Here is a 56,086-nt window from a genome sequence, read left to right as displayed (position 1 = left end):
TCCCTAGATGGTCTAGATTCGATACTTTCATCTCTGTATTAATATTTACCTCCTCTTTTTTGATTTTCGATGATTTTGATTTTCGGTAATTATTTTACCCTTCCATTACGAGCGGAATGTAGGCTCAGTACAAGGTTGTTTATCAGTTTGAGGCTGAGTTGTCATAGCTTTAAAATTAGTGATAAAGAGCATCGTTATCCGCAACAGCCTTGCACTCAAGTGTGGGCTAAAAGCCTAAACCCGTTGATTTAGTCTGCTTCAGCAGACTTGAGCTTTTAGCCCGCACTTGAGTGCAGGGCTACCTTAATATTTTAACTACTAGCTTTGATCGTAGCAGCCTGCTCTAGCAAAGACTCAGCAAAAGCGATCGCCTGAGACACCGTACTACTAACACTCTCCTTATCAATGTTTTTTCCTTTTTCCTTTTTCCTTTTTCCTTCTTTCCCCTCCTCAACATTCATTCCTGAAGCAATCTGAGCTAGCTCCTGTTTCCGTTCTTCCAATTCTAAGAGACGAATTTGTACTTGAGTCCGATCGCCGATTACCTGCTTACTAACATGGAAATGTCGATCAGCGATCGCCGCAATTAATGGCTGGTGAGTCACGCAAAGGACTTGAGAACTACGGCTCAGTTGCCAGAGTTGCGTCGCGATCGCTTGGGCAACACGACCTGATACGCCTGCATCAATTTCATCAAATACCATTGTGCCGACATTCGCATGATTAAATTCTGTAGATGCTGGTTGAGAATCTTGGGTTTTCTGCTTTATAAAACAAGTTTTCAGCGCTAATAAAAATCGGCTCATCTCACCACCTGAAGCAGTTTCCGCAAGAGGTTGTAAAGGCTCGCCAAGATTAGGGCTGAACTCAAAGACTATGCGATCGCCGCCTAATGCATTGGGTTCACTCGGATAAATCCCGACCTGAAAACGAACTTTTTCCATCGCCAGCATTTTCAAAGCATCGATTTGAACTTGTTCGAGAGCGATCGCCGTTTGCCGACGTAATTCCGTCAGCTTTTTACAAGCCTTCAGCAAAGCCTGTAAATCAGCCGCAGCTTTGCGTTCTAAATCTTCAATGGAAATGCTTTGATCGGTAAGTTCAGCAAGTTCAAGTTGGAGCTTTTCAGTATAGGCGATCGCTTCGGGAAGCGTGCCATATTTACGGCAGATTTGCTTGATTTGATTAATTCGTTGTTCGATCGCTTCCAATTGTTCAGGATCAGATTCCAGACGATTGGCATAATTGTTGATCTGCCTCCCCGCTTCTTCGACCTGAGCAAGAGCGCTAGAAACTAGTTCGAGAAGACCTTCAGCTTCGCGATCGAGGGCAACCATTTCCGTAAGAATCGACTCCGCTTGTCCTAATAAATCCGCACATGCCTTACCATCATCATTCTGATAAAGCGCTTCATATACGGTATAGCCCTGCTTCTGTAATTCCACACTATGGGCTAGCCGATTGCGATCGCTTTCGAGATTATCTAATTCATCGGGATCATCTAAATTCGCCGCTTCTAATTCCTTGAGCTGATAGCGCAACATGTCCAAATGCTGTAACCGATTGCGTTCATTCTGCTGACGATCAAATAAAGCTTTGCGCGATCGCTCCTTTGCTTCAAATAGTTTCGCGACTTTTAGCCTTTGTAATGACAAAGCCTGATTAAAAACTTGATCGCCAAAACTATCTAGCCATTCCCTCTGTTGAGCAGCTTGACTCAGTAAGATCGTCTGACCTTGGGCTGTAATCTCGACAAGGCGATCACGCAATTCTTGAATCTGTTGCTTGTTTACAACCACGCCATTAATGCGGGTGCGATTGCTCTTTGCCGTGATTTCGCGACTACAAATCAGCGTTTCGGCATCAATGGCATCAATTTCTTGCATCTCTAGCCACTGGGAGATCGCCTGATTAGTCGAAAAAGTAGCTTCGATATTGGCGCGATCTGATCCAGTTCGTAGCATTCGCGCTGATACTTTGCCTCCAAGAGCAGCATCTAGAGCATCAAGGACAATTGATTTACCTGCTCCTGTTTCCCCTGTGAGAATATTTAGTCCCGCATATAACTCAAGCTCTAAGCGATCGATCAGGGCAAAATTTTCAATTTTAAGACTCAGCAGCATAGGTTTTCTCTTGATTTAAAAATGTGCAAAGCACATTCTTAAATATTTTAGATAGGCAGAGTTTCTCCAGCTAAGAGACGCTTCGAGGCACTCAGTAATTCTTCTTCGAGGTAGGGCTTAGTGAAGTAACCCTTTGCCCCAAGCTGAATAGCAGACTGACGATGGCGATCGGCTCCTCGTGAAGTTAACATCGCTACAGGAATATCTTTGAGTCGAGAATCCTTTTGTAGTCTTGATAGTAGATCTAATCCATCCATCCGTGGCATTTCAATATCGCAGAAGATCATGTCACAGGGCAGCCCAGCGCGGAGTTTTTCCCATGCATCCTGACCATCCTTAGCCTGTTCCACACGATAGCCAACTTTCGCAAAGGTCAGAGATAGCAACTCGCGTACTGTAATCGAGTCATCAACAATTAGTACCGTTGGATCGACCGCCACATCTTCTTCAACTGTTGGCTGAATAGTCAGCCCTGATGTCGAAGGACGCAATCTGCCGCTAGCGATGTCAAATAATTCCAACACGTTTGCGATCGCCATGACTCGACCATCCCCTAACACGGTTGCACCTGCAATTCCCGCAGGTTGGGGAATTGGACCCTCTAGTTGTTTGATTACGATTTCGTATTCACCCAAGAACTGATCGACCTGCAAAGCGAGATAACTCGTGTCATTGCGGAGAATAATAATGCAAAGTTCATCATTTTCCTGCTTACCATAGATACTGCTGCGACTGAGGTGGCGACTATAGGAAAGCAAATTGGAAAGATGTTGGAATGGCAAAACTGTATCGCGCCAAGGTAAACAGGGTTGACCTTTCTCGTTGAGAACAATCTGACTTTGGGGAACTTCCACCATATCCTCAAAGCCATCAACGGGGAAAGCAATCCGAGCGCGATCGCTAATACAAAACATCGCCTTAGAAATACTCAAGGTAAGCGGTAAGCGAATTGTAAAGGTTGTACCCTTGCCAACTACTGATTCCACAATAATTACGCCACGAATATCATCAAGACAGGTTTTGACCACATCTAGACCAACCCCGCGCCCCTTAAATTCATCGGCTTGAGCCGCGGTACTAAAGCCAGCTTCAAATAGCAACCCATAAACTTCAGTGTCATTGAGGCGATCCACTTCAGATTGCGATCGCACTCCCTTAGAAACAGCGCTTTTCTTTACTTTGTCGGTGCTAATACCAGCGCCATCATCACTGATCGAAATTACGGTTTGATTACCTTGGTGATAGGCTCTTACGGTCAGTCTACCCGTTGCAGATTTACCAGCCGCTTGACGAGTGGCAGGATCTTCTAAACCATGGTCGATCGCATTATTTACAAGGTGTGTAAGTGGATCGGTCAGAGATTCCAGAATTGCTTTGTCGATCAGAGTCTCCCGCCCAAAAATTTCTAGCTCCGCCTGTTTGCCAGTCTTGAGGGCGCGATCGCGAATACCTCTAGGCAAGCGATCGGCAATTTGCGCGAAGGGAACCATGCGTGATTGTTTCAAATCGTCTTGAACTTGGGTAGTAATCGTGCCCAACTGACGAGTTACCTGATCTGTCTCACCAACCACGAACTCAATGTCCGAAGCCGACTCCCGAACTCGGACAATCAACTCAATGATCTCTTGCGATAAAACGTGGAAAGTATTGTAGCGATCGAACTCAATGCCCTCAAAGTCGTTACTCACCGAACTATTCGAGCTAGATCCATCACCTGAATATGAGGATGTTTCAAAACTACTGAATGAACGTCCACGTCCTGCGGTTAAAGATGCCTCAAGCAAAGAACGATCGTATTGATCACGCATCCTTTGCGATACATCGCTCAACAGTTGCACTTGATGTAATAGATTGGTAATAAACTGCTGTAGTCTTTCTTGATCCTGCTCTAACAAGTTACGATTGACAACTAGTTCCCCAACAAGATTATTCAGACTGTCGAGGTACTTAACATCAACACGCATAGTCGAGTCGGTTAGTCTTTGCTTACGAGCAGTTGTGGGTTGACGTGTAGGCGCTTTGGTTTTGATTGGTCCAACATCTTTCGCAAAAGCAGTCTGAAGCATGTTCTCTAACTCATCAAAGTCATCATTAGAACTTACTGGTGTGCTGATAGGAGCAGCATTTCCTGAGTTATTGGCATATATTGCGGTCTTTGTTGCGCCAGAGTCATCAAAGCTACTAGAGTCACCTAAAAGAGCTTCCAATTCATCAAAATCCATATCATCAGAATTCACAGAGCCTTGAGCATTAATGACAGTTTCGGTAATTTGGTTATCGAAGGTTGTATTACTCCCATCATTAATATCATTTGGCATGTTACTAGAACTACCAATCATCGCTTCCAAATCATCGAAGTCGAAGTTATCATCAATCCCATTTAGTTCTTCAGCTTGCAATTGAGGCTCAGGTTGTAGCGTGTTCGTTGCTGGTTCTTGAGTAAGAGAATAATCCAATACTTCAGAGTGATCTTCATCTAAGGTTTCAAATTCATTGAATTCACCAAAACTGAGAGGTTCATCAACGGCTAAGTTTTCACTTGCAAATTCTTCTGGCATCTGCAACAAACTTACCTCTGAATCATCATCACCTTGGAAGAAGTCCACCAAATTATCAATAGTTGTTTTTGCTGTAATGTCATTATCGTCAAGAATGAGATCTTCTTGAGTATCTGCCAACTCCGTTCCCAATCCCTGTAAAGGTTCGTATTCAAAATCTTGGTCTGATGTACTTCCAAAATCATTGATATCATCACTTTGAGTTAGAGATCTATCCTGATCAAAGTTAAGATCGTTTTCTAGCACAGTTAAATCTTCTTCGCCAGCATCAGCAAATAAATTAGCCAAATCAGAGTCATCTGAAGCATCCATTTGCTCGAATAGTTCTCCTACTGAATCGTTGGAACTTGCTTCAGAAATGCTTTCATCTACATCCAATCTTGAAAAGAACTCAGAATTGACATCTTGAGGAGAGTCAAAATCCATGAAATCTTCTGTTTGCTCTTCGTATCCATCGACCGTATCAACTACGTTAATAGCATCAAGCTCATTACTATCAGTGAGCGCAATGCTAAATTCATTGTTTGGAATATCTTCTCCTAAACTCTGATGCTCATTTTCTGTTTCACTAAAGAAGTTAGTTAAATCATCAGATGCATCTAGTGCATTGTCAATTCCTGATTCACTAAAGAAGTTAGTTAAATCATCAGCATCATTAATACCAGAGTATTCATCTAGTTCATTATCAATATCACTAGAGACAATTGCAGATTCTGAAGAATCTGAAAAGAAATCACCTAGATCATCAGTGTTAGTCAGTTCTTGATCAAAATCATTAAAATTATCAATACTACTAATATCGTTAGAAATAATTGCTGGCTCATCAGCCGTGGCAAAGAAATCATTTAATTCATCAGAGTGGTCAACCTGTTCAGCGAAAACATCTAACTCATTATTCACTTCACCAGAAACTTCAAGTTCTTCAGAATCTGTAAAGAAATCACCTAGATCATCAGTGTTCGTTAATTCTTGATCAAAATCATTAAAATCATCAACACGATCACTGATATCGTCAGTTATAATTTCAGGCTCTTCAGAAGTTCCATCGATAAAGAAATCATCTAATGGGTTATCTTGTTCAGCAAACCTGAATGATTCATCGACTGGTTCACTATCGATGTTATTAGTTAGTTCGGGTTCTTCAGATTCCCCAGAGGAAAAGAAATCACCTAAATCATCAGTTTTGGTGATTGCATCAATATCATTGTCAACATCATAGATATCTGTAGAAATTGCAGGTTCTTCAACTTCTGTGAAGAAATCACCCAAATCGTCAGCGTTAGTAAACTCATCGCTAAATTCATCAGTAGCGATCGCTTCAGAAATGTCTTCTTCGTCTTCAGATTCTGAAAAGAAATTAGTGAGATCATTGGCATCATGAATTGCTTCATTAATGTCGTTGTCTTCAGTGAAATCTACAAAATCCAAGGTAGAGCTATCTTCTGACAAAGCACCTAAACTATCATCTAATTCATCATTATTGATAGCAGAGATTGGCTTTTCTTCAAACTCACTACTTTCATTTAGAAAGTTAAGATTATCGCTAATATCTGAAGTCTCAGTTGCTGCTATTAGAAAGTCATCAGGATTTTCTTCAAGTGTAATATCTGGTGCACTTGTTGATTCTTCTAGCCCTTGAGAGTTCACGGCTTCATCAAATTCATCATTATCAAAGCCCAGTTCATCGAATAAATTCAATCCAGTAGTATCAATGCCCTCAAAGTCATTACTTGCTGATACTGACTCTGCATAATCACTAGATTCAATTGTTTCAGAATCTTCAAAGAAATTATCAATATTAGAATTAACGCTTTCATCATTACCTATGTTCGGAGATGCATCCAAAAGGATTTCATCAAGATTTTCATCGATCGCAAAGGGATCATCAAGCAAATCCATGCCCTCTTCCGAGAAAGTTAAGGCGAAGGGTTCGCTAGGATTATCGTTATCATCACTAGCCGCATTTTCATTCATTGCAAGCGCGGCAAAATATTCTTCACTAGACAGGGGTTGAGACTCGTCTGTATCACTAAGTCCACCATCCACAAACTGTTCAGACTGGTCATTATATGCTGACTGGGATGGTAATTCAGAAAAATCAATATCATCGATATTGAATTCACTAACATCAACATCATTGATATCCATATCGTCAAACTGATCATTGATCGCGATCGCATCATCAATTTGAGAATCACTGATTTGTTCAACAATATCTATACCTAAATCAGCATCACCTAAATCCACATCAAATTGATTGTCTAGGGACTCTTCAGGAGCAAATTCGTCTGGGAATAGAGCGTCTAGGCTGGACTGTTCACTGTCTGGAGTAATCTCAGAACTGATTTCCGAAACCATGTCACTCGTTTGTTGCCATGAATCATCAAGATCATCGGGGAATAAAGAGTTACTGCTCTCTTCAGCCACAGAGTCTTGGGTAGGAAAATCTCCAAATAGCTGATCAATGCTAGATTCTTCACTATTTAAGTTGGGAACCGTTAAATCATTATTTTCAGAATTATGGTCGAGTAAATCAGCAAATTCATCCTGACTGTCTGAAGTCGTGGCTCCAAGGTTTGCTATATTCGTTTCGTTGGATTCGATATCTTCCCAAGCGGCATCAAAATCGATGTCATCATTTTCAAACAAAATTGCTAGAGATTTCAACTCTGAAGCACCAACTTTTGGTCCATCAATATGTTGATTTTCGGTGATTTCATATTCACCATCCATCCAATCCATTTGGTTTTCTTGGATTTCTTCTGTCAAATCAAATTCTTCTTCATTGACCTGATCTGCAAATAGATCGATATCCACATCTGGATTCATGTCTATATCTAGATCTCCAGTAGTGGATATATCAGCAGCAACATCAAAATCATCTACCATTGAGTCTTCGCTAATATCCCCAGATGCAGTAGTAAAAATTGTACTAACTTCATCATCCTCTGGCTCTGAAAATCGGTAAGGTAATAGATTTTGAAGTTGTAATGACACCGCAATTTCTGATTCTCGATTTGAGAGTACTAGATCTTGGGCTTCTTTTAGCTCTCGAATCAAGATCGGCGCAAGGGTACGGTATGAGTTACTAGACTGAGCGATCGCATTTTTAATTTGAGTGACTAAATTAGTCCAATTTCGCAAATCAAATTTGTTGCCAATCTCTTGGAAGTAATTGCAAACTGCTTGTAACTGCGATCGACTCTCTGCATTATCTGTCGCCCGAAACAATTGCAACATATCTCGCATTTTAGTCGTGATTTCTTGCTGAAATATCGACTGCTGAGAAGCAACTACTTGCTGTGGCTGAGGAATACTTTCTTGTTCCTGACTAAATGTATCCGTAGAGATCTCCCCATCAGTATCGGAGACTAACTGATTTAGATAGGATTCTAACTCAGCAAATACAGGCTTAACGCGATTATTAGTTTCAATTGTTAACTCATCAGATATTTTGTAACCACCTTGCAACTCATCTAGAAGTTCTGACAAGGGATCAAATCCTGCCAACAACAAGCTTTTTAAGCGCTCATCGACAACTATTTGCGAATTTTCTTTGAGGATTTTAAAAAAGTCTTCTAATCGGTGAGCAACATGCTGAATACTCCCCACACCTAGCATTGCAGCGCCGCCCTTAATGGAATGAGCCGCCCGAAAAAGCTCATTAATAGATTCAGAATCATTTAAAACATCTTGCAAGTTTAATACGCCTTGCTCAATAGTCTGAAGATGCTCACGGGCTTCTTCAATGAAGTAACCCATGATTCGCTGCTGTTGTTGTTCCGAGTTCATGACAGAATCCTCTCAAAGATTAGGGTGTGAGTAGCATAGCTAGAAGGTAATAATCCTAACGAACTCCCGTTGTTTTATCACCCGAATCAACGCGGAATCGTTCCACAGAATCTTGTAAACTGCGGGCAACACCTACGAGATTTTGTAGTGAAGCTGACACCCTTTGAGACTCTTGCGAAGTTTCTTGAGCGGTCAACTCAACTGATTGCATAACCTGTGATACCGTTCTTGAAGTCTCGGTTTGCTTGACTGTATCTTCAGTAATGGATAGTACCAAAGTTTCAATGCGATGGGAAACTTGGATAATGTCTGTGAGTGATTGACGCGCCTGTTCAGCACGTTTTGTCCCATCGATAACCTGTTGTGTACCGACTTCCATCGCTTGTTGCACGTTACTGGTTTCACTCTGAATTTGCAATACAATTTGTTCGATTTCTTTAGATGCTTTCGCAGCGCGATCAGCAAGCTGTCGAACTTCGTCTGCAACGATCGCAAAACCACGACCTGCATCACCCGCTCTTGCTGCTTCAATACTAGCGTTAAGTGCGAGTAAGTTCGTCCGCGAAGCAATCTGCGAAATCAAACCAACGATCTTAGAAATTTCCTGCGAAGACTCTCCAAGGCGCTTAACCTTACGGGTAGTTTCAGCAACTGTTTCGCGAATATCCAAAATACCTGCTACCGTGCGTTCTACGGCATCACCACCCTTGATCGCGGTTTCGGATGCAAGTTTAGCAACCTGATCCGCTTCACGCGCACTTTCAGCTACACGTTGAATCGATTCAGTCATCATTTGCACTGAGTTTAAGGTAACGCTTAACTCTTCAGCTTGACGTAATGCATCCGATGACAAACTACGGGCAAATGCTTCATTTTCACGAGAGCTTTCATTTACCTGACGCGCCGCAATTTTTACTTGGTTAACAATTTCACGCAGATTTTGAATCGTGAGGTTAAAGGAGTCAGCAACCGCGCCGAGTACGTCGGCAGTTACCTCCGCTTGTACGGTCAAGTCACCTCGCGCCGCGCCTTCTACGTCATCAAGTAAGCGGATTACCTGACGTTGTAAATCTTCTTTAGCTTGTTCTTGCTCGGCGGCTTTGCGTTGGGCTTCAGTGGTATTAGAGACAATTGACTGAATCATTTGGTTAAAGCTTGCCGCAAGTCTACCAAACTCATCTTCGCTATAAACGGTTGCACGAGGACTCATATCGCCACGAATAACAGCTTCAAACTGAGATTGTAAGTTTGCGGTTGATTGATCAATCAGTCTCGAAGAGCGTTTGCCTAGTCCCCAAGCGATCGCACCACTTGCCAATGCTGCTGCACCACCCATCATCCAACCCGTATTCCGTACTTGTTCGCGTGAGCCTTTATCGGCGATTGAACCTGTGGCAAAGTTTGTAACTACCCCTGCGGCAACCATGGCAACCACCCCTGCGGCGATCGCTGTGATCACATTCTTGGTCTTAAGCGGCATGTTATCAAAAGGAGAAAACAAACCACCTTGTTCAGATGATTCGGTAACAATATCTGCACCTACTCTCTTTGCACCTACTGGTGTATTAATGGCTCCCAAGCCAAATAGCTCCGCCTCATTTCCCGTTTGGCTAAATCGTGCAGTGGAAATATCCTGATTGGCTAATGATGTTGTATTTGAGCGCCCCGAAGTTGTAAAGTCTTGATTTCCAAAATCTGTCATAGATCTTTCGGAAACCATCTGTGTTGCTTCTGAATCACCAAATGACCCCGAAAAGGATGATTCACTGATGTCATCAAAATCATCAAATTCATCCATAAAGACAACATCAGTATCGGCATTTAAGTTACCTGAAGAACTACTGGGTTTATAACCAGAGTTAAAACTTGACTCTCCTGTAAGTTGAGTTTCTGCACTATAGCTATACTGGCTAGACCCGTTCATTGAATTATCAGAACTAAAATCTTCAAAATCAAAATCATCAACACGATTTGAGCCAATGCTTTGACCACCGCTATCATCGGTAGACCAAGCTCCCTGCATATAAGCTGATTGGTTATAAGTATTATCTTCGTAAGCGTATTGCTGATTACTAAATTCACCTGCTGAGTTGTCTATAGAGCCTAAACCGTAGCTATCATCATTGAGATCTAGTCTTTCTTTGGCAGCCGCAATACCACTATGGGCATATTCCAAAATTGAGTTGTCGTCAGTCAGATGTAAGACCGTTTCATATTCACCAATTGAATCTTGATAGCGCTCTAGGGCGAGATTGATATGGGCATGAAGTAGACGATACATAGGATCGCTAGGGCAGACTTTAACCAGTTCCTGTGTCAATTTACCAGCTTGACTGTAGTCTCCTTGCATATAGGCTAAGGAAGCCTTTTCATATTCTTTTTGATATTGTGTACTTGAGGCCATGTGCTTTCTCCTAAAATCCCTAAAGTCTCTACCATTTGCGCGAAATCATCTTGAAATTACTTTATCTAGGATGCCCACCGTGCTGATCGTAAAATGTTAACTTGATCTAGCAACTTCAGGGGATCGCTATCTTCCATTATCCACTCACCTTTAATAAACGGAGCCATACTGTCAGAGCTATTTCTAGAGACATTTAGTTGTGAAGAATCAAGCCAAGCCATTACGCCAATTTGTTCTACCGCTAAACCTAACATCATGCCCTGATCCTCGATCGCAATAATTGAAATTTCTGCACGATCAGTATTGACTGGAGGAGCCTCTCCCAAAAACTGACCGAGATCACCTACCCAAACTACTCTACCCCGAATATTCACTGTACCTAGCAGTAGCGGGGAGACATTGGGCATGGGATTGATCCGATCTGGAGCATATTCCAAAACTTGACTGACTCCAATTGCAGGTAAAGCAAACTCAATTCCAGAAGCCACAAAAAATCTTAAGTGCAGCTCGCCTTCTGGAGCTTCAATGCCTTGATCAAAGTCTGTCGCCTGATCTTGTCCGATGCCAGGGAAGAATTCTTGGTTTCCTACCATAATTTGAGGATCTCTACCTTGCAAAATAGCAAATTTTACGTGTCTTCAAGTTTTGAAAAATAAACTAAAAAATAAGCTGAAAAATAAATATTTAGAACATTGAGAAAATATTAAAGTATTGATGTTAACTAACAGTCATTAAATAATCAAGAATTGTCTACACTTTTAGCATTCTTCGTGAAATTCTTAAGCTTTTCTAAGTAACTGCTTGACAGTGCCTACAAGTTCTTGAGGCTGAAATGGCTTAGCTATATAGGCATCAGCACCTTGCTTCATTCCCCAGTAGCGATCAAATTCTTCACCTTTAGATGAACACATTACGACGGGAACGCGCTCAGTTTTAGGATCAGTTTTAATACGACGACATAGCTCGTAGCCATTCATGCGGGGCATGACAATGTCCATGACTACTATGTCTGGGCAATTGCCTTGCATTTGCTCTAGTGCTTCCACACCATCACCTGCTGTCTTAACGGTTAAGCCACTACCCTTGAGTAAGTCCTCAATCATTTCTCTTTGTGTCACGCTGTCTTCAACCACCAGAACTGTACTCATACATGAATGCCCCGATAGGATTCTTCCACTAGCAACTCACCAAACAAATATATTAGGGTTAATATGATTGGCATTGTGCTTTGCCCATCTTAATTTTAAGTTAGCGCTTAATTATTTATTAAACTGTTCATATTTTAGTCTTCTCCGATATAGAGGTTAAGAGTGGAGCCGAAAGTCAAGACACAAAATAGCATGTATAGGGCTTTGCTCTTGCATTAAAGCCAAAATAATTTTTTAAATCTCTTAATAAGCATTCCTGTGTGTAACTTAATTACAGCGCTTTAGGTTCAAGCCAAAACCAAAAAAGTGAGAAAACGGTGCGAAGCACCGTTTTCTCACTTTTTTGGTTCTTTTGATTTAAGTAACACGATCAAGGGTGCGATATTGAACCGCTTCAGCGACATGAACTACTTGAATATTTTCAGCATCAGCGAGATCGGCGATCGTGCGGGATACTTTGAGAATGCGATCTGTTGCGCGAGCCGATAAACCTAAGCGTTTAATGGCAGCTTCTAGTAAGTCACGGGAAGGATGATCGAGTTCGCACCATTGACGCAAATGTCGGGATTGCATCTGGGCATTACAATTTACCTTTGCTTCTTTCTGAAAACGGGTTTGTTGAATTTTGCGTGAGGCTTGGACTCTTTCTTTCACGGCACTGGAGTTTTCCCCCTCTGGCGATCGCGTCATCTCTTCAGGCTTTAACCTTGCCACGGTCACCTGCAAATCAATGCGATCCATTAAGGGACCTGATAGCTTTGCCCAATATTGTTCACGCTGACGTGGTGTACAGGTACAAGGCTGGACCGAATCACCGTAATATCCACACTGACAAGGGTTGGTACTCGCGACGAGTGTAAATTGGGCGGGAAATGTCACCGATTGGCGCGTGCGGGAAATGCTCACAAAGCCATCTTCTAAGGGTTGGCGCAAAAATTCCAATACGTCCCGCTTAAATTCTGTTAATTCGTCTAAAAACAAGATCCCATTTGTCGCCAATGTGATCTCTCCAGGACGGGGAAAACTACCACCTCCAACCAATGAGGGACCAGACGCGGAATGATGGGGACTGCGAAATGGGCGATCGCTGACAAGTCCTTTACCTTTTAACAATCCAGCCACTGAGTGAATTCTCGTTACTTCTAGGGCTTCATCAAAGTTCATGTTGGGCAAAATGCTCGGTAAGCGCCTTGCTAATAGGGTTTTTCCTGATCCAGGAGGACCAACAAAAATCAGATTATGTCCACCTGCGGCGGCAATTTCTAGAGCGCGACGAGCATGTTGCTGCCCTTTGACATCCTTAAGATCTAGCTTGAATTCGCTTTCATGCCATTTCAGATCAGGATTAGCAACTACTGGCGGATATTTTTCGGGGTGCGCTAGGAAATCGCCTACCTCGGTAATACTTTGTAAGCCATATACCGCTAATCCTCTAACTAGAGCTGCTTCTTGAGCATTTTCCTTGGGGACAATAATCCCGATCATGCCTAAACGCTGTGCTGCCGCCGCGATCGGCAACACACCTGAAACAGGTCGCAATGAACCGTCAAGGGAAACTTCACCTAAGAATAAGTGATCACCTAATAACTGCGGATCAACCTGTTCCGAGGCAGCTAAAATGCCAATGCTAATTGGTAAATCAAAAATAGGTCCTTCTTTACGCAGATCGGCAGGGGTGAGATTAATCACAATCTTTCGCATAGGGAAAGCGTAGCCTGCATTTTTGATTGCAGCCTTAACCCGTTCTCGGCTTTCTTGCACTGCGGTGTCAGGTAATCCCACTAAAGTAATGCCTGGTAGTCCTCCCGATACATCGACTTCTACCCCCACTTGGATGGCATCGATGCCTAAAATTGCTGCACTCCAAACCCTTGCTAGCACTTTTTACCTATCACAGTAAGAATCAACAAAATCTCAATTAATCAAGATTATCATATGTAAATTTACTATAACTTACCTATTGTTACCACCTCTTAGATTTGCTTTGTTAGTTACAAACCTGAAAAGTAGAAGTCAAAAGATCTGATTAGCTTAAAAATATTATTAAAAATTTAACTTGCAATTGAGTATTCGGAGAAACTAAGCGATCGCATATTGATCTCTTGTAGCTCTGGGCTTTTCTCATGCACTAAGGGGATTGAGTCATGAAAGGATTCGTGTAATAAGGAAGTAAAATCATCAGCAGGTTGCCACGATGTCTCAAAAGGATGGGCTGCTAGACTACAAGCATTCCATGCAGGACTGACAGGAACATCTAACTTTCCACAAAACCCACCCCTTCTTCCTTCAGGATTGTAGTGCTGACACAATCGGCAAGCTGTAACTGAGTTACCTGAAGAGTTCATATATCTTAAATTTGGCTTTGCCAAATTTACTAAAAAAATTTTTATTAATTAACTTAATTATGTAGGGTAAGAATTGTGGATAAATCAGGCTCTAACCTTTACTTAGAGTTAGGTTCAGCGATCCCGAATAAAGCATAAATTTAACAATGTCTTAACTGATTCCTGTAATGCTTTGATGACAATCTTTTTGGGCATTTCTTATATATAAATTGATTGTTGTAATAGTTAAGAAAATATATAGATATTTTTTACTTGTATTTAATATAAGTGTTTATACTTAAAGCGAACTTACTCCTGTCCCACCCAAGAATTAGTAATGCGGCGCAAAGCGCCGCATTACTAATTCTTGGGTCTTAATGTCTATTTTTATAGCAATGTAGGTTTTTGCTTAGGACATAAACCCCAAAAGATAAGTGGCAGCGCGAAGCGGCTGCCACTTATCTTTTGGGGTTTGACTTGCTTATTTCAAGGCAATCTTTTTAGGTATTAGTGCATCTTTGGGTTTACAAAGATGATCAGGTAATGCGGAGCCTGATGGATCAAGCTTGTCGGCTAGGTTTGGATATTTAATCCGACCGTGGTTACGCTCTTGCCAAACCTTGATAAATACAGGCGCTATTCGATCTAAATCTTCCCAAGTCAAGGAGCAATCTTTGAGTTGACCATCATCCCATCGAGCTTGAAAAATCCGCATAAGTAAGCTCTTAGCGGCTTCAAGGGTTGTATCTGTGCCAAGCGATCGCAGGGCGGCTTCACAGGCATCAGCTAACATCACAATTCCTGTTTCACGAGATTGAGGTATCGGTCCAACATAGCGAAAATCTGACTCAACAATATGCTGCGATCGCTTTTGGGCTTGGCAATAAAAATAGGTGATTGTAATCGTACCTTGATGCTCTGGAATGAATGCTTGCAGCATTTCAGGAAGATGATATTTTTGAGCTAGCTTAAGCCCACCTGAAACATGCTCTTTGACAATTTGAGCGCTTTCCCAAGGATCATTAAGGATATCGTGAGGATTAGGCTGCCCCATTTGATTTTCGATGAAATATTCAGGGCGGAGAGTTTTACCAATATCGTGGTAGAGCGTACCTGTTCGCACTAAGGCTGTATCGGCTCCCAGTTCACGGGCAGCAGCTTCAGCAAGGTTTGCTACAAACAAAGTGTGCTGAAAAGTTCCAGGGGTTTCTGTGACTAGGCGACGCAGTAAAGGACGATCAAGGTTCGCTAGCTCCGCTAGACGAAAAGGGGTTAATGCATAGGAAATATGCTCTAAATAAGGAATCGCACCAAGAGCAACGATCGCGGAAATCAGTCCTCCCGATGCATACTGAAGTGCTGTGATGGCGATCAATACTGGTGGTGTGGAGCCAGCAATAATGGCGATCGCAATATATACAGCCGCTTGCAGAAAACCGACTAATAATCCTGTAGCCGCTAGATGCGATCGCGTCAGGGGGCGATTAGTAATCACCGCCGCGACAATTGAGCCAATGATGATCGGTGCAAGTACTAGTAAGTCAGAGCTAATCGCGATCGCCAGTAAGACTGAAGTGAGACATGTGACGAGAATTGCAAGGCGAGAACTGTAAAAACTACCAATGATTAGACTCATACTTGCCAATGGCAGAAATACGAGCATGTTTGGAGCCATCATCACCGTTGCTAAAGCACTACCTGTGCAGATAATGCCCAGCACCAAAAGATCTTTGATATGTAATTTGACTTTGAGTAAATATTGCCATCGTCGATTGGCATAGCCAAATACGGCAAAGCAGAGCGCTGTAGTTGCGACCATCAAGACCAATCCCTTAAGATTTACTTGTCTTTGGGTCATTTTTAGTTCATCTAAAATAACGAATTGCCGCTCAGTAATTTTCTCCCCACCTTTAACGATTAAGTCACCTGCCTTCAGTGAAATCCTTTGAGTCTGAACCGATTCAGATGCTTTGATCGCTCTTTCGGTTGTACCTACATAGTCAATGGTCATATTTGGCTTGACTGTAGCCCTGAGCAAAGCAATCGCCATAGCTCGATGTTCTTCATTGGTTGGCAAATTGCTCAGGTTTGCTAGCCGTTTTTGCAGCATGTCATTGGGCAATCCCGCCACAATCCCTGTGGACTGGATATCGATCAATGCTTGCCGCGTCAACTGCTTGCAGGTTTCCCATTCTTCATTGGTCATTTCCAAGAGGCGATCGCGAAACATATCAGGACCTTTTGCCGCTTTTTCCTGAGTCATGGAATAGGCTTTGCGAATCTCGGTCACCGTATTGATCAGCTTTTGATAATCTTGGGGAAGAGCATTAATTTTGTATAGAGTTAGCTCAGCCAATGCTACGGATGGGGCTTCTTTATCTCTATTGATAAGCCCTGATATAGCCGTTTGATTATTGGCATTAGCGGCAAGTCGATTAGCCCTTTCCTGTAACTGCGACCACTCGAAATCCGAGATTCGCCGAAAATATCGTTGCACGTCATCACTCAAAATTTGGCGATCGACATAAGGTAAATTGCCAGACGATATCCGCAGGTTATCACCTACTTGAAGGAGTTCTTCTAAATGCTTGATTGCATTAGCATCACTCTCAGGATTACTACGATAAATTGGTATTACTTGTTGTTTAGCTAGTTCTTTGGCTTGTTTAGTTGCCTCAATGTCTGTAGCCACTATCGTTCTAGGCGATCTTAAGTCTTGATCGACAAACGTACCGATTCCTAAGCGTGGCTCAGAATAAAACCTAATGCTGAGGGTTGAGATGAGGCAGACAAAGGTAATTCCGATAACTGCTCTACCAGACCACTTGCGAGATATGTGGTGGGTTGTTGCTGGGAGCAAAGATGAGTGGGTGGGAGCAATTCCCATAGTTTAATTACTCTAGTTAATGTTTCGTAAGAACAAATGCAGTTTTAAAGTTGCAATTCAAGAGATCTCATTTAGATTCTAGATGTACCAGATCTCTAAGGTGAATATCAATCAAAAAACTTATAAATCTGCCTTTTGTTTTTTGAAAACCTGTAGTACAAAATCGAAAAAATAATCTATAACGCTTTGCGCTCAAATCCAAGCCAAGGAATTTCCTGAAAGTCTTGCTCAGCAATATTTTTTAGAAATTTCTTGTGGTTCGTTTGATCGATAATTGCTGTAAATCTAAAAGCTAGGAATTATACAACTTTAATATTGTAAATCCTACAATGCATTTGAGTTGTAGGCTCTCTGCATCTGCAACTCAAATGCTCTACAAATCACTTTGGACTACTAATTTTTAGTAGGAAGAGTAAGACATAAGCCGGGTTCTGTTTTAGGAGTTTTAGCAACTACCCTAGCGGTTATCTATCTGGGATATTTGTTACCAAATACCTCATGCGGCACACACTTATCTGCGATCGCCTAGCTTTCACTATGCAACCCCATTAAGCAACGGACACAAGATCAATTGAAGATCGCAACACTTGTATCCTCTCGCCTTGCTTCCAGCTGGGGTTTACCGAGCCAGAGCCTCACGACTCTGCTGGTGCGCTCTTAACGCACCTTTGCACCCTTACCTATAGAGATATAGCGCTTCGCGCTATATCTCTATAGGCGGTATTTTTCTGTGGCACTATCCTCACGATCGCTCGCACTGGGCGTTATCCAGCAGCCTGATCTTCATGGAAGCCCGGACTTTCCTCAAAACTTGCACTCGCCATAGCCTTTCGTTAATTTTGAGACAAATTTCGCAACCGCACGCTTACTCTTCCTTACTACCATTATGTACTAATACAAAAGCTAAAGATGGCGTTGCCATTTTTAGCTTTTAAAATCCTTACGGGGTTTGATTTTTAATTCACTAAGATGTTTTGTTGGCAATTCTCATTCTGAAACTGATTTTGGTGTTTCCAGTAGGATGCGTTAGTGCAATGTAACGTATCAATAATACAAGAGATATCTATAAAACAAATCCAAACCCAAAATAAGAGTGGCGGCGCTAAGCGCCGCCACTCTTATTTTGGGGTTTTATGTTCTATAGTCTGCGATTGAAGTCGCTTAATCCTTGTGATTTCAGATATTCACTTGATACACAAAGCGACTTATGGCAGTGATCTGGTAAGAATTTGACTGACATCAAAAATTATTTAGTGGTTTACCTTGGTAAAATTCAGGCAAAAGCTGCTATAAGTATGCAGAAATAATGTTTATCAAAACCAGATTGTTTTGCTAAACTATCTGGTTATCCGAGGCTAAACTAAAATGCCTCAAATCTTACTGAAAATTTATTACATTCTTTGCTTACAGGTGTGAGTGCCTAACTAAATGATGAAACACTTCTCCAAAGGGATGTACACGCTAATTTTGTCCTTGCTGTTGGTCATAGTTGCAGGAGTATCCCAAGCTGCGGCTGCTAGTTTATTGAGGGTTTTGGTTAGAGAGGAAAATGGCTCCAAAATGTCTGTAGCTGTGACTCAACCATCAACTCTCCAAGCTTCAGGTCAAGCAAGCCGCCGTCTCGATCCTGGTAAGTGGTACACCTTGCCACTTACTTCTGCATATCGAATTACCCCTAGCAATAATGGATTGGTGCAAGTCGGCAGCAATCTTTACCCAGGCGAGATCGAATTGCGAGCTTGGAATAACAAGGCGATCGCGGTTAACGTGTTATCCCTTGAGGAATATCTTCGTAGCGTTGTACCTAGTGAAATGCCTGCTAGTTGGCACATGGACGCATTAATGGCGCAAGCAGTAGCGGCTCGTAGCTATGCTGTCAATACCCAACGTCAACGTAAATGGGGTGAAGCTCCCTATGATCTTGTGAGTGATACTCGCGATCAAGTATATAAAGGCTTCTATCGCTTTGATCCTCAGACGGGACAAGCGATCGCCCTCATCCATAGTCGTAGCGATCAGGCTGTTGCCTCAACCGCAGGCTATATGCTCAGACCTGGTTTTAAAGGATATTATCGCGCCCGTTTGCCTCGCAACTGGATTAGCTGGGGTGGCGGATATATGCCCGTTTCCGATGGTCAACACCTCGATCAAGAAATGACCCAACAAATGGCTCAAAATGGCTGGAATTGGGTACAAATCCTATCTTGGTGGTATCGCGATCAACCCATCAAAAACTAAAAAAAGAAGGCGGCACTTTGTGCCGCCTTCTTTTTTTAGTTTTGTGTAAATATAGGGTTAATCCTATGTTTTGTGAGAGTTATGACTGTTAAAAAATTATCTGAAGTAGAAATTTCTTCGGCACTCGCCCAATTAGCTGGTTGGGCAGTTGTTGATCACAAGTTGCAAAAGAACTTTAAGTTTCGGGATTTTGTCGAAGCTTTTGGCTTTATCAGTAAAGTGGCGATCGTTGCCGATAAGATGGGGCATCATCCCGAACTTTTTAATGTCTACAACAAAGTCAAGATCGACCTCACTACCCATGATGCTGATGGTATTAGCGCCCTTGACTTTGAGCTAGCTCAAAAAATTGACAAGCTGCTATAGCACTTTTCAAGCAAGCGAAGTACAAAGGTTTGTTTCCCCGCCTTCGGCGGGGAAACAAACCTTTGTACTTCATAGCATTTAGCCTTTGGAATTAACAAAAAGGGACGCTTCGTGTCCCTTTTTTATTAAGCATGTCGTTTTTGATGCCATTGCCATGCATGTTGCAAAATCAGGTTTAAATCAGCATATTTAGGTAGCCAATTCAAGATAGTTCTGGCTTTCTCACTGCTACCTACTAAAGCAGGTGGATCTCCTGCACGGCGATCGCCCATCACTACATTAATCGGCTTACCCGTAATCTGCTTGGCAGCATCAATTACCTCTTTGACCGAAAACCCATTACCATTACCAAGATTAAAAATTTCACTCTTGTTGCCCTTGAGTAAATATTCCAAGCCCAATACATGCGCTTCAGCTAGATCGGTTACATGGATATAGTCACGGATACAAGTTCCGTCTGCGGTTGGGTAATCAGACCCATAAACTGTAATTGCTTCGCGGATACCCAGAGCCGTCTGCAAAACTAACGGTATCAAATGTGTCTCAGGATCATGATCTTCGCCGATCGCTCCATCAGGATCGGCTCCTGCGGCATTGAAATATCGAAAAATCACTGACTTTAGCCCATAGGCAACATCAAAATCTTGCAAAATCCGCTCAACCATTAACTTGGTTGCCCCATAGGGATTAATGGGTGATTGGGGATGATCTTCGGTAATTGGTATTTGCTGGGGGACACCGTAACTAGCACAGGTGGAAGAAAACACAAAGGCTTTTATATTCGCGGCAACCATCGCTTCTAGCAAAGACAAAGTGCCAACAACGTTATTGCGATAGTATTTGTCAGGCTGTGTCACCGACTCGCCCACATAGGCATAAGCTGCAAAATGCATGACCGCACTAATTTGACGCTCACTAAATAGGCGATCGAGCAAGGCGCGATCATTTGTGTCACCAATAATCAATTCTGCACCTAGGGTTTCAGCGATATCTTGGTGACCATAGACGAGATTGTCTAAAATCACCACCTTATAACCAACCTGTTGCAATGCTTTGACTGCATGAGAGCCAATATAGCCTGCACCACCTGTAACCAAAATTGTTTGTTTATTCATAACGTTTCATCATTTTTTGCACTAATTTATAACGCTTTTTGTACTCCACTCTAGAATCCATAAATCGTGAGGTCGCAAAGCGACCTCACGATTTATGGATTCTGAAGACGGGATTTGAGAATATCAAAAATTTCAGGTGGAATATGGGTGCGGAGCGATCGCCCTAAACGATTTTTCTTTTGAGCTATTTGTAAACACTCCAGCTTTTGGCAAACATATGCCGATCGCCCCATGCCCTGATCAAGCTGAATTTGATGTTGAACTTGATCATGCTTAGGCTTATCTTCGTTGTGATGCTGATCGGCGATCGGCACACGTACTACTCTCCAAAAAGTATCGCGCATAGCGACACATTGGCAACTAACACAACGACGGTGTAGCTTCAGAGCCAAACTAATTTACTCCTAAGTAGCTAATTCAAAGTTGCAAAGCTGCGTCCCTATGGGGCGCAACTTTGCAACTTTGGGTTTGTAATTAATTACGTCCATCTACTTAATTAAACAGTTTAATTAAACTGTAGATTTTTAATCTTCACTGTTGTCATAGTCATTTTCATCATCTTCATGAGATTGTTCAAGGATTGTCGAGGTTCTGGCAATGCTTTCTTGAGCTTTGCGGTCTTCATCTTCATAGTCGTACTTTGACAAATTTTTGATATCGATTTTCCAGCCTGTTAGTCTCGCCGCCAAACGGACATTTTGACCTTCTTTACCGATCGCCAGACTAAGCTGATCCTCTGGGACAATCACATGGGCAATTCTTTCATTGGCATTAATCAAACGCACTTCATGAATCCTTGCAGGGCTTAAGGAGTTGGCAATATAGGTCGAAGGATCGGGCGACCAACGGATCACATCAATCTTTTCGCCACGTAGCTCAGCGACCACTGCCTGAATCCGCGCCCCTCTAGCACCAATACAAGCGCCCACAGGATCAACATCGCGCTCAAGGGTATCTACAGCAATTTTAGTACGGGGACCAACCGCAGGGGATGGCGGATTAGCTTCTCTTGCCACAGCCACAATACGGACGATTTCTTCCTCAATTTCAGGTACTTCATTGGCAAATAAATACACAACTAAACCAGCATCGGCGCGTGATACTAATAACTGAGGACCCCGACGTGAACCTTCAAATACTTTCTTTAGATAGACCTTTAAAGTCATATTGGGGCGATAGGGTCTTTCCCCTGCCAGTTGTTCACGTTTGGGAAGTTCAGCTTCAACTTCAGGCTGTCCAAATCCACTGCTAACTGCCACGATTACAGAGGTTGTTTCAAAACGTAACACTCGACCTTGCAGAACTGTCCCTTCAATGTCTTGAAACTCTTCTTGAATAATCTTGCGCTGCTGATCTCTCAACTTTTGAGCTAGTACTTGTTTTGTTTGGATTGCTGCCATGCGGCCAAAGTCACCCTGCTCGGGAGTCACATCAACAACTACAGTTCCACCAGCTTGAGCCTCAGGAGCAACTTCGCGCACCTCAAACAAGCCAATTTCATGATCAGCATCACCAACTTCATCAACAATCGTTTTTGTCGCGAGAACCCGAAATCCTTCACCTTCGAGATCTAGTTCTACATCAAAATTATTAAAATGCTCTTCTTCAAAGTTAATGCCATCGGAGCGATAGGTTTTGCGAAAGCGCTCATATCCCTTGAGTAAAGCTTCTCGCAAAGCATTTTGGACAGCATGTTTGGGGAGATTACGCTCTTTACTAATCACCTCCACCATTTGTCCTAATCCAGGTAAATTCAATAACGACATAAGGTTTTCTCGCGTTTATAAAAATCAATAACTGTAATGCTTTAAACCAATTCACAAAAGTATGGCGACACTTTTGTGAATCGAAAACTAAACCCAGTAAGGGTTTTAAAAACATAAAATAGCTACGCTATTTTATGTTTTGGTATTAGGGATACTTAGCTATTCGTAAGTTCTCTTTATTCCATTTTGCTTAACTCGACGCGCTCAACAAGTTCACGGGGAATATTGACAATCCGCCCCTTGATGCTAATCGTCACCTGCGTCTCGTTGCGTGATATGAGGTGTCCACTCCAACTTTGTTTGCCATCATGAGGTGTGGTTGTACTGACATTAACCATAAAGCCTCGAAAAGCCACAAACTCGCGATCGCCTTGTAACTGACGTTCGGCACCTGGGCTAGAAATTTCTAACACATAGGCATGGGGAATCAAATCGATCGCATCAAGAGTTGGCTCTAGCGCCCGACTCATGCGTTCGCAGTCCTCTAGCCCTGTGTTTTGGTCTGGGTTGCGAATATCGACCCGCAACACCACAGGGTTTTTATTGGTATGCAACACCACATCGACAACCTCTAACCCAAGGGGCGAGGCAACTTCTTCAGCAATTTGAAAAATTTGCGGAATTAGAGGATGACTCATAGAATTTACGATTTGAGCTTACAGTGTGAGCGTTTCTTTGTTTTTTGACGTAAGAGTTTTTGGTTCAAGCCATAAAAAGCTACTTTAAAAACAAAAAAGTGGGACGATCGCCCACTCTTTGAGTGCTTTTATCTTTAACCGATCACAGCAAAAAACATCACAGATGCGATCCTTTTGCTGCTGTAGATCTAGCTGCTACTTGCAAAACATACAACAAGTAATAGTCAGATACATTTCTTCGGAGCTTGTGTACTACAGGAAAAACACAGCTATCTTAGTGTGTTTACTCTTGACTACTTGCCTGCTGGTACTGAAGTTTATACTATCACGCCTATTACAGATCAATCTGACTTTCATCTAAAAACCAATTTTGATGATTGCAGTGGCTTCGCCACTGCAATCATCAAAATTGGTTTTTAGATTACTAATTCTGGTCTCTCTTCTGGCAAAATGGCCCCCTGCACAGGGCATACCTGTAAGCAAACACCGCAGTCAATACAAATTGAAGCATCGATCTTAAACCAAATTGTCCCTTTAATATTTGCCCCCTCCCCCTGTTCGATGCAGGCAACAGGGCAAGCGGGTACACAGTCTGCTATGCCTTCACAGATATTTGAGGCGATCGTATAAGCCATGTAGGGTGATATCCAAATTGGAGCAATGATGACGACAATTTTTAATTGTGAAACTAAATTGTTTTTTATATATTAGAACTTACGCAAATCAGCAATTCTCATTATAAAAATCGTTTTTTTGAAAGCCCACTATTGGTAGGCTTTCAAAAAAACGATTTTGGTGTTTCCAACGCCTTCGGCGTTGGAAACACCAAAATCGTTTTCATAATGAGAATTACTGTACGCAAATAAACCAAGAACTCAAGTTCTTGGCTAAAAGCTTAAGTCCATTGAAGTGACCTATAAAACACTTCTAAGCAAACCATTTCAATAGTTTTAAGCTTAGAGAATTGTACTTGAGTACAGGGACGTAAGTCCTAATGTAGTAATGCTCAGATTAGTTATTCCCTTCCTAGCCCAAGAATTAGTGGTGCGACGATCGCTTAATTCTTGGGCTAGGAAAAAGAGAAAGGTGGCGCAAAGCGCCGCCATCCATTTGACAAAAAAGATAAAAGCAGTGCTTCGCGCTGCTTTTTTAATAACAAGTGGCTATAGCTATGAAGTCAAGGCTAGCATTATGCTATCTTCGGCTTCTATGTAGAGATGTCAATATTTAATAAAGTTTTATGAAAACATTACAGCTAGGTACGAGCTGGTTTTTAGAAGAAGCAGGTGGATTGGCTCGTGTTTATTACGGTTGTGTCAATTATTTACCCAAAGTTGGTGTTGAGGTAAATGGTTTAGTGGCTGGCTCCGATCGCGTTTTTCAAAGTTCTGGCGGACAAGTAACAACATTTGCTCCAGCAAATAGTTCGACATGGCAGCGATCGCTAGGCATGAGAAAAGCATTCAATCAGGCGATCGCGAACTCAGAATTTGATTTGGTAGCCTCACATTTTGCCTTGTATACATTACCTATACTTGATCGCTTGGGGAAAGTCCCGTTAGTGATGCATTTTCATGGACCTTGGGCGTTGGAGAGTCAAGCAGAGGGAGCAGGACGCTTATCGACTTGGGGGAAATGGGTGGTCGAGAAATTGGTTTATCGCAGAGCTAATGGCTTTATTGTTTTGTCTGAGGCTTTTCGACAAACTTTGCATAAAACCTATAATGTGCCGTTAGAAAAGATTTTTATCGTCGGTGGGGGCATTGATACAACAGAATTTGATTTGGACTTAACGGTTGCCAAAGCAAGAGAAAAACTAGGATGGCAAAAGGATCGGCGCATTATTCTCTGTGTGCGGCGACTAGTTCAGCGTATGGGTTTAGAGAATTTGATTGCCTCGATCGCCTTGGTTCGGAAACAACATCCTGATGTATTGCTACTGATAGCTGGTAAAGGAGCGATCGCGGGAGCCTTGCGATCGCAAATTCAAGAATTACAACTGGAAAATCATGTGAAGTTATTGGGGTTCGTGCCAGATCAAGACTTAGCGATCGCCTATCGAGCAGCAGAGCTATCAATTGTGCCGACAGTCTCACTGGAAGGATTTGGATTGATTGTGATTGAGTCTTTAGCCGCAGGTACACCTGTATTGGGGACACCAATTGGCGGTATTCCTGAAATTTTACTGCCTTTTTCTCCTGAGCTTGTCTTGCAAGGTAGTACGACCGAGGAACTAGCACAAGGCATGATCGAAGCTTTATCTGGGCAAAGACACATTCCCAGTGCTAGAGCATGTCAAACCTATGTCAAGCAAAATTATGACTGGCAGGTAATTGCTACTCAAATGAAATCTGTTTATGCGCAAGTTATCCGACAATAGATGGTTCGCTTTGCCAGCCATCGATTATCTTTCGATCGCGCCAAGAGCGATGAGCTTCGCTTTTTGAGCAGATGTTAAACCTGTCGCTCCATTAATATTAAGTCCTTCATAGGGGCGAGGTTCGCGATAGGTTTTGATGCATTCACCTGTCAGTACATCCCATAGTTTGACGGTTTCATCACGACTACTACTAGCGATCAGATTGCCATCCGCAGAAAATGACACTGAATATATCGTGCCAACATGTCCAACTAAAGAATTGATCACTTCACCAGTTTGCCAGTTCCAAATATTAATTTGAGCATCTTCACCAGCACTTGCCAGTAAGATGCCTTTGGGATCAGCGGCAATTGTCAAGACATTGCCATCATGACCTAGTCGCTCAGAGATCAATTCACCGCTTTTGATATTCCATCGATAGATAAACTTATCCCCACAGCCAAAAGCTATATGGGGGTGCATTGGCATAAATTTGATATTAGAAGTAATCGAGGTAAGTGTATCTAAAGTTTGGAGACAATCTCCTGTTTTGGTGTCCCAAATTTTTACAGTTTTATCGCGACTACTGCTGATGATATAACGATCATCAGCACTAAAGGAGATCGCTAAGATTGCTGATGTATGTCCTTTAAGAATCCGCAAACATTCACCCGTCACAATATCTCTGAGCTTAATTACTCGGCTGGTTTCACCAGTCGCTAGCAATTTGCCATCATGACTAAATACGAGAGTTCGAGCTAAATCAGGATGTTCGGTGATGGTGGTTAGACAGTTGCCACTGCTGACATCCCATAGTTTGATTGTGCAGTCCTCAGCACAACTAGCAAGTAGGGTTCCAATCGGACTAAAGGCAACTTGCCAAACATGTCCTGCGTGACCATGCAAAGCCCGAATACATTCACCTGATTGAATATCCCAAAGACGAATGATCGAGTCATCACCACCGCTAGCCAAGATCGTTTGCTCAAGGTTAAAAACAACTGAGCGCACAGCATTGGTATAGCCTTGCAAAATCCGAAACTGTTGACCTGATGTGACTTCCCAGAGGTTAAGGAGATGTTCATTGGAAATATTGCCTGACACTTGGCTATCGTTCTGATTATCGTTTTTGGCTGTCCACGATCGCCCCGTATGTCCTTGAAAAGTTCGCATACAGAAACCTGTATCAATTTCCCAGAGTTTCACCATTTCATCGCCACTACTGCTCGCCAAAACTAAGCGTTCAGGATGAAAGGCAACTGAACGTACCCAATGGTTATGCCCAGTTAAGGTTTTAAAACATTGGGCTGTTTTGAGATCCCAAAGACGGATTGTGCGATCGCCGCTTCCTGTCGCAAGGGTTGAACCATCATGGCTAAAGCTAACGGCAAAGACTGTATGGGTATGTCCTGACAAGGTTTTGATGCAGTTACCTGTTTCTGTATTCCATAGTCTTATGGTTTTATCTTCACTGCCACTAGCTAAAACATTGCCATTATGACTAAAGGCGATCGACCAGATGATATCTTCATGCCCTTCAAATATTTGTAAACATTCACCAGTATCAATATCCCATAGCCTTACAGTGCAATCGTCACTGCTACTCGCCATTAAGTTACCCTTTGAGCTAAACGCCACAGCTTCAACAATATCTTCATGACCATGCAGGATTTTGATGCATTGCCCTGATTTCCACAGTCTCACTGTGCGATCGGCATGACCACTAGCCAAAGTTGTGCCGTCAGGACTGAAAGCAACTGACATCACTGCACCGATATATCCTTGCAGTGTATTTAGGCAATCTCCCGTGGAGACATCCCATAACTTAATCGATTGGTCAACACTACTACTCGCTAAAACCGTTCCTTCAGGATTGAAAGCTACGGAAACCACCCATCCTTTATGCCCACGATAAGTGAGTATTGGCTTACCATCACTGACTTGCCAAAGATGAATATCGCCTTTAGTGTCACCGATCGCTAATAATTTGCCATTAGCACTAAAAGCTACTGATAAGACTCCGCCAATTACCTCCGCAAACACCGATTTAATGACCGCAGTCTGAGCAAAGTTAACTCGATGTAATTTGACTTCAGACAAATAAGCTTGGCGAATAGCGAGATAGGAGAAGTCAGTCCCTGTCAAATCAATACCAAGATGGCATAACAAGTTAATAATATTGCCGCCACCATAGCCAAAGGTTGACTTCAGTTCTCCTTCGGGACGTAGTTCGCGTTTGCGTAAATCTTCAAGGGTCTGAAATAGAGCTTTAGATACCATTTGCTTACTACCCAAACGACCCAAAAGTTTGGTGACCAGAGGTTCTAAAATAAGGCGGATTTGACTTTGGCGAATATAGTCCTTGGTGGTTGCTTTGATTAGAGTGTAGTGACGCAAATAGAAAAGCTGACGATTCAGTTTTAATTGGATATTTGGTAAAGCGCCGAGAGGATGCTCTTGGGTAATTTCTTGATAAATTTGCTCAATCAATAAATTGGTGACAAACTCCATAACTACAGGTTGCTGCGTAAAACCTGCGGCGGTATGCTCAACTAGCGATCGCCGTTTTAGCGATCGCAGTGACATCATCAGATGATTCTGCTCAATCGTTGGCACAATATCCGAGCGTAGCTCACCAGGCTGGACTGGCTCACGGTTAATTGCTAACCAAATCATGATTTGTTTCTCATGAGCCGTTAACCTCTGGTATTGCTGCTCGATCAGATTGCCAATGCCGCTAAAAATGATCGTTTTTTGTTCCAAAAATCGGTTAATACTACCTGAATAGAGATCTTTAATCGAAGTTGCGGCGATTTTCAGTGCTAGAGGATTACCACGATACCAATCTACGAGACGATGTAAATCATTGGTCATGGCTTTGATCCCCTTGGCTTCGAGGACGCGCTCGGCGGCAGGTTCATCTAACCCACTTAGTTGCAAAGCCCGCACAGGCAAAATGTCTCCTTCCAAGGTGGCGACTTCTTCAGGCATTTCGCGGCTAGTAATCACGACACAACTACGATGGGAAACTTCACCAACCCTTCTTAACAGTGAGCCATAGCCTTCAAAGTCCTTACGGTAAGCTCCTGCTTGAGCTTCATCTTTCAGAACTGATTCAAAATTGTCTAATACTAATAAACAGCGATATCGCTGTAAGTATTCCATTAACCTCGAAATTAAGGCATTGGTATCCGTAGTATCAGGAGTTTCTTTCTGCTGTGATAGGAAATGGATCACAGCCGTCAACATTTCACTGGGGGTTTTGGCATTATTTAGCGATCGCCACACCACAAAATCAAATTTACCTTGTAGCTGTTGAGCAAGCTTGACTGATAGAGCCGTTTTGCCCAAGCCTCCCATACCCAAAAGGGCTACTAACCGACACCGATCCTGATCTATCCATTTTTCGAGAATATCTAGCTCATGTCCCCGACCATAGAAAAAAGTGACATCGACTACCTCGCCCCAATCTTGATGACTGTTTCCCGAAGAATGTAAATTGGGTACAGTTGTGGGAGAATCAGCTAGCTTCTTTTGGATTTGACGACGAATTAGATTTTGTACCGTACTTTTAGTTACTTTTTCGCCAAAAGTCTCGGTCAATAAATGCCAAAGCTTATGGCTAACTAACTTGATGTAGCCAGCGTCATAGCCAGTCTGCTTTGCAATCTCAGAATAAGACAAACCCTGCCATACCCCAAGAAAGACAGACTGCTCAACTCGAGACAGACTGCGCTCTTTTAACGACAACTCTATAAATGTCACCGCCTCATCAGCCGTCATAGATGCGCCTTAAAGATATAAATATAACTTTTATATAACTTCACTCTTGTCATTCTAAGACGTTTTATGCTTTGTTGTAATTTGTTATGGATATTGATAGCAATTCTGATTATGAAACCAATTCTGGGGTGTTCAAAGCCGTAGGTCTTGAACACCCCAGAATTGGTTTTAATGAAAGCTTGCCGTAGGCGGACTGTCATCAAAATCAATTTGTATAACGAGAGTTGTTAGAATATTGCTCTTTGAAAGTTAGTAACCCTTGACAGTTCCATTAAAATTAAATGAAAATTGCTTTAGTTCATGACTATCTTACGCAACGTGGCGGTGCTGAAAGGGTATTTGAACTTTTATGCAAACATTTCCCAGATGCAGATGTATATACATCTGTATACGATTGCCAAAATACAATTGACTTAGGCGATCGCCCAGTTCACACAACATTTTTACAAAATATTATAGGAACTCGTAAGTATTTTCGCTTATTTGCACCATTTTATTATACGGCTTTTAGCTCTTTAAATCTTCGACAATATGACTTAATTCTTAGTAGTAGTGCTAGTTTTGCTAAAGGAGTTCAAAAACGTGATGATGCAGTGCATATTTGCTTTTGCCACAATATTACCCGCTTCCTGTGGGACACCAATACTTACCTACGAGAATATGGCGCATACAGCTTTTTTAAACCCTTAATTGAGCTAGTTTTTCAAAAAATGCGTCAACAAGACATCTTCTATGCCCAATCTCCTGATTATTACATCGCGAATTCCACAACAGTCGCGAAACGTATTCAAGAAACCTATCAAAAAGATGCTGTAGTTGTAAATTATCCAATCGATGATTGTCGATTTACCTTTTCAGATCAAAAAGATGATTACTGTCTTGTTTCCTCGCGACATCTTAGTTATAAACGGCTTGATATAATTGTTGATGCTTTTAACAGCCTAAATCTGCCTCTGCTGATTACAGGAGAAGGTCCTGAAACGAAACGATTGCAAGCAAGAGCATGTCCCAATATTCAATTTCTTGGTCATGTTAGCGATCTCGATCGGTGCAAGCTTATGTCAAAGGCAAAGTTTGTAATTGTTGCTGCTTTAGAAGATTATGGACTTGTCCCCATTGAGGCTAATGCTAGTGGTACACCTGTAATTGCCTATGGTGCTGGTGGCGTTTTAGATACACAAATTTCAGGGCTAACGGGGATTCTCTTTGAACAACAAACTTCAGAATCCTTAAAAAATGCCATAATCAAGGCACAAAAAACAAATTGGGACTACGCTAAAATCCGAGATCATGCTATCTCTAACTTTTCCGAATTGGTATTCTTCAAAAAGGTTGATCAGATCGTAGATAAAATCTGTAATGACAGAGTAATCAAAGAATAACTTAACTAAAAAGTTTTTATTACTGGAAATATAAAAAGGACAAGCCTAATGAATATCAATACTGCAAATTCAATGCCTCCGATGCTCACTGAACAAGATCCCGGCTATGGAAAAATCTTTGCAGTTCTCTCTCGTAGACGTTTTTGGCTTTTGGGCGGATTAGGTTTAGGGCTGGTAATTGCCGTTTTTATAAACATTAGCTCCAAGCCAAAATACACTAGCACCATGCGTTTGCTGGTTGAATCAACTTATAAGACAAATTCCAAAACAGCCGAAACCTCATCCTTAAATATCGACTCAAATGTGCAGATTGACTATGCAACACAACTGGAGTTACTGAAAAGTTCTTCATTATTTCAAAAGGCTGCTACCTTACTAAACGATAAATATCCTGGTATTACTGGTACGGATCTTCAAACCTTAAAAATTGGTATGCTGGGAGAGAAACAAGAGCCAACTAAAATTATTGAAATCCAATATACTGCCTTAGATCCTGTAAAAACGAGAGAGGTTTTACGGGCTTTTCAAAAAGTATATACTGATTACAACCGAGATCAACAAGAAAAGCGTTTACAGAAAGGATTAGCAGGTATAGACGAGCAAGTTTCTAGTGTTCGTCAAAGTATCTCTGAAGTTTCTGAAGCGATCGAAGTATTTCGTCGCAAAAATAATATATTTGATGCTACTCAGCGCGTTACAGAAATTACAACAGCCCTGAGTGGGATTGAACAACAAAAACGCACTGCCAGATTAGAATACGATCAAGCAATCACTCGACTAGACTCTCTACAACAGAACCTCAACTTGTCTTCGCAGGATGCAGTATTACTTACTCGTTTAAATCAGTCGCCACGTTATCAAGCCCTCGTTTTAGAAATGCAAAGTATAGAAGTTGCTCTAAATCGCGAAAAAGCTAGATTTCAATCTGCTAGTCCTATTGTTGAGGCTCTTGAGTTACGTTTTAGACAACAGCAGAGTAGTCTCGAAGAAGAAAGAAGAAGTATTTTAGGTAATGCTAATTTATCTAGTTATTCCACATGGAATGCTGATCAGCTAAGTAATATTGACTTAACTTTAGCAAATCAAATTGTAGAAACTCAAACTCAAATTGCATTGTTACTATCTCGACTTAATTCTTTAACATCTCAAGAACAAGATCTAAGAACCGAGATTAATCGATTACCAAAATTACTTGGTGAGTACGAAACCTTAATACCTAAGCTGAAGGTTCAGCAAGATACATTGCAAACATTGCTCAAAAATCGTCAGGAACTAAGTTTAGAGATTACCCGTGGCGGCTTTGATTGGCAAGTTGTTGAGGAGCCTAATCTTGGTTCAACCGATGCCGCGGATAGTTTACGTAGAAATTTGTTGCTGGGTGTAGTCGCGGGATTATTTATTGGTGGTATGGCTGCTTTTCTTAGGGATATGCAAGACGATACGTTGCATACCTATAGTGAGTTAGAACGGCAAATTGCTTCTCTATCATTGTTGGGTATGACTCCACAATATTTGCAGGCTGAAGAATCAAGCTCTAGTTTCTTACCACAGTTTCTTAAAGGTCAGCCAGTTTCACCACTTACGGTTGAGATTGTCCAATGGTTGCCTTTTCGAGAGGGGTTAGATGTAATTTATAAAAATATTCAGCTTAATAGTTTTTCTCAAGAAATCAGTGTGCGATCGCTAGTAATTACCTCGGCTCTTCCTGGTGAGGGTAAATCCACGATCGCGCTCGGACTTGCTACTAGTGCCGCACGATTGCACAAACGAGTCCTGCTAATTGATGCAGACATGCGATCGCCAGCTTTACATAAGCAACTTAACTTACCAAATGAAAGGGGATTATCAACCTTACTGGCAAGTAAGGGTGCTGTGGATAGTCAAGATGTAATCCAATCTTCCAACTCAGCTATTGATATTCTTACGGCTGGGCCAATTCCTAGTGATTCCGTCACTTTGCTAAGTTCAGAGTGGATGCAAAAGTTAGTCTCCAGTTTTGAGGAGGATTATGACCTTGTAATTATTGACTCGCCACCTATTCTTGGTACGGTTGATACAATTCAAATAGCCTCATGCTGCGATGGAGTAGTTGCTGTAGCTCGCATTGATCGAATTACTCGTGGTGAATTCTCTCAAGCTATATCTGTTCTCCAAAAGTTGAATTTAATTGGGGTAATTGCTAATGCAGTGAAAGAGCTACCGCATGGCTACAAATCAGTTGCCATCAGCGATGACGAAGATACTGAATAAAACTATAGACTGTTTAGGCTTTATATATAACCCAAGTTGCTACCTATCAAAAATTGCTTTAAAACACGTTAGAAGTAGCCTCGACAAGCCCTAAACAGGGTTCTTTTCATAAAAACATCTAGCAAATTTTATTTTAAATTATGTTTTGAGCAAATAGGTAGCAACTTGGGTTTTGAGAAAGAGCAAAGCGCTGTAAATAGAAAACTGAATAGAACAGAGAAAGCAGATGCATTGCATCTGCTTTCTCTGTTCTGAGGTGAAAAATATCTGTATAAGTCTGGTGTTCTAGCAAAATATGACATAAGAATATAACTTTTATATAACTTTTAGTATGACCTTTTACTAACTTCTAGTAGTTGCTATATCTATGGAATTGATAGATAAGTATATCTATGGAAGATAAATATAAATCTTCAAATTTACTGTGAAAGATAGAATTCATTGCTAGATAGATACATATACGCATACATTGAATCTACCTAATAATGACCTTACCAGTAAATATGTTTACTATTTAAGCGCTTTAGAATTTCCACTACCCATAAGACTTCTGCATTTGCATCAATATTACCCAAAATCAAACTATTGAAATTTAGACTAGAAAATCTGAAGTATTAGAGATATAAGAATAACAGAGAGGAAAAAATGACTGGGCTTATTGTCAGAAAACCACAGGTAATTCAAATTGATCATTCAAAAGAGACTTCATATATATCTAATTCAATGCTTAATACCAAGCAAATTGCGATTGCTGTAGCCTCCTTTGTTCATAATCAATTGACTATGTTTAAGTCTTCTATATTAAGTAATAGTGGATCTAACAATTATCGTCAGTCTAAATTAAATGTAGTGAAAGTCGAGCCTGAAATCGGCGAAGCTAAACTCAAAAATTTAGCTGATGTATGTTATAGATCTGAAAAAGACGTATTGTTGAACCTACCCTCTGCAAATGAATTACCCCAAAGAAATAAGCCAATCACTTGGTTAGTAAAACGAACTTTGGATAGGTTGGCAGCTTTGTTTATTCTCTTGCTTCTTAGTCCAGTTATGTTTGCATTAGCTGTGATTATTGCTACTACTTCAAGTGGTTCAATATTTTTTCACCAATGGCGTGTTGGTGAAAGCGGCAAGTTATTTAGAATCATCAAATTTCGTACCATGATTACTGATGCTGACAAACTACATCATCTAGTGATGAGTGGTCAAACTGGGCTGCATAAGTGTGAAGATGATCCAAGGATTACCAATGTCGGTCGTTGGATGCGTAAGTATAGCCTTGATGAACTTCCTCAACTTTTTAATGTTTTACGTGGTGAAATGAGTTTGGTGGGTCCTCGTCCTTGGGCTTTATATGATGCTTTGCGGATTAGTGGCGATCGCAAAAGAAGATTAAATTCATTGCCAGGCGTGACTGGTGCGTGGCAAGTAAGCGCTCGATCAACAATGCTTGATCTAGATGCAGTGACTGAGTGTGATTTAAGTTATCTTCGCAACTGGAATTTGTGGTCAGACTTGAAAATTTTGTTGATGACTGTTCCCAAGGTCTTGTCTGGAATTGGAGCTTACTAAGTTTTTTTTGTTTATTAAAATTATGAATTAAGTGACAGATATAGATTTCTTTTCAGGACTTATTTTTTCTGTCACTTAATATTTGCAAGTTTGCCCATGTTTCTACGTGGGCTTTTCTGTACTTAACTCTCTTTACACTATCGCAACGCAAGAGATAGCTAGGACAAATCAAAACCCAAAAGATGAGTGGCGGCGCTTCGCGCCGCCACTCATCTTTTGGGTTTTATGTCCCAAGCAAAACTTAGATTGCTACAAAAGAATAGCGAATAATTAGTGGTGCGCGGCTTTGCCACGCACCACTAATTATTCGGATGTAGTCGAGGATGCATCATTGAGCGGATCTCTACGTTGCCAAGTAAATGCGTTTCAATAATTATCTGGGCTTTTTTAGGCGTAACATGCCAGTAATAGACATTATCTGGCAATACAACGACTATTGGACCAGAGCCACATAGTCCCAAACAACCACAAGCTTCTACACTTACCTTGACAATTTTTTGCTGTTGCAATGTTGCCAAAACCTTAGCCGCACCATCCTTGGTACAGGTACGATGTTGACAAACAAGAACTTTACGGGTGGGAGAACTATCCAAAGTAGTAGCGATCGCCTCTTCCAAAATAGTCTAGAAAGTCTAGAAGTACCACAAAGCTTTACACTCAAACTCAAACCAAGAAATTGTAAAAAATTTCTTGGTTCGGTTGATTGGAATTTGTTGTAATTGGACAATACTTTTAGACTTTAGCGCACGACTAAAACTGGTGATACACAATGGTGCATCACATAATCACTAACACTGCCTAGCATCATCCTTTCAATCGATCCCAATCCTCGCGATCCCAAAATCACTAAATCTGGGGCTTCTTCCTTTGCCACATAGCAAATTACGTCACGAGGCTGACCCGTTTCCAGCCTTGTACGGTTCTTCATCTGTGAAGCCTGACATGTATCTTGGGCTTTTTGAAGCAAAGCTTGACCCGCATTTAAGATTTTGCGCTCCAGTTCCACGTCGGGCAGTCCACGCCAGCCAACCCAATCACCTGTGGGCAGCATCACCTCAGGGATATAGCTACTAAGTGGTTCGACTACAGTCAACAAGACAATTTCGGCTTCTAGTGGAACTGCAAAGCTCAAAGCTTTGGCAAGAGCATGTTCGCTAGCTTGAGAGCCATCAATAGCAACTAAGAATTTCATATGTTTACCGTAATATAGAACTTATAGTGTCTTTAATGCATCTGTAATACTTGGTAAGTAATGCATCCGTTGCACATATAGCGATCGCCAATTTTAATTTTCAAGATTTGGTTAATTTAGCGCGTTTATTTGCGATAACTAACGTGTAACTGAAATAAACCCCGAAAATTCAAATTTGCAAATATCTATATAACTAATTACAGACCCAAATATACTGAAGTTAATCAACAAGTTGTAAATCTTTGCTGTAGTTCATCTCTTGTAATATTCCATGACACGCGATATTCGTATTGGTTTTGCTAACTCTGTGGGTAACACCCCCCTAATTAAAATCGAGTCTCTTTCAGAAGCGACAGGTTGCACTATTTTAGGAAAAGCTGAATTTCTGAATCCAGGTGGTAGCGTTAAGGATCGGGCGGCTCTATTTATGGTGTTAGAAGCTGAAAAAGCGGGAACCCTCAAAGCTGGTGGCACAATTGTTGAAGGAACGGCTGGCAATACTGGCATTGGCTTAGCTCTCGTGGCTAATGCGCGTGGTTATCGCAGTGTAATTGTGATGCCAAGTAATCAATCGCAAGAGAAAATTGATTTGCTTAGGACTTTGGGTGCTGAAGTAGAACTAACTACTCCTGCTCCTTTTTCTAGTCCTGATAATTACTATCACGTTGCTCGAAAACGGTCGGAAGAAGTTACCAATTCTTTTTGGGCAAATCAGTTTGAGAACTTATCTAATTCTGACGCGCACTACTATACGACTGCACCTGAAATCTGGAATCAAACAGGCGGTGAACTGGATGGAATTGTTATGTCTTCTGGTACTGGTGGTACGATCGGCGGCGTAACTGCTTACCTCAAAGAACAAAATTCCCAAATTGCTACTTATTTAATTGATCCCACTGGTTCGGGGTTATATAGTTACGTGACTACAGGTGAATTTAAAGCTGAAGGCAATTCGATTACTGAAGGTATTGGCATCAATCGAGCCACAGCAAACTTTAATCGGGCAAGACTAGATGGAGCTTTCCAAGGTACTGATCAGCAAGTAATCGAGATGGCGCAGTATTTACTAAAGCATGATGGCTTGTTTATAGGCAGTTCAGCCGCTTTAAATGCAGTTGGTGCAGTCAAACTGGCGCGAAAACTAGGCAAAGGTCATACGATCGCGACAATTCTCTGTGATGGTGGTGGTCGATATCAGAGCCGAATGTATAACCCAGATTGGCTAGCAGAGAAAGGTTTAACTCCAGTGGCTAAAGGGCTGGAGTTTATTGATGACTAATGTGCCAACAAAAAAGTATCGCTGTATCGGTGTTGGTGTGGTCTGGGATCGCGATCGCCAAAGTATCCTGATTGATCGCCGTTTGCCTGAAGGTGAACTGGCGGGATATTGGGAATTCCCTGGTGGGAAGATTGAGCAACAAGAGACTGCGGCAGAGTGTATCAAACGTGAGTTACAAGAGGAACTAGCGATCGATGTGGAAGTTGGCGATCATTTGATCACCGTCGATTTTGAATATGAAACACTGAGAGTAAGTTTGATTGTGCATCACTGTACACATATCTCAGGCGAACCGCAGGCGATCGCTTGCTCAGAAATCCGTTGGGTAACTGTCGATGAGCTAGATACCTATCAATTGCCAGCAGCTAATTACCAAATAGTCCAAGCTTTAAGGGCATAAACAAATTGAAATTCACCTCAATACAGCAATTCTAATTATGAAACCAATTTTTATAATTAGAATTGCTGACCTTAATATTTTTTCTCTTGGGAAAAAGTGAAAAGCTAGCTATACAATTATTGTCCAAAACAGACAGTGAAACTCAAAAACAAATTGCCTATTGTTATATCAGTCATAGTAGGTATTGCATTTTTTGCTTTTGCCGTGTGCATTATGGTTCAACCAACAATGAATGATTCTATGAGATGTGCTTTTTACGGTCGCTGTGCGACAAATGCTAGATAGCAATCTAAAGTAGAAGCGTATTTACTATCTAATTCACTAGTAATAAACTTTACTTTAACCTCTGACGAAAAAAGCTAGAAACTTTTCTTATATAAGCTTCAGGGTTTGTGTTGTAACTTTCGGGATGTTTAGCTGCAGATGTTTCCCAATATTCCGATGAAGCAGCAGCAGTTTTTAGCACATAAGCTTGATTTACAGGGATAAAGGGATCAGACACACCATGAATGATCAGGATTGAGCGAGGAGCAATACGTCCAATCTCATTGACTGGCTTAGATGAATTGAGATCATATCCAGTTAACCAACTTCCAAACATCATCGTTGATGGAAGAAAAATATCAGGAAGTCCAGAAACATTTCTCCAATTGTGTTGCATCACTGGATAAACTTGCGCGTAACCACTATCCACAACTAATGCCCCTATATCAGGATCATCGGCGACGGCTCCGATCGCTGTTGCCGCACCCATCGAAACGCCCAGTACACCAATATCCTTGGACTTATAGCCTTTGCTTTTTAACCAATTTACAGCACCAATAACATCGCGTCTTTCAGTCAGTCCAAATGTAAATCGAGCATCACCACTTTGCCCATGACATCTTAGATCAATCATTAAAACCGAAAACCCTTCTTTCTGTAAGGCTGCACCAAACTCAGGGAAATGACCGTCAAATTCTAATGTACGACTAGAATTCATACCATGGACTAAGATAATGGTCTTATTACTGACCTTAGAAGGAACAAACCAACCTGCAACTTGTACCCCATCAGCAGATAAGAAACGAACATCTTGTGGAATTGTATTAAAAGCAGATGAGGCTTTTGGGTCAAAAATTCTTTTGGGAGTCGATAGAAAGTGAGCAGCAGTGACAGAGATCCCGATGTAGGCTGTAACTAAAGATACCGAGATGCCAATAGCAATTTTTACAAGACGATTTTTTAAAGCATTAGACATCGAGATTTTCTCAAGTTTAGATAGTGCTTCTTTTTTTAGGATATGGTAATACCAATTCATAAAAGTGTCGTTACACTTTTGTGAATTAAAAACCAAACCCAGTAAGGGTTTTCAAAATATAAAACGGCTACGCCATTTTATATTTTGGTATAAATCTCAATGATATGGAGGTATGCAATTTACTGATGGAAGAAATCAGTGCGGAACAATTAGCATCGGAGCTATATCAAAAAGGAGTTAGCAACTTTGAGAGTGGCAACTATCAACAGGCGATCGCCCTACTAGATCGCGCCCGTGCTTTAGCCATTTTAGAAACTACTTTAGGCGGTGAAATTTTAATCTGGTTAGCTAATGCCTATGATGCAGATGGTAAAACGGAGGAGGCGATCGCTCTATGCCGTAGCCTTAAAAAGCACCCAGTTAATAGTGTGCGGAAATCAGCCCGTTACATGTTGGGAATTTTGACCGCGCCACAACTAAGCAAACTTGAAGGTGTTGTATCTGAAGTACCCATTTTACAATCCCCTGATAGTTATCAATCGAAGCCTGCGCCAAGAAGTAACATTACAACCAATAATCAAAAGCCATTTCGCGAAGTTCCCCTAGAGAAGCCAAAGACCGAGAGCAACAATAACTTTTTGTGGTTTGCGATCGCCGTTTCTTTATTGCTTTTAGCACTTTGGACAACAAAATAAGCCAATATTGCTAATTTGTGTCGCTATTCTTTAGCTTTAAGTGCTGTAAACATCAAACTCAAAAATGAATGGTATGCTAGCTTATACTTTTGTTAAGTTAATTAAAGCAAACTTCAAACTTAATCAAGTAAATTTCAACTATTTCTGGGAGTAAATGGCGTGATGAGGAGAGCGATCCCCGCACAATGGATTAATTTAGGAATGCACCTAGTTTCAATGGTGTTTGGTCTATTTGGCTTAATTTTTGTACTGCCAAATACCGAGTTTATTGAAAGCTTGTCTGAAGCTGGTTTGCAAGTCTTTTCATGGGGAATGCAAAATGGCGGTGCATCCTACATGATTTTTGGCGCGATCGCCGCTTTCCTGTATGGGAAGCAAACTATTGGTCTCAAGCGTACTCTGGCGTTTTGCATCCCTGCGATCGGGCTTTCCCTAAGTAGTGAACTACTGGGAACTAGTACTGGGTTTCCTTTTGGTGCTTATGCCTATCTCAGTGGTTTAGGTTACAAAATTGCAGATTTAGTACCCTTCACAATTCCCCTGTCATGGTTTTACATGGGATTTTCTGCGTTCTTAGTATCCGCGACTCTGATGCGCTTTGGTACAGGTTGGGGCTATAGAATTGTGGCGATCGCTCTAGGCTCTTTAATGCTGACCTCATGGGACTTTGTACTTGATCCCGCCATGAGCCAAACCCCCTATCCTTTCTGGGAATGGCATCAAGCAGGTGAATTCTACGGAATGCCTTACCAAAACTTTTTTGGCTGGTTCGGAACTGGCTGTGTATTTATGACCGTTGCCTCACTAATTTGGGGGAAAGACAATCAACCAATTCTAAATCGTCAACAAATCATTTTTCCTACAATCATGTATGCAGGAAACTTTATGTTTGCGTTGATATTGAGCTTTAATGCAGGTTTTTACGTTCCAGCTTTGTTAGGTATTGTCGTTGGAGCCTTGCCAATTGTGGTGCTTTATTGGTCTACGCCTAACGGTGAAGATGAAAAAGCGATCGCTAACTCTTCTACAAATATCCCAGTGATAGCAGTAGATCCACCTAAAGTAGAAACAATTGCTACTCGTTAAAACAAATAAAAGAGGGGAGGTACTTTGCGCCTCCCCTCTTTTATTTGTTTTGTAAAGCTTTTAGCTCTCGTAAAATCACCATCAAACCTTTATTTTGGTGATCAATTTGTTCTGAGATTTTGTCCATGCGCTGATTCAAAGAGTTGATCGCTTTATCTTGATGATCGATTCGAGTATTTAACTCATTAAACCGCGCCACAACTTCCCGTTGAATCAAGTTTTCGATCCCTTGTACTAGCAAAGTCTCAGTCGCAGTGAGTCGATTGACGATCATTTGCAGACTAGGTTCTTCGGTACGCGGCATCTCTCTAACCGCAGCAGGTGCAGATCGAGCAGTAGCTGCTGAAACGGGCTGAGCAGGTTCGGGCGTTAAAAAGTTTTGAATGCGAGCAACTAATACATCCGCTTCAAAAGGTTTTTCAAGGAAATCAAACTCAGTGAATGGCTCAGGTACATGCTCGGTGACTTGTTCTTTGAGTCCCGAAATCATGATTACAGGAACTTTTTGCAACCCTTCGACACGACGGATCGCCTGTAAAGTTTGATAGCCATTATATTTGGGCATCACGAAATCAAGCAATATAAGGTCGGGAAAGGCTCGACGAGCGGCATCTAAACCTGATTTACCGTCACTTGCTTCTAAAACATCATATTTGCCCGCCAAAATGCTTTTAACCATTTTGCGGATCATGATGCTGTCGTCAATTACCAGTACTTTCTTTGCAGTCATGGATTTGAAGAATCCGCCCCAAATAGCTATGCGAAACCATCATATTACATCACAAAACTTGGTTGGTTAAAATATTTTCTGTTCAGTTCAACTTGAGCGCGATCGCGTTAGACTTAAAAGACCCATTTTCTTTCGGTTTTATGGCAAAACGCTACACTATTGACTCATCGCAAATTATTCGTCGTGTCGAAGAATTGATAGATGCTTCTTCCAATCGTTATCGTATTACTGTGCAAGTGGCTAATCGGGCTAAGCTCAGACGCTATGAAGATGATGACTATGACGATCGCATGATGAAGCCGATCCTCCGCGCCATTATGGAAATGTCTGACGAAATTTCCCAGCCTGAAATTCTAAGCGACTGAAAGCCCTAGAATTGGCGGCGCTATGCGCCGCCAATTCTTACTAATTACTATGCTGAATTTCACGTCTCAAGATACATCTAAGCGCCTGTTAAACGGTGAAGGTTGGCGGATCGGATTTCGCTCAGATGTAGATTTGTATAAAGGTTTGGTGGGGGCAGATAGTTGGGCGATCGAGCTAACTGAAAGTGAGTTTAAAGATTTTTGTAAATTAGCATCGCGACTCGCAGAGACGATGCAGGTGATGGCAACTGAGCTATCAGATGGGGAAAAGATTTGTTGTACGTTGGAGACCGAGGATATTTGCCTTGAAGTGAATGGCTTTCCTCATGCTTTTAATTTACATTTTCAGTTATTAACGGGGCGACGCTCGGAAGGCTTTTGGGATGAGGGTGCTGTGCCTTTTTTGATTGAGGCGATCGCCAATTTGCTAGATTAGAACATAAAGAAAGCCGACTTTTGATGGTGCGGAGAAGTTGCGCCATCAGAAAGTGCTTCCTTATTTTACGGTAAAGCCCTAACTTGCCTAATTTGATTAGGAGCGAAAACATGACCAGTATTGCTGTTGCAAAAAATGAAACTGCCCCAGAGGTAAAGCAAGCATTAACCTTAGAGGCATTTTTGAAACTGCCAGATATAGACGAAAGTTATGAGTTAGTTGAAGGAGAAGCAATTAAAAAAATGTCACCTAAATTTTTTCACTCTTCCTTAACAACTATTTTTTGGGTTGAGCTTTCATCGTGGTGTGATGGGTTTGGGCGCGTAAGAGTAGAGTGGTCGGTAGTCTTAAAACGAAGGGGAAAAGATTGGGTTCCTGTACCTGATTTGCTCTATGTTTCCCATGAGCGTCTTGCCGCAGATTGGCGTGAAGATGCACCTTGCCCAGTACTGCCCGAATTAGGAATCGAGATTGTATCGCCAGATCAAACTTTTAATCAATTAGCCCAAAAAGCGATGGATTATTTGAGTGCGGGTGTCGATCGCGTTTGGGTAGTTTATCCACCGATGCGAAGCCTAACGGTATTTTTTGCCGATCGCCCTCCTGAGACTTATCGAGGCGATCAGCTATTAACCGATGAGTTATTTCCTAACTTGGCTGTGACATCAGAGCAGTTTTTTGTGAAGGCAGGAATTTAGGTCGCTTGCCGCTCAAAACCAAAAGAGAGTGGTGGTGCAAAGCACCACCACTCTCTTTTGGTTTGTAATTATGCCGAGAGCGCTGGCAAGTAATCTTTAGTTTCTCGCAAATAGGAATTGTGTGGCAGTAGTTGCAAAGGATTTGTAAACAAATGAATCTTGCTCCAAGAGTCGCTATAGTCAGTATCAGCGATTAAAGAATCAACTAACTCATTGGAGATCGCTTGCCAATGTGGGTTAGTGGCGATGATCGCTTGTTTCCATTGAAATGTAACCTCACTGTACTCTGAACAAATTTGTCTACTTGCATAGTTAGGGTCATGCTCAATCCAAGTTAAACGATTAGGATTAAGCTGAAAATCCCGAATAATTTGCGTGGCAAGTTTTTCAATCTGAGATGGAATAAACCAACCAACTTCACAGTTTTGGGGCGAAACGATAACGATTTGCTGCCCAAACTGGTGGTAGATAATGCGTAAATGACATTGCAGTTGCCAAATTGTAGAATCTTGACCAGAAACGTGGCATTGATAAAAGAGGTTGATGTTTTTCATTGTGAAAATTCTTGAAAGAATAAAAGCTAAAAAATTGATCTAGACAGCCATTTCAAACAACAGAGCTTGATTTAATAGCCTCTCTATTAATTCAAAATTATTGAGAATAGCTGCGGTAAATCAATGGGTTTATCCTTGTTTTATTGAGAATATAGCTGTTTTTAGAGATGCCCTTAAGTCGGAAAGCGGCAATTCTCTCGAGCAAAGAAAGCGATCGCAGATCGTCTCTTGTCAAAGTTAATTGACTAGGTTGACAAAATCGAATATTGGCTGAAAGGATTGTGGCACTTTCTAAAAGAAGATCTTCGATGAATCCTGCCTGTAGTTGCTGGACTTCTTGATGACTTGTAAATGCGCCAAAATAATATAGGCACAGAGGCTGTGCGGTTAATATTTCAATCCACCAACCCAATTCATGAACTACTCTGTTCTGAATTTGATTCATGGTTTTGGTGATTTATTTAAATAGTTTGAAAAGGCTTTTTGCATCCTCAGTCAGTCCAAGATGTCTCCAGCTTTGACCGTACCACTCCTCAAAGATTAAAATTAAAAAATGAGGAAATTCTGTAGTTGACAAAATATTTTCTGAAAATGCTTTGTGATGAAATAAAAATTAATGTTTTTGGCAACCGTATTACCATGCGATCGCAACTTACCGCGCTTTGCGCTCAAACCCGAACCAAGAATAAATTTGAAAGCGTTGCGAAGCACCGCTTTCAAATTTATTCTTGTGGTTCGTTGGATCGGAAAGTGCTGTAGTAGTTAGGCGTAATTAAATATAAAGTCACTTACCAGTCTAAGATCTTGGAGATTTGATCAACGAGCCTCATTGGATTAAATGGTTTGGCGATCGCGCCTTTGACTCCTAGTTGAGCAATTTTTTGAGGTTCGGTCAGATCTACGCGAGATGTCAACAAAACCACAGGGATATTCGCTAGTTGTTGATCGGCTTGTAGTTTTTTGAGAACTGTCAAACCATCCATATTTGGCATGATCACGTCCAGCATAATTGCGTCAGGTTGGAGATTAGCAACTGCCGCTAATCCTTCCTCGCCCGATCGCGCAATCGCTGTTTGCCAGTCGCTGAAAAGTTCTAGGCAAGTCTGCACAATTTGGCGCATATACTCTTCATCGTCTATCAATAAAACTGTTTTGCAAGATGCATTTGTCATTGTGGCTTTGAATCGACGCAATTTATCTTCTGAATAAAATTTATAGTGTAGAAAATAAAAATGAGGATAATCTGAGGATATATATCTTTCGCGAATTATCAGGACATAAAACCCAAAAGAGAGTGGCAGTGCAAAGCACTGCCACTCTCTTTTGGGTTTTATATTTACCAATTTAAAAGCTCAGCAATTTGATCGGAAATTTTGAGCGGCTCAAAGGGCTTGGCGATTGTACCGACTACACCTAGTTGAGCAAATTTTTCCCGATCGCTTACCTGTACCTTCGCTGTTAAAAAGATAACGGGGATATTTTGAGTAACGGGGTTCTTTTGCAAGTTTTGATAAACGGTGATGCCGTCCATTATGGGCATCATCACATCAAGGAGAATTGCGTCGGGCTTGAGGGTTTCCACAATGCTAAGCCCAGTTTTGCCAGAATTAGCAATTTGTACTTTCCATCCTTTAAAGCTTTCTAAACATACAGCAATAACTTCCGCAATATTTGGCTCATCATCAATAAGTAAAATTGATTTGGTAGTCATAAATCTAGAATCTCCTCTGAGGATTGCAAATCAAATAATCTGCGCGATTTAGAACCCAATAATTGTTGAGTCAAGCGAAGCTCGACTCAACAATTATTCTTAGCCTATAGCAGTTTTCAAATGAGTGCATACTCATTTGAAAACAAAAGATCTATCCCAGTAAGGTTTTTGAGTTTTCGTTTTGCCTACGGCAAAATGAAAATTGCTATATGCGATGGGGAATGGTAAACGAAAAGGTACTGCCTTCTGACAATACACTCTCTACCCAAATCTTGCCACCATGTTGTTGGACTATGCTGCGACAGATCGCCAAACCTAAACCTGTACCTCCCATTTGGCGAGAATCGGAAGCATCGACTTGATGGAAGCGTTCAAAAATACTTTCTAGATGATTGGCTGGAATACCGCGACCGCGATCGCATACTCGAAACACAATCTCATCGGCAATTTGTGAGGCTTCCAGATGCACTTGACTTTGAGGAGTCGAGAACTTAATGGCATTACTGAGTAAATTAACTAAAGTCTGGACAAGGCGATCGCGATCAACAACAATTTGCTGCGACTGGACATTGCATAATATTTCGATCTGGTTTTCAGTGGCGATCGCTTGCATCGTTTCGATCGCCTGTTGACATAGCTCAAGCACATCACACCAATTGCGATCGAGTGTGACTTTGCTGGATTCTAAACGCTCTAAGTCCAGAATGTCATTGACTAGCCTCACTAACCTCTCTGTGTCTGAGGACGCAATATTGAGCATGTTTTGGGCAGTTTCAGGTCGATTAGCCAATACGCCCGAAGATAGCAAGCCTAAAGCTCCCCTAATCGAAGCTAAAGGAGTTCTGAGTTCATGACTAACAATGGAAATAAATTCATTTTTAATGCGATCGACTTTCAATTTCTCCGTAATATCTTCACCAATGCTTAGCGTTCCAATAATTTCGTTATCTTGATTGCGCAGGATTGTATTATTCCAAGAGATCATTCTTTCTTCGCCTGCTTTAGTGACAATAGCATTTTGACAATATTTCGGAAAGTCATTATTTAGTAGGCTAGAAAAAGCTTCTCTAATCTCTAATTGATCGATCTGGGATATAAATTGAGAGAACCAGTCTTTGCCGATTACTTCCTCCATGGCATAGCCTGTAATGTTTAGCAAAAATGGATTGATATATTCCACTTTCCCCGCACAGTTCAACCCAACCACCATTAGGTTAACGTTGTCTAGCAAATATTGCCAACGACGGTTTGATTCTTGGAGAGCTATTTCATTTAGTTTGTTCTGCGTAATGTCATAGAAGATCGATAGTATCGTGGCAATTTTGCCATCTGGAGCATATTCAGGAATGAGATGAGCGCGATAATATCCCATTCCCTGATCTTCTGGGAATGGATACTCAATTTCATATCGCTGATCTTGCCCTGTTTCGAGCAATCTGTGAGCAGCGGATTCGAGCATGGTTACATTTTTCTCAGGGAATCCCATTTCTCGAAGGGTTTTACCCAGAAATTCTTTAACGGGAATACCTGTAGCTCTTTCTATGGCTAGATTAACGTAGAGGTGTCGCAGTTGAAGATCGAGGCGCATAATCACGCTAGGCGAATTCTCGGCAAGAGCAATAAATTCCTGCTGACGTTGAAAGAGTTCAGCAGTGCGCTCAGTCACACGATTTTCTAAGTCAGTATTGCTTTTTTGGAGATTTTGATAGAGTTCGGCTTGTTGCAAGGCGATCGCTAACTGCACCGATAACTGCTGAAGTAAGCGAATATCTGACTCTTCCCAAATACGTGGAGCCTCACATTGATGAGCGATTAGTAACCCCCAAAGGGTTGGTGTTTTGTTATCTGTGATCAGGATTGGCAAGACTAAATTTGCTCTCACCTGAAACTGTTCCATTAGTTTCAGATGGCATTCATGTAAGTTAGCTGTATATACATCAAAAGTTGAAAAAACTCTTCCCTCTCGGTATGCCCCACCGAGATCGTCTTGAAAACAGTACTCGTCAATGCGTTGATCTAGACAGGATTTCCATGGTGAGAGAACTGACTCTGCAACAACTGTTCCACTCATGTCAGGATTGAACTGATAAACAATGGAACGATCAGCATTTAAAAATGCGCGTACTTCTTGGACAATTGAGTTAGCAATATCTTCTATACTGAGATATTGCCGAATATGAAGCGTAATTTTGGCAATTAAAATTTCCTGCTGCTGCGATCGCTTGAGTTGCCGATCAAGGGTAATGAAATCGCCAACTTGACCAACACGGTTAATTATCGAAACTGAGGTGATCGCTCCTTTTACTAGATAGTCTGATGCTCCTAAACCCATTACTTGTAAGATCTGTTCATTCTCAGATCCAGTTAGCGCGATCGTACCTACTTCCAAATTTTCTTCTACGATTGTTTGTAATAATTCTAATCCTTCACCATTGGGAAGTTCGCAATCAATAATGACAATATCGGGATTTTGCGATCGCCATAACTCTAATCCTGATTCTCGTGTGTCAGCTTCTAGAAAATGATAGAGATGTGATCTGTCTGTTTGTAGATAGCTGATGTAGGTAGCACGATCAACTTGATCATCATCCACGATCAGCACAGTCAACATTGCTGCTGAAGATTGAGAGAGGTCAGAGTTTCTGTTGATTTGGGAAGTTGGGATCGGCGAAGATGGTGGCATAGATTTAGGGCGATCGCTTTGCTGTTGTTGTGGGTGATCTGATTGCTGCTGAGATCTTAAAAGGATAGGACTTACAGGCTTGAGTTGGTCACAAGTGCTTGCTTCTAAATTGCTAATCAATTGCTGCAATATAGTTGTATCAGTCTGCATTAGAGCAAAATCATTTTTTAACATTTGCTCAATCTGAAATGCGATCGCCGAGCCTTCTGGAAAACCTAATGAACCCATCGATCCAATTAGCCGATGCGCCTCCATATAACCGTCATAGCGCAAATCTGGATCTAAGTTGCCCTGATTTAAGGCGATCGCTACTCGATGGAAAAGAGCAATCGATTCTGGCAAAATAGCAATTAATTTTTTGGTCATAATCGCAATTACCTCCAGCACTCGCGATTTATCTATCTGCGACAAGCTTTCCTCAGGCAAAGTATTTGTCACTAAAGACTTTACAGTTTGCCTCTCCTCAGCTTGAACAGGCTCAGGTTTCAGGCGATATCCCAATCCATATAATGTTTCAATCGGGTCTATAGGCAGTCCCGTTGCCTTTAGCTTTCGACGTAATCCTTTAATGTGTGTCGTCACCACTTCCTCACTGGGAAACTCTCCCGCTGACCACACCTGATCAAGCAAGGCACTACGGCTAAATACCTGTTGTGGATACCTGAGGAATAATTCTAACAACCCATATTCCTTTTGAGTTAAGTGCAAAGGCTGGTGCTTATAGGTAACCTTATTTGATTTGAGATCAAGCCGAATCTGCTCCCATGTTAATTCTTGAATGAGCGTATCGCGATCTCTATAGCGGCGTAACAGCGCCCGAATCCGCGCCACTAATTCCTGAAAGTTATAGGGCTTCACCACATAGTCATCGGCTCCTGCCTCCAACCCCATTACGCGATCGTTAGTACTATCTTTTGCAGTCAGCAATAGCACGGGGATAGTGTAGCCAGAATTACGCAGCTTGGTACATAGCCCAATGCCATCGCTATCAGGCAACATAATATCGAGAATGACCAAATCATAGGTATAGGTTTCGATATGCTGCCATGCAGTCTTAGCATTAAGAGCAGAATCAATTGTGTAATGCGACTCTGCTAGTAGCTGCGAAAGTATTTCCGCAGAATGTATATCGTCTTCAACCAGTAAGATTTTCAAGGTTTTCTCCTATGAAACATGAATCTGCATAACTGGTGAGACTGCTTTATTGCAAATCAAAGCATCTCAAAATATCTCTTCCCAGCTAAAAACTATGTTAGGTAGAGCAATCATTGCCAAAGTGTCATTTTGTTCATAGCGCTGCATTCGCTTATATCCTGATGCTGATGGTTGTGAATATCCTTCTACTACTTTTTTATTGACATCAAACAGCCACATTTCAGGAATCCTATTCGCAGCGTAAAGAGGGCTTTTAACATCGCGGTCATAGGCGATCGTGCTATCCGCGACCTCTATAATCAACAAAATATCGTCAGGTGTAGGCAAAGCCTCGGCATAAAAATCATCACGCCATTTGAGTATGGCAAGATCAGGCTGTGGCTGTAAATAATTACTGAGGAGAATTGGATTCTGTGTCCAGATAATCGTCCGATCGCCAAGCTTTCGTTCAAAATTTTTAGTTGCCTTCGCTACACAAACTGCATGTTTCCTAACAATGGGGGACATTACTCTGATTTCTCCGTTAATTAGTTCGAGGCGATCGCTTTCAGCAAATATTCCCGCTTCGACAATAAGCTCATATTGCTGAACTGTGAATTTATGAACGTTAGACGTAGAGTTTGGCGTAATTAATTGAGCTGTCATCATGTTTCACCTAGGATCATGGTGGATTTTTATTGGACGAAAGGTGCGCCAAGCGCACCCTCTTGGTTGTTGCATAAAATTTATTGCATAGATTTTCGGGCAAGGCTGACTGCTTTGACAAAGCTATAAACACCTACAGGTAAGCTGATTAGCAAAATTGCCCAAGTAGTTGCAAATCCAAAATCTGGAGCGCCGTAGGATATTTCGTAAATGCAGCCAACAAAGGCGATCGCCGCAACGATGGAAATAAGCAAGATTAATTGAGCTTTTATATAATCGGGTGACATAAATTAAGTTTGATTAGGGTGGTTGAGTCTTAATATTTAGTATTATTGCTGAATGTGAGTGGTACTAAGTACTACTCACATTCATATTCGCATATTGATTGATAAGTAATGGACAGCAGATATAATCCCCAGCAGATCGAACCCAAGTGGCAAAAAGTTTGGGCCGAGAAACAACTTGACAAGGTAAATAACGACGCAATTGGTGCAGACAAAAAGAAATTCTATGCGCTGTCAATGTTTCCCTATCCATCGGGAGATCTGCATATGGGTCATGTCCGTAACTACACGATCACCGATGTGATTGCCCGTTACAAAAGAATGCAGGGTTATCAAGTCTTACACCCAATGGGTTGGGATGCCTTCGGGTTGCCTGCGGAAAATGCAGCGATCGATCGCAATACGCATCCCGCCAAATGGACTTACGCGAATATCGACAATATGCGATCGCAGCTTCAGCAAGTGGGCTTGTCCTACGACTGGGATCGCGAGTTAGCCACCTGTTCGCCTGACTATTACAAATGGACACAATGGATCTTTTTACAATTTTTAGAAGCGGGTTTGGCTTATCAAAAAGAGGCAAAAGTTAACTGGGACCCGATTGATCAGACCGTAATTGCCAATGAACAGGTGGATAGTGAAGGTCGATCTTGGCGATCGGGCGCGTTGGTGGAGAAGCGCAAATTACGTCAATGGTTTTTTAAAATCACCGACTATGCTGAGCAGCTTTTGCAAGATTTAGACAAGCTCACCGACTGGCCCTCTAATGTCAAGATCATGCAAGCTAACTGGATCGGTAAGTCCACAGGTGCAGAGCTAAGTTTTGCGATCGTTGGCAGTGACGAAAAAATCACAGTTTTCACTACCCGTCCCGACACCGTTTATGGTGTAAGCTATGTCGTGCTTGCCCCAGAGCATCCCTTAGTCGAGACTTTGACTACTGCTGATCAAAAAGAAGCCGTTAGCAAATTTATTGAAGAAGTCAAAAATCTTAGTGAAATCGATCGCACTTCTGACGATCGCCCCAAACGTGGCGTAGCGATCGGCGCAAGTGTAATTAATCCCTTCACAGGCAAAGAAGTTCCCATCTGGATTGCCGATTATGTTCTCTTTGAATATGGAACGGGCGCAGTGATGGGAGTTCCTGCCCATGATGTCCGCGATTTTGCCTTTGCGAAGCAGTACAACCTTCCCATTCAGACCGTAATTAATGCCCCTAATGCAACGGGTGAAGCACTCAAGGCTGCTTACACCGAAGCAGGCATCATGGTCAATTCGGGAGATTTTGATGGCTTGGATTCTGTAACCGCAAAAACTAAGATTGTGGAACTTGCCGAAAAAAATCAATGGGGAACTGCCAAAATCACCTATCGCTTGCGTGACTGGTTAATTTCTCGCCAAAGATATTGGGGCTGTCCAATTCCCGTGATCCATTGTCCCAAGTGTGGCATCGTTCCTGTTCCCATTAACGATTTACCCGTGATCTTGCCTGAAGATGTGGAACTCACAGGACGAGGTGCATCGCCTCTCGCCCAAAAGGAATCTTGGATAAATGTCCCCTGTCCTAAATGCAGCACGGCTGCTAAGCGTGAAACCGACACGATGGATACTTTCATTGATTCCTCTTGGTATTTCCTAAGGTTTGCTGATGCAAAGAATGATCAGAAAATCGGCGATCGCAATTCCATCAATAACTGGCTACCTGTCGATCAATATGTCGGCGGCGTAGAACATGCGATTTTGCATTTACTCTATTCCCGTTTTGTGACTAAAGTTTTGCGCGATCGCGGCTTACTCAATTTTGATGAACCCTTTACGAGATTGCTCACGCAGGGCATGGTGCAGGGCTTGACCTACATGAACCCTAACAAGGGTGGCAAGGATAAATGGGTTCCTTCAGCTTTAGTCGATCCGAAAGATCCGAAAGATCCGAAAACTGGTGAACCTTTGCAAGCGCTATTTGCCACGATGTCTAAATCTAAGGGCAATGGGGTGTCACCTGTAGATGCGATCGCTAAGTATGGAGCCGACACTTTGAGGATGTTCACGCTCTTTAAAGCTCCTCCTGAAAAAGATTTAGAATGGGAAGATGCCGATGTCGAAGGTCAGCAACGCTTCTTAAATCGGTTGTGGCGGTTGGTAACAGAATCAATTTTGTGGCGATCTATTAGCAATGTTGACTATGAAAACAGAGTTTTAGAGCCATGGCAGACAATTTCTGAGTCTGGTATTTCTGCAATTAACTTTATTGAGAAAGATCTCACTATTGATAATATAAGTGAAGAGCTTATAGAAACTTGGTATTCTTCAATCGAAGAAAAATATTACAAGATTGAAGGTCAGTATTACAAGTTGACTGGATCAGACAAGGAAGTCTTGAAAGAACATCCTTCATTTTCTCTAACTTTTGTTTTATTTCTTCCATCTGTCTCAAAAAAAGAGTGGGATCAGCAAGGTTTTCAAATTCACTTTGAGAAAATTAGCAAAAAAGATAACAAGCACGAAAATATTAAAGTTTATGTTGACTTTGGTGAGAATAAACAAGGAATAGACGGTTTGAGGTTAGGTATTCCTAAATCGATTGAAGCTTTTGAAAAGGCGGAAAAAGAGTTGCGTCGAGCAATCCATACTGCAATTAAAGATGTTACAGAAGATCTAGATGGTGAATACCAGCTTAATACAGCTATATCAGAAATGATGAAGTTGAGTAATGCTATATCTAGTTCACGAGTCAAAACTTCTCAGGTTTATCGTGAAGGTGTCGAAACCCTCTTAACATTGCTTGCTCCCTTTGCACCACACATTGCTGAGGAACTTTGGTCATTGATTGGGCATACAGACTCAATTCATTTGCAGCCTTGGCTCACCCACGATCCTGATGCACTCACCGTTGATGAGATTACCCTCGTCATTCAAATCAATGGCAAAGTGCGCGGCAGTCTCCAAGTGCCATCTAGCGCCAGCAATGACAAGCAAGCATTGGAGGAATATGCTCGCAGCTCAAGTGCCGCACAGAAGTATCTCGAAGGTAAAGAGATTAAGAAAGTGATTGCAGTTCCCGGAAAGTTGGTGAATTTTGTAGTTGTCTAAGTTTGTGGGTGGTGTTTTTCGCCACCCCATCTATTTACTCAATAACGAGGCGATGTCTTTATGGAAGAATTATTGACTCTGAAGGAATTGCTAGTTTGTGGGGATATTCCTGCGGCGATGGTTTTGGTTGAGGAAATGACGGAGATGAGTAAGGATGATAAAATCAGCAAAATTTTTAGCTACAGTATTATTTTATTAGTTCATCTCATCAAGCAAAAGGCAGAAAAACGTACTACGCGATCGTGGGATCTTTCAATTTATAACTCGACAACTCAAATTCGACGTGCAAATCAGCGTCGTAAGGCTAAGGGAACTTATCTTAGCAAATTAGAACTTAGTGAAACTTTAGCAGAAGCTTATAACATTGCACTGGCTAGTGCTGCGATCGAGGCTTTTGAAGGGCGCTATGAGGCGGATGAGTTAGCGGCAATGTGCGATCACGATGAGATTTTGGCAGATGCATTAAAATTAATTGAACAGGAATCAGTTAATTAAGTGTTTACAAGGCAACAACAGGAGTTTATATGCATTTACAAAGAGTCCAAGTTCCTGATTTTCGAGTCCTAAAGGATGTAGATATCACTTTTGAGAAAGATTTTAATCCTAGAGTTTTTCCACTGGGCAGCCAGAATGGTGGTGGGAAAAGTACTTTATTACAATTAATCTTTATATTGCTACATTGCTCAGGTAATTCCGATAGTTTTCTCGCTTTAAAAAATCTACTTAATGGATTTGATTTGCATAGAAACAAAGATAGAAGAGTATTAGCAATCATTGATATTTGGGATGGTCAAAACACAGTAGAACTAGAATTTTTTGTCTGTAAGAATTTTATCGTTGAACAGGCATCAAATACTTCAAATAGAACAATAAAAGAAAAGCGAATAAGCTTTTCTACATTTACAGAATTAAAGATTGCACAGAAAGAATCAAATAATTTATCTAATAAGTTAAAGAGATTACAGGAAAGCATAAAAAAAATAGGCTCTAAACATCCTGAACTATTAAACCCAAATTCTGCATATCCTTTAGATGTTGATTCTGATGACTCATCTAAGTTATTTATTCTTGAAAATCTACGAATACAGCTATTAGAACTAGATATTATTTTAGAAACAGAGAATACTGATGATCTAGATTTACCCCAAAAACTTGAGCAAGCAAAATCAACCTTAGTAGACAGGCAAAATATAGTTAACTCCAAGATAAATTATTTTAACTCAGAAATTGAAGTTTTAAATTCTAAATTGAGGCAAGCTAATATTATATATATATCTACTTACACTGCTAAAAATGAAGAATTTGATGATATAGCTTTACTTTGTAAAGCGAAGAATTTGAGAATAGATCTAGTTGAAAAATTCTTGAAGCAATTATCAAATAAAGTATTCCTAGCAGCTCCATCAACTCAAGTTTTTTTGTTTTTATCAAAAAAATCAAGGAAATCTCTTTTTTCAGATAGAAATGAGTATTATTCATTGCTTAGCAAATCCAATTCTAAATTGTCTGGACTTTTTACATATGATTTTTTGGCAGTTGACTTACTTATTGAATATTTTAAAACTGCAAGAGATCGAGATTTTAGACAAGCTTTAGAAACAGGTAAATATGGTAATAGTTACCAAAGTCTTTTAAAAGATTTAGAGTTTTTACTTCAAGATAAAAAAGTTAATTTGAGATCGGATTTTTCAGGATTAACATTTACGAGAAATATATCTGGTGTAACGGATGAACTAGAACTAGAACCAGAAGATTTAAGTCATGGTGAACTAAAAAGATTAAGTATTTATATTTGGTTGAAACACAACAACATAGAAGATGCAATTGTATTAATGGATGAAATTGATCTTGCATTGCATCCAGACTGGCAATATAGAATTGCAACAGACTTGGTAGAATGGGAACCAAGTAATCAATATATATTAGCAACTCACTCTTATGAATTATGTCAAGCATTAACACCTTCTCATGTAAAAGTATTAGAACCAAAACTCACAGAAAGACGTAGTGATTAGTTATGAGTTTTAGTGAGAAAGAATTAAAACAGCATTGCGAAATAATTTTAAAGCAACGTAAAATCCGTAACAAGATTATTGTTTTATGCGAAGGAATTATTCCTAAAGAACAAGGTAGACCATCTCCACAATCCTATGGAAGGATGGATACATTGCCAGATTCCAATTTTTATAAAGCTTGCATTCCTAGTGATTGGAGAAATTCTCGACCAGAGTTTTTCAACTGCGGTGACTGTAACAATGTTGCAAATACATATTTCACCCTTTTAGAAATGCTTGAGGAAGATACAGACAATCAATACTTTCATCCTAAAAAAATATTCGCGATAGTAGATCTAGATATTCAAATAAGACCTATTTATAGTTATCGATTTATAAATACTCAGGAAATATTTTGCAATCTTTATGACAAGATCAAAATCAATGAGACTAATGCTAATAATGATCAAGAGACTCATGAAATATTAGTGACAGGATTGATTCATAAAGAAGCTTACTTTTTAGTTCCAGCACTACAATCAATATTTGATGGATATTCTATCCAGCCATTTTACAAAGACAGCGAATTACTACTTGAAAATATTTATCTCGAAATGTCTCAAGATCTATGTTTGGATGCTGATTTAAAAGCTAACTTTGCGATCGCTTGTTCTCGTATTAATCATTGTGTTGGATTAAATTTTAGTGGAATAGATAAACTCAAAGATAGCTGGATAAATGAATTTCAAAATGCTATAGATAAGAATAGAAAACACGAACTGGTTTTCAGTTTGTTAACTACCCGAAAAGCTAAAGAATATTGGCATCAAGTGCAACCAAATGATGAATGGAGTAGAGATGTTTCTGTGTATAGAGATCAACTCTCATTAGAAATTGCTAGAGAGTTCTATGCAAAACAAATTGACGACGAAGCGGCGGCGAAATATCATATCCCCTACTTTTTCAAAATGTTGCGTAAATTTGCTTGATGGGTAGGCGATCGCACTGACAAATGCTTTCTCCCTATAATGTAGCTAGCTCAGAAAATAGGAGACAGCCAATAAAAGCGAAAGTGACAATTAATCCCCAAGCGCGTGAGCGAGAAGTCATCGCCATCCTGCTCAAACATGGGTGGGAATATCTACAT

General features: G+C 41.2%; 41 protein-coding genes, 1 other RNA gene and 2 pseudogenes. 18 read left to right on the top strand and 26 right to left on the bottom strand.

What is annotated here, in order from left to right; genetic code table 11:
- Window positions 1-311: 311 nt before the first annotated feature.
- The 9 genes from recN to rnpB form a co-directional block, all read right to left on the bottom strand.
- Window positions 312-2,123, bottom strand: a complete 1,812-nt coding sequence (gene recN, locus B9G53_RS12525; protein WP_094532776.1) for a DNA repair protein RecN — start codon at window positions 2,121-2,123, stop codon at window positions 312-314.
- A gap of 47 nt (window positions 2,124-2,170) precedes the next feature.
- Window positions 2,171-8,473 carry a hybrid sensor histidine kinase/response regulator gene (locus B9G53_RS12520; protein WP_094532774.1) on the bottom strand — a complete coding sequence of 2,101 codons (6,303 nt, stop codon included), beginning with the start codon at window positions 8,471-8,473 and terminating at the stop codon, window positions 2,171-2,173.
- A gap of 55 nt (window positions 8,474-8,528) precedes the next feature.
- Window positions 8,529-10,877, bottom strand: a complete 2,349-nt coding sequence (locus B9G53_RS12515) for a HAMP domain-containing methyl-accepting chemotaxis protein (protein WP_094532772.1) — start codon at window positions 10,875-10,877, stop codon at window positions 8,529-8,531.
- 65 nt (window positions 10,878-10,942) lie between these two features.
- Entirely contained in the window at window positions 10,943-11,470 is a 528-nt protein-coding gene (locus B9G53_RS12510; RefSeq protein ID WP_094532770.1) for a chemotaxis protein CheW, read from the bottom strand.
- A 186-nt stretch (window positions 11,471-11,656) separates the two neighbouring features.
- Complete coding sequence (locus B9G53_RS12505) at window positions 11,657-12,025, bottom strand: response regulator transcription factor (RefSeq protein WP_094532768.1); 369 nt, start codon at window positions 12,023-12,025, stop codon at window positions 11,657-11,659.
- Between the two features lie 357 nt (window positions 12,026-12,382).
- Complete coding sequence (locus B9G53_RS12500; protein WP_094532766.1) at window positions 12,383-13,906, bottom strand: YifB family Mg chelatase-like AAA ATPase; 1,524 nt, start codon at window positions 13,904-13,906, stop codon at window positions 12,383-12,385.
- Between the two features lie 170 nt (window positions 13,907-14,076).
- A complete protein-coding gene (locus B9G53_RS12495) occupies window positions 14,077-14,370 on the bottom strand; it encodes a hypothetical protein (RefSeq protein ID WP_094532764.1) in 294 nt (97 codons plus the stop codon).
- A 460-nt stretch (window positions 14,371-14,830) separates the two neighbouring features.
- Window positions 14,831-17,236, bottom strand: a complete 2,406-nt coding sequence (locus B9G53_RS12490) for an HD family phosphohydrolase (protein WP_094532762.1) — start codon at window positions 17,234-17,236, stop codon at window positions 14,831-14,833.
- A gap of 404 nt (window positions 17,237-17,640) precedes the next feature.
- Window positions 17,641-18,109: RNase P RNA component class A (gene rnpB / locus B9G53_RS12485), an RNA gene on the bottom strand.
- Window positions 18,110-18,664: 555 nt separating this feature from the next.
- Between rnpB and B9G53_RS12480 the strand changes: the two genes are divergently transcribed.
- Together B9G53_RS12480 and B9G53_RS12475 are read left to right on the top strand one after the other, a co-directional pair.
- Window positions 18,665-19,474 carry a SpoIID/LytB domain-containing protein gene (locus B9G53_RS12480; RefSeq protein ID WP_094532760.1) on the top strand — a complete coding sequence of 270 codons (810 nt, stop codon included), beginning with the start codon at window positions 18,665-18,667 and terminating at the stop codon, window positions 19,472-19,474.
- An 81-nt stretch (window positions 19,475-19,555) separates the two neighbouring features.
- The gene (locus B9G53_RS12475; RefSeq protein ID WP_094532758.1) at window positions 19,556-19,840 is read left to right on the top strand and encodes a 4a-hydroxytetrahydrobiopterin dehydratase; all 285 of its coding nucleotides are present in this window, start codon (window positions 19,556-19,558) and stop codon (window positions 19,838-19,840) included.
- Window positions 19,841-19,965: 125 nt separating this feature from the next.
- Here B9G53_RS12475 and galE read toward each other — a convergent pair whose 3' ends face one another.
- The 5 genes from galE to B9G53_RS12450 all read right to left on the bottom strand — a co-directional run bounded on the left by galE (window position 19,966) and on the right by B9G53_RS12450 (window position 23,994).
- Window positions 19,966-20,955 (bottom strand): UDP-glucose 4-epimerase GalE, encoded by a 990-nt coding sequence (galE, locus tag B9G53_RS12470; RefSeq protein ID WP_094532756.1) that lies wholly within the window; start codon window positions 20,953-20,955, stop codon window positions 19,966-19,968.
- A 92-nt stretch (window positions 20,956-21,047) separates the two neighbouring features.
- Window positions 21,048-21,347 (bottom strand): YlxR family protein, encoded by a 300-nt coding sequence (locus tag B9G53_RS12465; RefSeq protein ID WP_217901569.1) that lies wholly within the window; start codon window positions 21,345-21,347, stop codon window positions 21,048-21,050.
- Window positions 21,348-21,479: 132 nt separating this feature from the next.
- Complete coding sequence (gene nusA, locus B9G53_RS12460; protein ID WP_094532754.1) at window positions 21,480-22,721, bottom strand: transcription termination factor NusA; 1,242 nt, start codon at window positions 22,719-22,721, stop codon at window positions 21,480-21,482.
- 176 nt (window positions 22,722-22,897) lie between these two features.
- The gene (gene rimP / locus B9G53_RS12455; protein ID WP_094532751.1) at window positions 22,898-23,359 is read right to left on the bottom strand and encodes a ribosome maturation factor RimP; all 462 of its coding nucleotides are present in this window, start codon (window positions 23,357-23,359) and stop codon (window positions 22,898-22,900) included.
- A 416-nt stretch (window positions 23,360-23,775) separates the two neighbouring features.
- Window positions 23,776-23,994 (bottom strand): 4Fe-4S dicluster domain-containing protein, encoded by a 219-nt coding sequence (locus B9G53_RS12450; protein ID WP_094532749.1) that lies wholly within the window; start codon window positions 23,992-23,994, stop codon window positions 23,776-23,778.
- Between the two features lie 605 nt (window positions 23,995-24,599).
- On the opposite strand from B9G53_RS12450, the gene B9G53_RS12440 reads away from it, so the two are divergent.
- Window positions 24,600-25,739 (top strand): glycosyltransferase family 4 protein, encoded by a 1,140-nt coding sequence (locus tag B9G53_RS12440; RefSeq protein WP_094532745.1) that lies wholly within the window; start codon window positions 24,600-24,602, stop codon window positions 25,737-25,739.
- Between the two features lie 24 nt (window positions 25,740-25,763).
- Here the strand turns inward: B9G53_RS12440 and B9G53_RS12435 are convergent, their stop codons facing one another.
- Complete coding sequence (locus B9G53_RS12435) at window positions 25,764-29,501, bottom strand: WD40 repeat domain-containing protein (RefSeq protein WP_094532743.1); 3,738 nt, start codon at window positions 29,499-29,501, stop codon at window positions 25,764-25,766.
- Window positions 29,502-29,782: 281 nt separating this feature from the next.
- Here B9G53_RS12435 and B9G53_RS12425 point away from each other — a divergent pair, with 281 nt between their 5' ends.
- From B9G53_RS12425 to hepC, 3 genes are all read left to right on the top strand, one after another.
- Window positions 29,783-30,883, top strand: a complete 1,101-nt coding sequence (locus tag B9G53_RS12425) for a glycosyltransferase (RefSeq protein ID WP_094532739.1) — start codon at window positions 29,783-29,785, stop codon at window positions 30,881-30,883.
- Between the two features lie 48 nt (window positions 30,884-30,931).
- A complete protein-coding gene (locus B9G53_RS12420; RefSeq protein ID WP_094532737.1) occupies window positions 30,932-33,133 on the top strand; it encodes a polysaccharide biosynthesis tyrosine autokinase in 2,202 nt (733 codons plus the stop codon).
- Between the two features lie 645 nt (window positions 33,134-33,778).
- On the top strand, window positions 33,779-34,702 hold the full coding sequence (hepC, locus tag B9G53_RS12415) for a heterocyst development glycosyltransferase HepC (protein WP_094532735.1): 924 nt from the start codon (window positions 33,779-33,781) through the stop codon (window positions 34,700-34,702).
- Window positions 34,703-35,001: 299 nt separating this feature from the next.
- On the opposite strand, the gene B9G53_RS12410 is transcribed toward hepC, so the two are convergent.
- Window positions 35,002-35,319 carry a ferredoxin gene (locus B9G53_RS12410; RefSeq protein WP_254923642.1) on the bottom strand — a complete coding sequence of 106 codons (318 nt, stop codon included), beginning with the start codon at window positions 35,317-35,319 and terminating at the stop codon, window positions 35,002-35,004.
- A gap of 122 nt (window positions 35,320-35,441) precedes the next feature.
- The gene (locus B9G53_RS12405) at window positions 35,442-35,894 is read right to left on the bottom strand and encodes a universal stress protein (RefSeq protein WP_094532733.1); all 453 of its coding nucleotides are present in this window, start codon (window positions 35,892-35,894) and stop codon (window positions 35,442-35,444) included.
- Window positions 35,895-36,165: 271 nt separating this feature from the next.
- Between B9G53_RS12405 and B9G53_RS12400 the strand changes: the two genes are divergently transcribed.
- Together B9G53_RS12400 and mutT are read left to right on the top strand one after the other, a co-directional pair.
- On the top strand, window positions 36,166-37,173 hold the full coding sequence (locus B9G53_RS12400; RefSeq protein ID WP_094532730.1) for a cysteine synthase A: 1,008 nt from the start codon (window positions 36,166-36,168) through the stop codon (window positions 37,171-37,173).
- Complete coding sequence (mutT, locus tag B9G53_RS12395; RefSeq protein WP_094532728.1) at window positions 37,166-37,573, top strand: 8-oxo-dGTP diphosphatase MutT; 408 nt, start codon at window positions 37,166-37,168, stop codon at window positions 37,571-37,573. The genes B9G53_RS12400 and mutT overlap by 8 nt, the downstream gene beginning before the upstream one ends.
- Before the next feature lie 334 nt (window positions 37,574-37,907).
- Here the strand turns inward: mutT and B9G53_RS12390 are convergent, their stop codons facing one another.
- On the bottom strand, window positions 37,908-38,813 hold the full coding sequence (locus B9G53_RS12390) for an alpha/beta hydrolase (protein WP_094532726.1): 906 nt from the start codon (window positions 38,811-38,813) through the stop codon (window positions 37,908-37,910).
- A 164-nt stretch (window positions 38,814-38,977) separates the two neighbouring features.
- On the opposite strand from B9G53_RS12390, the gene B9G53_RS12385 reads away from it, so the two are divergent.
- Together B9G53_RS12385 and cruF are read left to right on the top strand one after the other, a co-directional pair.
- On the top strand, window positions 38,978-39,508 hold the full coding sequence (locus B9G53_RS12385; protein WP_217901568.1) for a tetratricopeptide repeat protein: 531 nt from the start codon (window positions 38,978-38,980) through the stop codon (window positions 39,506-39,508).
- 162 nt (window positions 39,509-39,670) lie between these two features.
- Entirely contained in the window at window positions 39,671-40,594 is a 924-nt protein-coding gene (gene cruF, locus B9G53_RS12380) for a gamma-carotene 1'-hydroxylase CruF (protein ID WP_094532721.1), read from the top strand.
- A gap of 40 nt (window positions 40,595-40,634) precedes the next feature.
- On the opposite strand, the gene B9G53_RS12375 is transcribed toward cruF, so the two are convergent.
- Window positions 40,635-41,324 carry a PleD family two-component system response regulator gene (locus B9G53_RS12375; protein ID WP_094532719.1) on the bottom strand — a complete coding sequence of 230 codons (690 nt, stop codon included), beginning with the start codon at window positions 41,322-41,324 and terminating at the stop codon, window positions 40,635-40,637.
- A 140-nt stretch (window positions 41,325-41,464) separates the two neighbouring features.
- On the opposite strand from B9G53_RS12375, the gene B9G53_RS12370 reads away from it, so the two are divergent.
- The 3 genes from B9G53_RS12370 to B9G53_RS12360 all read left to right on the top strand — a co-directional run bounded on the left by B9G53_RS12370 (window position 41,465) and on the right by B9G53_RS12360 (window position 42,823).
- Complete coding sequence (locus B9G53_RS12370; protein WP_094532780.1) at window positions 41,465-41,689, top strand: DNA-directed RNA polymerase subunit omega; 225 nt, start codon at window positions 41,465-41,467, stop codon at window positions 41,687-41,689.
- A gap of 49 nt (window positions 41,690-41,738) precedes the next feature.
- Window positions 41,739-42,125, top strand: coding sequence for a DUF1818 family protein (locus B9G53_RS12365; protein WP_094532778.1), 387 nt, complete (start codon window positions 41,739-41,741; stop codon window positions 42,123-42,125).
- Between the two features lie 110 nt (window positions 42,126-42,235).
- Window positions 42,236-42,823: a Uma2 family endonuclease gene (locus B9G53_RS12360; protein WP_094532717.1), complete on the top strand. Its 588-nt coding sequence runs from the start codon at window positions 42,236-42,238 to the stop codon at window positions 42,821-42,823.
- A 68-nt stretch (window positions 42,824-42,891) separates the two neighbouring features.
- Here the strand turns inward: B9G53_RS12360 and B9G53_RS12355 are convergent, their stop codons facing one another.
- The 7 genes from B9G53_RS12355 to B9G53_RS12325 form a co-directional block, all read right to left on the bottom strand.
- Window positions 42,892-43,377: a hypothetical protein gene (locus B9G53_RS12355; RefSeq protein WP_094532715.1), complete on the bottom strand. Its 486-nt coding sequence runs from the start codon at window positions 43,375-43,377 to the stop codon at window positions 42,892-42,894.
- Between the two features lie 97 nt (window positions 43,378-43,474).
- Window positions 43,475-43,822 (bottom strand): DUF1816 domain-containing protein, encoded by a 348-nt coding sequence (locus tag B9G53_RS12350; protein ID WP_094532713.1) that lies wholly within the window; start codon window positions 43,820-43,822, stop codon window positions 43,475-43,477.
- 343 nt (window positions 43,823-44,165) lie between these two features.
- Complete coding sequence (locus B9G53_RS12345; RefSeq protein ID WP_094532711.1) at window positions 44,166-44,549, bottom strand: response regulator; 384 nt, start codon at window positions 44,547-44,549, stop codon at window positions 44,166-44,168.
- A 164-nt stretch (window positions 44,550-44,713) separates the two neighbouring features.
- Window positions 44,714-45,088 (bottom strand): response regulator, encoded by a 375-nt coding sequence (locus tag B9G53_RS12340; RefSeq protein WP_094532709.1) that lies wholly within the window; start codon window positions 45,086-45,088, stop codon window positions 44,714-44,716.
- Window positions 45,089-45,293: 205 nt separating this feature from the next.
- On the bottom strand, window positions 45,294-48,926 hold the full coding sequence (locus tag B9G53_RS12335; RefSeq protein ID WP_094532707.1) for a response regulator: 3,633 nt from the start codon (window positions 48,924-48,926) through the stop codon (window positions 45,294-45,296).
- Between the two features lie 66 nt (window positions 48,927-48,992).
- Entirely contained in the window at window positions 48,993-49,574 is a 582-nt protein-coding gene (locus tag B9G53_RS12330) for a Uma2 family endonuclease (RefSeq protein ID WP_254923641.1), read from the bottom strand.
- 77 nt (window positions 49,575-49,651) lie between these two features.
- Window positions 49,652-49,858 (bottom strand): hypothetical protein, encoded by a 207-nt coding sequence (locus B9G53_RS12325; RefSeq protein ID WP_094532702.1) that lies wholly within the window; start codon window positions 49,856-49,858, stop codon window positions 49,652-49,654.
- A gap of 108 nt (window positions 49,859-49,966) precedes the next feature.
- Here B9G53_RS12325 and leuS point away from each other — a divergent pair.
- The 5 genes and pseudogenes from leuS to B9G53_RS12305 all read left to right on the top strand — a co-directional run.
- Window positions 49,967-52,030 (top strand): annotated as a pseudogene (gene leuS, locus B9G53_RS12320) (leucine--tRNA ligase); the annotation flags it as partial.
- Window positions 52,031-52,450: 420 nt separating this feature from the next.
- Window positions 52,451-52,945 (top strand): annotated as a pseudogene (locus B9G53_RS29040) (class I tRNA ligase family protein); the annotation flags it as partial.
- 60 nt (window positions 52,946-53,005) lie between these two features.
- Window positions 53,006-53,440, top strand: coding sequence for a DUF29 family protein (locus tag B9G53_RS12315; RefSeq protein WP_094532696.1), 435 nt, complete (start codon window positions 53,006-53,008; stop codon window positions 53,438-53,440).
- Between the two features lie 29 nt (window positions 53,441-53,469).
- Window positions 53,470-54,960, top strand: coding sequence for an AAA family ATPase (locus B9G53_RS12310; protein WP_094532694.1), 1,491 nt, complete (start codon window positions 53,470-53,472; stop codon window positions 54,958-54,960).
- Between the two features lie 2 nt (window positions 54,961-54,962).
- Window positions 54,963-55,928, top strand: coding sequence for a hypothetical protein (locus B9G53_RS12305; protein ID WP_094532691.1), 966 nt, complete (start codon window positions 54,963-54,965; stop codon window positions 55,926-55,928).
- Window positions 55,929-56,086 lie beyond the last annotated feature (158 nt).

Origin of the sequence: Pseudanabaena sp. SR411 (assembly GCF_002251945.1) — a bacterium.
Classification (GTDB): domain Bacteria; phylum Cyanobacteriota; class Cyanobacteriia; order Pseudanabaenales; family Pseudanabaenaceae; genus Pseudanabaena.
This window is presented reverse-complemented; position numbering and strand designations above follow the sequence as displayed.

Coding starts and splice junctions, on each gene's coding strand:
- B9G53_RS12375 (WP_094532719.1), bottom strand. CDS start 41,324: ATGACTGCAAAGAAAGTACTGGTAATTGACGACAGCATCATGATCCGC.
- recN (WP_094532776.1), bottom strand. CDS start 2,123: ATGCTGCTGAGTCTTAAAATTGAAAATTTTGCCCTGATCGATCGCTTA.
- B9G53_RS12435 (WP_094532743.1), bottom strand. CDS start 29,501: ATGACGGCTGATGAGGCGGTGACATTTATAGAGTTGTCGTTAAAAGAG.
- B9G53_RS12490 (WP_094532762.1), bottom strand. CDS start 17,236: ATGGGAATTGCTCCCACCCACTCATCTTTGCTCCCAGCAACAACCCAC.
- B9G53_RS12425 (WP_094532739.1), top strand. CDS start 29,783: ATGAAAATTGCTTTAGTTCATGACTATCTTACGCAACGTGGCGGTGCT.
- rimP (WP_094532751.1), bottom strand. CDS start 23,359: ATGAGTCATCCTCTAATTCCGCAAATTTTTCAAATTGCTGAAGAAGTT.
- B9G53_RS12480 (WP_094532760.1), top strand. CDS start 18,665: ATGATGAAACACTTCTCCAAAGGGATGTACACGCTAATTTTGTCCTTG.
- hepC (WP_094532735.1), top strand. CDS start 33,779: ATGACTGGGCTTATTGTCAGAAAACCACAGGTAATTCAAATTGATCAT.
- B9G53_RS12330 (WP_254923641.1), bottom strand. CDS start 49,574: ATGATGACAGCTCAATTAATTACGCCAAACTCTACGTCTAACGTTCAT.
- B9G53_RS12370 (WP_094532780.1), top strand. CDS start 41,465: ATGGCAAAACGCTACACTATTGACTCATCGCAAATTATTCGTCGTGTC.
- cruF (WP_094532721.1), top strand. CDS start 39,671: ATGAGGAGAGCGATCCCCGCACAATGGATTAATTTAGGAATGCACCTA.
- B9G53_RS12520 (WP_094532774.1), bottom strand. CDS start 8,473: ATGAACTCGGAACAACAACAGCAGCGAATCATGGGTTACTTCATTGAA.
- B9G53_RS12420 (WP_094532737.1), top strand. CDS start 30,932: ATGAATATCAATACTGCAAATTCAATGCCTCCGATGCTCACTGAACAA.
- B9G53_RS12440 (WP_094532745.1), top strand. CDS start 24,600: ATGAAAACATTACAGCTAGGTACGAGCTGGTTTTTAGAAGAAGCAGGT.
- B9G53_RS12495 (WP_094532764.1), bottom strand. CDS start 14,370: ATGAACTCTTCAGGTAACTCAGTTACAGCTTGCCGATTGTGTCAGCAC.
- B9G53_RS12385 (WP_217901568.1), top strand. CDS start 38,978: ATGGAGGTATGCAATTTACTGATGGAAGAAATCAGTGCGGAACAATTA.
- B9G53_RS12405 (WP_094532733.1), bottom strand. CDS start 35,894: ATGAAATTCTTAGTTGCTATTGATGGCTCTCAAGCTAGCGAACATGCT.
- B9G53_RS12390 (WP_094532726.1), bottom strand. CDS start 38,813: ATGTCTAATGCTTTAAAAAATCGTCTTGTAAAAATTGCTATTGGCATC.
- B9G53_RS12345 (WP_094532711.1), bottom strand. CDS start 44,549: ATGACAAATGCATCTTGCAAAACAGTTTTATTGATAGACGATGAAGAG.
- B9G53_RS12510 (WP_094532770.1), bottom strand. CDS start 11,470: ATGGTAGGAAACCAAGAATTCTTCCCTGGCATCGGACAAGATCAGGCG.
- B9G53_RS12400 (WP_094532730.1), top strand. CDS start 36,166: ATGACACGCGATATTCGTATTGGTTTTGCTAACTCTGTGGGTAACACC.
- B9G53_RS12365 (WP_094532778.1), top strand. CDS start 41,739: ATGCTGAATTTCACGTCTCAAGATACATCTAAGCGCCTGTTAAACGGT.
- B9G53_RS12325 (WP_094532702.1), bottom strand. CDS start 49,858: ATGTCACCCGATTATATAAAAGCTCAATTAATCTTGCTTATTTCCATC.
- B9G53_RS12360 (WP_094532717.1), top strand. CDS start 42,236: ATGACCAGTATTGCTGTTGCAAAAAATGAAACTGCCCCAGAGGTAAAG.
- B9G53_RS12355 (WP_094532715.1), bottom strand. CDS start 43,377: ATGAAAAACATCAACCTCTTTTATCAATGCCACGTTTCTGGTCAAGAT.
- B9G53_RS12515 (WP_094532772.1), bottom strand. CDS start 10,877: ATGGCCTCAAGTACACAATATCAAAAAGAATATGAAAAGGCTTCCTTA.
- B9G53_RS12315 (WP_094532696.1), top strand. CDS start 53,006: ATGGAAGAATTATTGACTCTGAAGGAATTGCTAGTTTGTGGGGATATT.
- B9G53_RS12475 (WP_094532758.1), top strand. CDS start 19,556: ATGACTGTTAAAAAATTATCTGAAGTAGAAATTTCTTCGGCACTCGCC.
- B9G53_RS12450 (WP_094532749.1), bottom strand. CDS start 23,994: ATGGCTTATACGATCGCCTCAAATATCTGTGAAGGCATAGCAGACTGT.
- B9G53_RS12340 (WP_094532709.1), bottom strand. CDS start 45,088: ATGACTACCAAATCAATTTTACTTATTGATGATGAGCCAAATATTGCG.
- nusA (WP_094532754.1), bottom strand. CDS start 22,721: ATGTCGTTATTGAATTTACCTGGATTAGGACAAATGGTGGAGGTGATT.
- B9G53_RS12505 (WP_094532768.1), bottom strand. CDS start 12,025: ATGAGTACAGTTCTGGTGGTTGAAGACAGCGTGACACAAAGAGAAATG.
- B9G53_RS12305 (WP_094532691.1), top strand. CDS start 54,963: ATGAGTTTTAGTGAGAAAGAATTAAAACAGCATTGCGAAATAATTTTA.
- B9G53_RS12350 (WP_094532713.1), bottom strand. CDS start 43,822: ATGAATCAAATTCAGAACAGAGTAGTTCATGAATTGGGTTGGTGGATT.
- galE (WP_094532756.1), bottom strand. CDS start 20,955: ATGAATAAACAAACAATTTTGGTTACAGGTGGTGCAGGCTATATTGGC.
- mutT (WP_094532728.1), top strand. CDS start 37,166: ATGACTAATGTGCCAACAAAAAAGTATCGCTGTATCGGTGTTGGTGTG.
- B9G53_RS12310 (WP_094532694.1), top strand. CDS start 53,470: ATGCATTTACAAAGAGTCCAAGTTCCTGATTTTCGAGTCCTAAAGGAT.